The organism is Streptomyces sp. NPDC026377, assembly GCF_055567715.1.
Genome location: NZ_JBVHPV010000029.1, coordinates 1 through 48389 on the forward strand (window position 1 = coordinate 1; position 48389 = coordinate 48389).

A 48389-nucleotide genomic window follows, 5' to 3' on the forward strand; every position below is an offset into this window, starting at 1 on the left:
GCCGGCGGAACACCGCGCACGAAGCCGAAGGGCGGGTGAGCCACCTGCGCAACCTGCGTGACATACGCGACCGCTTCGCGCACGCCGCCTGAACGCCGCCCGGGAAACGTGATGACCTTGATCGTCCCCACGGGTGCCGCGACACCGTACGGCTGTGCGATGCTCGGCGCTGTGGAGACCAGGTCCTTCAGCCCCGTGTTCGTCGGCCGCGCCGGTGAACTGACCGCCTTGACCGAAGCGCTCGCCCGCGCCACCGCGGGCGAGCCGCAGGCGTTGCTCGTGGGCGGTGAGGCCGGGGTCGGCAAGACCCGGCTCATCGAGGAGTTCACGGGCGCCGCCTGCGACGCCGGCGCGGTGGTCGCCGTCGGCGGCTGCGTCGAGATCGGCGCCGACGGACTGCCGTTCGCCCCCTTCTCCACCGCGCTGCGCACCCTGCGCCGCCGGCTGCCCGACGAACTCGCCGCGGCCGCCGAGGGCCAGGAGGAGGAGCTGGCCCGGCTGCTGCCGGAGCTCGGCGAGGCCAGCCGGGAGAGCGGCGAGGACGGCACCGCCCGCCTCTTCGAACTCACGGTACGGCTGCTGGAGCGGACCGCCGCCGACCGCACGGTCGTCCTGGTCCTGGAGGACCTGCACTGGGCGGACGCCTCCACCCGCCATCTGCTCGCCTACCTGCTGCGCACCCTGCGGCGCGGCCGGCTCGTCGTCGTCGCCACCTACCGCGCCGACGACATCCACCGCCGCCACCCGCTGCGCCCCCTGCTCGCCGAACTCGACCGGCTGCGCACGGTCCGCCGCATCGAGCTGTCCCGCTTCAGCCGCGGCGAGGTCCGCCGCCAGCTCACCGGGATCCTCGCCACCGAGCCCGACCAGGCCCTGGTGGACGACATCTTCGCCCGCTCCGACGGCAACGCCTTCTTCGTGGAGGAGCTGAGCGTCTGCCACGAGACGGGCTGTGCCCCCGGCGGCCTCAGCGAGTCCCTGCGCGACCTGCTGCTCGTACGGGTCGAGACGCTGCCCGAGGACGCCCAGCTGGTCGTCCGCATCCTCGCCGAGGGCGGCTCCACCGTGGAGCACCCGCTGCTCGCCGCCGTCTGCCGGCTCCCCGAGGACGACCTCGACGCGGCGCTGCGGGCGGCCGTCGGCGCCAACATCGTGCTGCCCACCGAGGACGGCGACGGCTACCGGTTCCGGCACTCGCTGGTCCGCGAGGCCGTCAGCGACGACCTGCTGCCCGGCGAGCGCTCCCGCCTCAACCGCCGCTACGCCGAGGCCCTGGAGGCCGACCCGGCGCTGGTCCGCGCCGACGAGTACGCCACCCGCCTCGCCACCTACTGGTACTCCGCGCACGACGCCGCTAAGGCGCTTCCGGTGGTGCTGCGCGCCGCCGTCGAGGCCCGCAAGCGGCACGCCTACTCCGAGCAACTGCGCCTGCTGGAGCGGGGAATGGAGCTGTGGGACTCCGTCCCCGCCGACGTCCGCGCCGAGCTGCGCCCGCTGGACTACGCCGGCGCCTATCCCTCGTGCGACACCTGCGACCCCGCCACCACCCCGCTCGGCTACCTCGACCTGCTCGCCGAGGCCGCCGTCGCGGCCCGCTTCGGCGGGGACCGCGAACGGGCCCTCAAGATCGCCAAGCGTGCGCTGCGGATCATCGAGGTCGACGAGGCGGACGCCCGGCCCGGGAGCCCCCACGGCGACCCGCTGCGGGCCGCCTGGTTCTGGACCGAGCTGTCCAAGCTGGTGCAGAGCCTCGGGCGCGGTGACGGGTGGGACGAGATCGCCACCGCCCAGGAGCTGGTGCGCGGGCTTCCGCCGTCCGCCGTGCACGCGGCGGTCCTGGCCACCGCCGCGGGCTGGGGCATGCTGCACCGCCCCGGCCCCGAGTCGCTCGCCGACGCCGAACGGGCCGTGGAGTACGCCAAGCTGGTCGACGCCGAGGAGACCGAGCTCAACGCCCGGCTCACCCTCGGCGGCCTGATGGTCGACGCGGGCGACCTCGACGGCGGCCTCGCCCTGATGCGCCAGGTCGTCGAGCGCTCGCTGGAGCTGGGCCTCGTCGGAGAGGCGTGCCGCGGCTATGTGAACCTCTCCTCCAGCCTGGAGTCGGTCGGCCGCTCCCAGGAGGCCGCGCGGACCGCGGCCGAGGGCGTGCGCGCCGCGCGCAGGTTCGGCCTCCTCGACAGCGAGTGCTGGGCCGCGACCAACGAGGCCGAGGCATTGGTCAGCCTCGGCCGCTGGGACGAGGCCGCGGAGCGCGCCGAGTGGGTCCAGCGCGCCGGAGGAAGCGGCAAGCCCCGGGGCGGGGCCGCACTGCGCCTGTCCCAACTGGCCGTCGCCCGCGGCGAACTGGACCTGGCCGCCACCCGCCTCGCCGAGGCCGTCGGCTACTTCGGCGTCCGCGACTCCATCCCCCAGAACGCGCTGCCCGTGGCCCAGATCGAGCTCACCGTCGCCGCCGGGCAGGGGCGGTTCGCCGACGCGCGCGCCGGTCTCGCCCGCGCCGTCGAGGCCGGCTTCCCGCCCGGCACCCAGCGCTACGGCTGGCCGCTGCTGCTCACCGCCACCGCCGTGGAGGCCGATCTGCGCGGGCTGCCCGCCGCCGGGGACGGCCGGGACGAGGCGCTGGCCCTGATCCGCTCGGCGGCCCGGACGATGCCCACCCCCAGCCCGCTGGCCAAGGCGTACGCCCTGTGCGTCGAGGCGGATCTGGCCCGCGCCGAGGGCCGGGACGACGCGGCGCGCTGGGAGGCGGCCGCCGCCGCCCTCCAGCCGCTGGAGCGCCCGTACGACCTGGCCCGGGTCTGCCACCGCTGGGCCGCGGCGCTGCTCGCCGAGGGCAACCGGCGCGAGACCGCCGCCACGCTGCTGCGGCAGTCGCACGCCGCCGCGCTGCGGCTGCGGGCCCGGCCGCTGGTGGAGGAGCTGGAGCTGCTGGCCCGCCGGGCCCGGCTGCCGCTCACCGAACCGGACCGGCCCGCCGTCCCGGACGAGGCCGACGACCCGGCCGGGGCGCTCGGCCTGACCAGCCGGGAGCAGGACGTCCTGCGCCTGGTCGCGGCCGGGCACAGCAACCGCCAGATCGCCGAGGAGCTGTACATCTCCCCGAAGACGGCCAGCGTGCACGTCTCCAACATCCTGGCCAAGCTGGGCGTCTCGGGCCGGGGCGAGGCCGCGGCGCTGGCGCACCGGCTCAACCTCTTCACCCACAGCGCGGTCTGAGCGGGGGCCACGGCCCCCGCCCGGGCGTCAGGTCACCTCCAGCTCCAGGATCCTGTCGTCACCCGGCTCGGGCGTGCCCCGGCCGTCGGTCTGGCTGGTCACCAGGAGCAGGGTGTGCGGCCCCGTCGCCACCACCGTGCGCAGCCGTCCGTACGTGGACGTCAAGAACGCCTGGGGCGGGGCCAGCGGTTTGGTGCCGTCCAGCGGGACGCGCCACAGCCGCTGGCCGCGCAGGGACGCCACCCAGACGCTCCCCGCCGCGTACGCCACCCCGCTCGGTGAGGCGTCGGCGGTCCGCCACTGCTCCACCGGGTCCACGAACCCCGGTTTCTTCCCCTTGCCCTCGACCAGCGGCCAGCCGTCGTTCTCGCCCGGCCCGATCAGATTGAGCTCGTCCCAGGTGTCCTGGCCGAACTCCGAGGCCCACAGCCGCCTCGCGCCGTCCCAGGCGAGGCCCTGCACATTGCGGTGGCCCAAGGAGTACACCACCGAGTCGGCCTCGGGGTTGCCGTGCACCGGCTGTCCGTCCGGCGTCATCCGCAGGATCTTGCCGCCCAGCGACTTCTTGTCCTGGGCCAGGCCCCGCTCGCCCGTCTCGCCCGTGCCCACGTACAGCATCTTGTCCGGGCCGAAGGCGATCCGGCCGCCGTTGTGGATGGTGCCCTTGGGGATGCCCCGCAGGATGGTGTCGGGCGCCCCCAGCTGCTCGCCCGCCGGGCGCTTCGCGTCGTAGATCATGCGGGCGACGCGGTTGTCGGACTCGGTGGTGAAGTACGCGTACACCTGGCGGTCCGAGGCGAACGCGGGGGAGAGGGCGAGGCCGAGCAGACCGCCCTCGCCGCCCGGCTGGACGCCCGGGACACTGCCCACCACGGTCTTCTCGCCCGCCGGGCCGACCCGGGTGACCGTGCCCTCGTCGCGCGAGGCGACCAGCAGGCCGCCGTCGGGCAGCGGGGCCACGCCCCAGGGCGACTTCAGCCCCTGGGCCACGGTTCTGACGACCTTGACCGAGCCCTTGGCGGGCGGGAGACCGGCCGCGGACGCCGAGGGGGAGGTCTTGGGGGAGGCCGGGGCGGGCGACGAGTGGGCGCCGCCGTCGGGCCGCGGCGCGGTCCCGGACGAGCACCCGGCCGCGAGCATCAGCACGGCAGTGGCCAACAGGGCCGTCACAGCAGGACGTTGCACGGTTCGCTTCCTTTCGAGCGGCTGCGGTCCCTACCGTAACGACACCGCCCCGCCCGCCCGGGCTCCCGCGCACCTCAGCGGGCCCCAGGTGCGGAATCTGCCGCTCGAAGGGCCCGAACGCCCTCTCAGTCCCAGGACCCCCGCGCCGCCGGCAGCCGTTCGATCTCCGCCTCGTCCCGGGCCGTCAGCACCAGCCCCGCCGCCGCGGCGTTCTCGCGGGCCCACTCCGCGCGCTTGGTGCCCGGCACCGGGACCACGTGCGGGCCCCGCCCCAGCAGCCAGGCCAGGGCGACCTGTGCCGGGGTCACCCCCTCCCCGTGCCGGGCGGCGACCCGGCGCAGCCCCGCCACCACGGGCTGGTTGGCGGCCATCATCTCGGCGGTGAAGCGGGGGTGCCGGGCCCGTACGTCGTCGGGCTCGAAGCCCTGACCGGGGGTGAGCGTGCCGGAGAGGAAGCCGCTGCCGAGCGGCATCGCGGCCAGGAAGCCCACGCCCCGCGCCGCGCACCACGGCAGCAGCGCGTCCAGTGCCTCGCGCGCCCACACCGAGAGCTCGGCCTGGACGGCACTGACCGGGAAGACCTGCTGCACCCGCTCCAGTTGGCGGATCGTCATCTCATGGGGTGAGCCCGCCCGCCGGGCGACCGGGGCGCCCGTCGCGCACACCCCCAGCGCCCGCACCTTGCCCGCCGCCACCAGTTCCGCCATCGCGCCCCAGGTCTCCTCGACCGGCACCTCGGGGTCCGCCCGGTGCAGCTGGTAGAGGTCGATGACGTCGGTCTGCAGGCGCCGCAGCGAGGCGTCGCAGGCCCGCTTCACATAACCGGGCCGGCCGTTGGCCACCACATGCGCGTCACCGCCCACCAGCAGCCCGCACTTGGTGGCGACGAACGCCTCGCCCCGGCGCTCCTTCAGCGCCCGGCCCACCAGCAGCTCATTGGTGAACGGCCCGTACATGTCCGCGGTGTCCAGCAGCGAGGACCCGGCGTCCAGGGCCGCGTGCACAGCGCGCAACGAGCGGTCCCCACGCCGTTGCGAGGCGGTGTATCCCCAGCTCATGGGCATACAGCCGAGGCCGATCGCGCCCACCTCCAGGGCCGCGGCACCGATAGTCCTGCGCTCCAACTCCCCGTACCCCTCCGTACCGCCCCGGGTGTGGCCCCCAACCTAACCTCTGGCCCCCCCGGGCCCTGACATAGCCTCCGGGCATGACTGCAGACGTATGGCTCCCGCTCCCGGCCGACGAGGTCCCGGGCCTTCCCGACGGCCTCTCCTACCGCCTGTGGGACGGCGGCGCGGACTACCCCGCCGACCCCGCCGACTGTGCCTTCTACGTGGTCCCGTACATGAAGGGCTCCGAGACGGCCGTGCGGCCGCTCGCCGCGATGACCGGCGTCCGGGTCTTGCAGACGCTCTCCGCGGGCATCGACCACGTACAGCCCGGGCTCGGGAGCCTCGCCCCGGGCGTGCGGCTGTGCAACGCGCGCGGAGTGCACGAGGCGTCCACCGCCGAGCTCACCCTCGCGCTGATCCTGGCCTCGCTGCGCGGAATTGCCTCGTTCGTCGTGGGGCAGGAGAAGGAGGAGTGGCGGTCCGGGTTCTACCCGGCCCTCGCCGACAAGTCGGTCCTGATCGTGGGGTACGGATCGATCGGCGCGGCCATCGAGGACCGGCTCGCGCCCTTCGAGTGCGCCCGGGTGGCGCGCGTGGCGCGCTCCCGGCGCACGACTGCGCGCGGCCCCGTGCATCCCCTCACCGAACTGCCCGCACTGCTGCCGGAAGCCGACGTGGTGGTCCTCTCCACACCGCTCACCGAGCAGACGAAGCACCTCGCGGACGCAGACTTCCTGGGCCGCATGAAGGACGGAGCGCTGCTGGTGAACGTCGCCCGCGGCCCCGTCGTGGACACCGGAGCGCTCCTCGCGGAGCTCGGGAGCGGCCGTCTGCGCGCCGCCCTGGACGTCACCGATCCGGAGCCGCTGCCCGCCGGACACCCGCTGTGGCACGCGCCGAACGTTCTCATCAGCCCGCACGTCGGGGGCTCCACGTCGGCTTTCCTGCCCCGCGCCAAGTCGCTCCTCGCCCGTCAGCTGACCAAGTACGCGGCCGGGCAGCCGCTGGACAATGTGGTCATGACGATCGCGTAGGGCGCTCCCGCCTTCGATTGGCAACTCTGCGCAGTGGTTCGCGTGCGATCCGTGTCCTCAACTCCCTTCGTGGTCACGGAGAGTAGAGGAACTATGTCCCTGAGTGACGAGACTGGTGTATCGTCCCGACCGGGGGCTGCGCCGCGTGTCCGAAGCGCGGGGGAGCGAAAGTCACAGCGAGGGGGGCGACGGGCGATGCACGGCCAATGGACCAACGATCCGACGCGACGGAGCCGCCGACGGCTGCCCCGGAGCACCCGAGCGGGACTGCTGCGGGACCGCACCCGGCCCAGGGTCCGGAGCCGGGCCCGCACCCGGATGCCGGCCCGGCCCCGGCCCCCGGCCGGGGCGGCCCGCCCGCCCTCCCCGGCCGCCGGCCCGGCCGCGGCGAGGGCCCACCCGCCGGGCCGGGCGGGCGGCCCCGGGCCCCGCACCCCCACCGCGCCCCGGCCCGGAGGGGACCGGTGAGCGCCCCGGGGGCGGTGCTGCCCCGCCGGCCGCTCCCCGAGGGCGGCACGGGCCTGGTCTCGCAGCTAGTCCTCGCGGTGATCTGCGCGGGGTACGCGACGGGCGCGGCGCTCGGCTGGGGATCCCCGGAAGTCGCCGATGTGATGGGGGACTTCGGGCTGAGCGCCGCGGCGACCGCGGCCTCGGTCTCCTGCTTCCTCTACGCGCGCGGAGGCGCCGGGGAGGGGGAGAGCCGCTTTCGGCCCGCGTGGCTGCTGTTCTCGTTCTCCTCCGCCATGGCGGCGAGCGGCAACGGAGTCTGGGGGTGGTATCAGGTGGTGCTGGAGCACCCGGTCCCCTCGCCCTCCCTGGCCGACCTGTTCTTCCTGCTCTTCGCGCCGCCCGCGATCGTCGGTCTCCTGGTGCTGGCCAAGCGCCCGGTCACCCGGGCCGGCTGGGTCTGCCTGGCGCTGGACTCCTGGCTGATCGGCGGCTCGCTGCTGACCCTCTCCTGGAGCCTCGCCCTCGCGCACACCGCGCACTTCGAGGGCGAGAGCGTCGCGCGGGCCGCGCTGGCCCTGGCCTATCCGCTGCTCGACATCGTGCTGGTGAGCATGGTGCTCGCGCTGCACTTCAGGCGCTCGTCCGCCAACCGCTCGGCGATCAACACGGCCATCGCGGCGCTCGCCCTGACCGTGCTGTGCGACGCGCTGTACACCTCACCGCTGCTGCGCGAGCACTACCGCTCCGGCCAGCTCCTGGACGCGGGCTGGTTCGCCGCCTCGCTCCTGCTGGCCTACGCGCCGTGGGGGGCCGCCAGGCTCGCCCCCGGCCGGGCGTCCGCCCCGCCCCAGCCGCCCCGGCGGCCCGGCGCGCCCCCCGCGAGCCGGCCGATCGCCGGCTCCCTGGGCGCCCTCACGCCGTACCTCGCGGCCGCGGTGTGCACCCTGGGCATCCTCTACAACGTGATCGAGGGCCGCCGGGTGGACCGTGTGGTCGTCTTCACCGGCTGCACGGTGGTGCTGGCGCTGGTGGTGCGCCAGGCCATCATGCTGGTGGACAACATCGCCCTGACGCACGAACTGGCCCAGAAGGAGAACCACTTCCGCTCCCTGGTGCAGGGCTCCAGCGACGTCATCATGATCGCCGCGCCCACCGGCATACTGCGCTATGTGAGCCCGGCCGCCGCGGGTGTCTACGGGCGGGACGCGGAGGACCTGGTCGGCTCCGAGCTGGCCTCCCTCATCCACCCCGAGGACCTGGGCCGGGTCGTGCACGAGGTGCGGCGCTTCCTGGCCGCGCCCCCGCTGGAGGAGCCGACCACCCGGATCGAGTGCCGCTTCAAGTCGGGCACCGGCGAGTGGCTGAACGTGGAGTCGACCATCAACCGCCACCAGGGCGGCCTCATCCTCAACAGCCGGGACGTCACCGAACGGGTGCGGCTGCAGGCCCAGTTGCAGCACAACGCCGAGCACGACCCGCTCACCGACCTGCCCAACCGCGCCCTGTTCACCGAGCGGGTGCGCCAGGCGCTGAGCGGCCGGCGCGCCTCCGACCCCGGCACCGCGGTGCTCTTCATCGACCTCGACGGCTTCAAGCAGGTCAACGACACCATCGGCCACCAGGCCGGCGACGAGCTGCTGATCCAGGCGGCCCGGCGCCTGCAGGACTCGGTCCGCGCCGGTGACACCGCCGCCCGCCTCGGCGGCGACGAGTTCGCCGCCCTGATCCTCGGCGACGGGGGCCGGGACCGGGCGGCCCGCCAGCACCAGGTGCACGAGATCGCCGACCGGCTGCGCCTGACACTCTCGCAGCCGTACCAGATCGACGGCAACGAGGTACGGGTCGCCGCCTCCATCGGCGTCGCCTTCGCCGAGCGGGACGTCAGCGCCCGCGAGCTGATGCGCAACGCCGACCTCGCGATGTACCGCGCCAAGTCCGGGGGCAAGAACCGCGTCGAGATGTACGTGCCGCAGATGCAGGCCGAGGTGGTCCGCAAGACCGAGATCGCCGCCCGGCTGCGCACCGCGCTGCACGAGGGCGAGTTCACGCTCCTGCACCAGCCGGTGGTCGACCTCACCACCGGGCGGGTGGCCGCCGTGGCCGCGCAGGCGCGCTGGAGATCCGCCCAGGGGATCCTGTTCACCCCGGCCGAATTCCTGCGGGTCGCCGACGACAGCGAGCGCACCGCCGAGCTGGGCCGCCGCCTCCTGGAGGAGGCCGTCGAGCAAGCCGCCGAGCGCCGGGCGGCCGGGCACCACACCCCGGTCGCGGTGCGCCTGCCGGCCAGCCGCCTGCTCGACAAGTCCATGCCGCTCGGATCGGTGGAAGCCCTGCTGACCAGGTACGGGCTGCCCTCGGGCGCCCTGGTGATCGAGCTGTCCGACAGCGACCCGAGGATCTCCTTCGACGAGCTGGAGCGCCGTCTGGTGAGCCTGCGCCGCCTGGGTGTACGCATCGCCCTGGACGGCTTCGGCAGCGGCTACGCGGCGATCAACGCCCTGCGCCGGCTCCCCATCGACGTACTGAAACTGGACAGGGGACTGGTCGAGGGCGTGGTCGAGTCCGCCCGGCTGCACAAGATCACCAGCGGGCTGCTGCGGATCGCCTGCGACCTCGGGATGCAGTCGGTGGCCGACGGCGTGGACGTACCGGAGCAGGTGATGGCGCTGCGGGCGATGGGATGCACCCACGGGCAGGGCATGGCCTTCTCCGGACCGCTCGACGAGTACCGGCTGCGCCGGGCGCTGGTGCGGGGCACGTTCCCGGTGCCGGGCGGGGCCGCGCTGTCCGTGCTCAGCGGCCGGACGCTGCCCTCCGTCCGGGTCAATCACTCAAATAGTGAGACACCCGTCCCACCCACTTGACACGTCCGGGGCGCCGGGGGGAGGGTCAATGCCATGCGCACCCGAATTCTCGTACTTGGAAAGCGCGTCGGCTGAAGCCGGGCCCCCCTCGCGGGCCCAGTGGACCACTCCCGACGCGCTCCCCTCGCTTGCCTGACGGCACGAGGGGTTTTTTGTTGCACTGGCACCCCTGAAGCACGACAGCGATCCCGACCAAACCCCCGCACAAACCCTCAGCTTCGAGAAGAGAATGCCGATGACCGAGCAGGCCACCGGGGCCCACCACCCGCAGCCGCGGGCCCGTAACGGCGGACACCCGTCCGCCACCGTTGAGCACGTCACGGGCGCGCAGTCCCTCATCCGCTCTCTCGAGGAAGTCGGGGCCGAGACCGTCTTCGGCATTCCGGGCGGCGCCATCCTCCCGGCGTACGACCCGATGATGGACTCCACCCGGGTCCGCCACGTCCTGGTCCGTCACGAACAGGGCGCCGGCCACGCCGCCACCGGCTACGCGCAGGCCACCGGCAAGGTCGGCGTCTGCATGGCGACCTCGGGCCCCGGCGCCACCAACCTGGTCACGCCGATCGCGGACGCCCACATGGACTCCGTCCCGCTCGTCGCCATCACCGGGCAGGTCTCCTCCAAGGCGATCGGCACCGACGCCTTCCAGGAGGCGGACATCGTCGGCATCACCATGCCGATCACCAAGCACAACTTCCTGGTCACCAAGGCCGAGGACATCCCGCGCACCATCGCGGAGGCCTTCCACATCGCCTCCACCGGACGCCCGGGCCCGGTCCTGGTCGACATCGCCAAGGACGCCCTCCAGGCCCGCACCACCTTCTCGTGGCCGCCGCACATGGACCTGCCGGGTTACCGCCCGGTGACCAAGCCGCACGCCAAGCAGATCCGTGAGGCCGCCAAGCTGATCGTCCAGGCGAGGCGCCCGGTCCTGTACGTCGGCGGCGGCGTCCTGAAGGCGGGTGCCACCGCCGAGCTGAAGGTCCTCGCGGAGCTGACCGGAGCGCCCGTCACCACCACCCTGATGGCGCTCGGCGCCTTCCCCGACAGCCACCCGCTGCACGTGGGGATGCCGGGGATGCACGGCGCGGTCACCGCCGTCACCGCCCTGCAGAAGTCCGACCTGCTGATCGCGCTCGGCACCCGCTTCGACGACCGGGTCACCGGCAAGCTGGACAGCTTCGCCCCGTACGCGAAGATCATCCACGCGGACATCGACCCGGCCGAGATCGGCAAGAACCGCGAGGTCGACGTGCCGATCGTGGGTGACGCCCGCGAGGTCATCGCCGATCTGGTCCAGGCGGTCCAGGCCGAGCACACCGAGGGCCACACGGGCGACTACACCGCTTGGTGGAACGACCTGAACCGGTGGCGCGAGACCTACCCGCTCGGCTACGACCAGCCGGACGACGGCAGCCTCTCGCCGCAGCAGGTCATCCAGCGCATCGGCGAACTGGCCCCCGCCGACACGATCTTCGCGGCCGGCGTCGGCCAGCACCAGATGTGGGCCGCCCACTTCATCAACTACGAGCGCCCCGCCACCTGGCTGAACTCCGGCGGCGCCGGGACGATGGGGTACGCGGTCCCGGCGGCCATGGGTGCCAAGGCCGGTATGCCGGACCGCCCGGTCTGGGCGATCGACGGCGACGGCTGCTTCCAGATGACCAACCAGGAGCTCACCACGTGTGCGCTCAACAACATCCCGATCAAGGTCGCCATCATCAACAACGGCGCCCTGGGGATGGTCCGCCAGTGGCAGACCCTCTTCTACAACCAGCGCTACTCCAACACCGTGCTGCACAGCGGCCCCGGAGCCACCGGCAAGGAGCCCAGCGCCGGCACCCGCGTCCCGGACTTCGTGAAGCTGTCGGAGGCGATGGGCTGCTACGCGATCCGCTGCGAGCGCCCGGAGGACCTGGACAAGGCCATCGAAGAGGCCAACTCGGTCAACGACCGCCCGGTCGTCATCGACTTCATCGTCCACGAGGACGCCCAGGTGTGGCCGATGGTCGCCGCCGGCACCTCCAACGACGAGGTCATGGCCGCCCGGGGCGTCCGTCCCGACTTCGGCGACAACGAAGACGACTGAGAGAGCAGAGAGAGACCGCCACCATGTCCACCAAGCACACGCTCTCCGTCCTGGTCGAGAACACCCCCGGTATCCTCGCCCGGATCGCCGCGCTGTTCTCCCGCCGCGGTTTCAACATCGACTCGCTCGCCGTCGGTGTCACCGAACACCCCGACATCTCCCGCATCACCATCGTGGTCAATGTCGAGGACCTGCCGCTGGAGCAGGTGACGAAACAGCTCAACAAGCTGGTCAACGTCCTGAAGATCGTCGAACTCGAGCCCAGCGCCGCGATCCAGCGCGAACTCGTTCTGGTGAAAGTGCGGGCCGACAACGAAACGCGCTCCCAGATCGTCGAGATCGTCCAGCTCTTCCGCGCCAAGACCGTCGACGTCTCGCCCGAGGCGGTGACCATCGAGGCCACCGGCGGCGCAGACAAGCTGGAGGCGATGCTCAAGATGCTGGAGCAGTTCGGTATCAAGGAGCTCGTCCAGTCCGGGACGATCGCCATAGGGCGCGGCTCGCGGTCCATCACCGACCGCAGCCTGCGGGCCCTGGACCGCTCGGCCTGAACCGCCCCTCGCGGTGTTCGTATCGCGAGACTCAAAACTTCACCTGGCATCCCCGCCGTACGGTGGGACGCAACACCAGCACACCAAGGAGATATCCCAGTGGCCGAGCTGTTCTACGACGCCGACGCCGACCTGTCCATCATCCAGGGCCGCAAGGTCGCTGTGATCGGTTACGGCAGCCAGGGCCACGCCCACGCGCTGTCGCTCCGTGACTCGGGTGTCGATGTCCGCGTCGGTCTGCACGAGGGCTCCAAGTCCAAGGCCAAGGCCGAGGAGCAGGGCCTGCGCGTGGTCACGCCCGCCGAGGCCGCCGCCGAGGCCGACGTCATCATGATCCTGGTCCCGGACCCCATCCAGGCCCAGGTCTACGAGGAGTCCATCAAGGACAACCTGAAGGACGGCGACGCGCTGTTCTTCGGCCACGGCCTCAACGTCCGCTTCGGCTTCATCAAGGCCCCCGAGGGCGTCGACGTCTGCATGGTCGCCCCCAAGGGCCCGGGCCACCTGGTCCGCCGCCAGTACGAGGAGGGCCGCGGCGTCCCGTGCATCGCGGCCGTCGAGCAGGACGCGACCGGCAACGGCTTCGCGCTCGCGCTCTCGTACGCCAAGGGCATCGGCGGCACCCGGGCGGGCGTCATCAAGACGACCTTCACCGAGGAGACCGAGACCGACCTGTTCGGTGAGCAGGCCGTGCTCTGCGGCGGCACCTCCGCGCTGGTCAAGGCGGGCTTCGAGACTCTCGTCGAGGCGGGCTACCAGCCGGAGATCGCCTACTTCGAGTGCCTGCACGAGCTGAAGCTCATCGTCGACCTGATGTACGAGGGCGGCCTGGAGAAGATGCGCTGGTCGGTCTCGGAGACCGCCGAGTGGGGCGACTACGTCACCGGCCCCCGCATCATCACCGCCGACACCAAGGCCGAGATGAAGAAGGTCCTCACCGAGATCCAGGACGGCACCTTCGCCAAGAACTGGATGGACGAGTACCACGGCGGTCTGAAGAAGTACAACGAGTACAAGACCCAGGACGAGAACCACCTCCTGGAGACCACCGGCAAGGAGCTGCGCAAGCTCATGAGCTGGGTGAACGACGAGGAGGCGTAAGCCTTCGCGAGGGGCCGCGGCGGTGCGCCGCGGCCCCTCGTCCATCCCGCCGCGCTCATCCCGTTCACCCGTACGGGTGCAAATCCTTCCCCGGGGTCTCCACGACCTGGGGGAACCCCCGTCCCCGGGGAACACCGCCTTGAGCACCACTACACTGCTGCTCAACACATCGCGTTCAGGCCCACAGCGTCGTGCGTCTTCCACGCGGCCAAGCGACCCACCGCCTGCTGCGGCCGTCGGGACGGCAGTCCGCAGCACAGGAACTGTGAGGACTCACGTGAGCTCGAAACCCGTCGTACTCATCGCCGAAGAGCTGTCGCCCGCCACCGTCGACGCCCTCGGCCCGGACTTCGAGATCCGGCACTGCAACGGAGCCGACCGCGCCGAACTGCTGCCCGCCATCGCCGACGTGGACGCGATCCTGATCCGCTCCGCGACCAAGGTCGACGCCGAGGCCGTCGCCGCCGCGAAGAAGCTGAGGGTCGTCGCCCGCGCGGGCGTGGGCCTGGACAACGTGGACGTCTCCGCCGCCACCAAGGCCGGCGTGATGGTCGTCAACGCCCCGACCTCCAACATCGTCACCGCCGCCGAGCTCGCCTGCGGTCTGCTGGTCGCGACCGCGCGCAACATCCCGCAGGCCAACACCGCGCTGAAGAACGGCGAGTGGAAGCGGAACAAGTACACGGGCGTCGAGCTGAGCGAGAAGACCCTCGGCGTCGTCGGCCTCGGCCGCATCGGTGTCCTGGTCGCCCAGCGCATGTCCGCGTTCGGTATGAAGATCGTCGCGTACGACCCCTATGTGCAGCCCGCGCGCGCCGCGCAGATGGGCGTCAAGCTCCTCGGCCTCGACGAGCTGCTCCAGGTCGCGGACTTCATCACCGTGCACCTGCCCAAGACCCCCGAGACCCTCGGCCTCATCGGCGACGAGGCGCTCCACAAGGTCCAGCCGCACGTGCGGATCGTGAACGCGGCGCGCGGCGGCATCGTGGACGAGGCCGCGCTGTACTCGGCGCTGAAGGAGGGCCGCGTCGCGGGTGCGGGCCTTGACGTGTACGCCAAGGAGCCCTGCACGGACTCCCCGCTCTTCGAGCTCGACCAGGTCGTCTGCACCCCGCACCTGGGCGCCTCCACCGACGAGGCCCAGGAGAAGGCGGGCATCGCGGTCGCCCGCTCGGTGCGCCTGGCGCTCGCGGGCGAGCTGGTGCCGGACGCGGTCAACGTCCAGGGCGGCGTCATCGCCGAGGACGTGAAGCCGGGTCTGCCGCTCGCGGAGCGCCTGGGCCGGATCTTCACCGCGCTCGCGGGCGAGGTGGCGGTCCGCCTCGACGTCGAGGTGTACGGCGAGATCACCCAGCACGATGTGAAGGTGCTCGAACTGAGCGCGCTCAAGGGCGTGTTCGAGGACGTGGTGGACGAGACCGTCAGCTACGTCAACGCGCCGCTGTTCGCACAGGAGCGCGGTGTCGAGGTGCGGCTGACCACGAGCTCGGAGTCCCCGGACCACCGCAACGTGGTGACCGTGCGCGGCACGCTCTCCGGCGGCGAGGAGGTCGCGGTCTCCGGCACGCTGGCGGGCCCCAAGCACCTCCAGAAGATCGTGGCCATCGGCGAGTTCGACGTGGACCTCGCGCTCGCGGACCACATGGTGGTGCTGCGCTACGAGGACCGTCCCGGCGTCGTCGGCACGGTCGGCCGGATCCTGGGCGAGGCGGGTCTGAACATCGCGGGCATGCAGGTGGCGCGTGCGGAGGAGGGCGGCGAGGCCCTCGCGGTCCTGACCGTCGACGACACGGTGCCGCAGCCGGTGCTGAACGAGCTGGCCGAGACCATCGGCGCGGCCTCGGCCCGCTCGGTCAACCTGGTGGACTAGCCGTTCGGCTGCGGGTCCGCCGTGGCTGAGCGCGCGGTTCCCCGCGCCCCTGACGGCTTAGGGGCGCGGGGCTGTGACACATGCGGCTCCGCCGCGTGGGCGCGGCCGGCCCAGCACGGTTCGCGGCCGAAGGTCATATACGCTTGTCTTAGACATTCGTCTACCCGCCGGGTAGGCTCCCCGCATGGGACACCGTGAGGATCTGCTGGAAGGCGCCAAGCGCTGCCTGCTGGAGAAGGGGTTCGCGCGGACGACCGCGCGGGACATCGTCAAGGAGTCGGGGACGAACCTCGCGTCCATCGGCTACCACTACGGCTCCAAGGACGCGCTGCTCGCACAGGCGTACATCGCCCTGGTCGAGGGGGTCTCCGACGCCTTCGACGCGCCCGAAGGGGGCCCGGCCACCGCGCCGGGCTCGCTGGAGCGCTTCCAGGAGGTGTGGTCGAACATCATCTCCACCATGGAGCAGCCCGGCTCCATGTGGCACCTCAGCATGGAGATCATCGTCATGGGCGACCAGCTGCCGGGGGTGCGCGACCATCTGGCGCGGGCCCAGCGCGAGGGCGCGCGCGGCATCATCCCCATGTTCATGGGGGGCGAGGAGGCCGAGGTCGGTGACGACGAGGTCGACACGCTCGGCAAGTTCTACATGACGCTGATGATGGGACTCATCGCCCAGTGGACCTTCGACCCGGGCACGGCGGCGAGCGGCGCCGAGCTGACCGAGGGGCTGCGGCGGCTCATCCGTGCCACGGACACGGCCGAGCCCTCACAGGCGTGACGCCTTCAAGGCCATGTGCAGCAGCAGCCGGTCCTCGCCGTCGGCGAGGTCGAGCCCGGTGAGCTGCTCGACCCTGGAGAGCCGGTAGTAGAGGGTCTGGCGGTGGATGCCGAGCGCCGCCGCCGTACGGCCCGCCTGGCCCGCGCAGTCGAGGAACACCTCGGCGGTGCGGGCCAGTTCGCCGTGGGCCGGGGCGAGCAGGGAGGCGACCGCCGGGTCGGGCGGGGCGGCGGGCAGCGCGGTCAGCAGCCGGTACGGGCCGATCCCCGTCCACTGGGCGACCGGGCCGAACCCGGGTTCGGCGAGCACGGCCCGGGCCGCGCCCGCCGCCTCGTGCCAGGAGGCGGTCAGCTCGCCCAGACCCCGGCGGGCCGGTGCGACCCCGGCGGCGGCGCCCGGGCCGGCCGTGGCGCGCAGCCGTTCGGCGGCGGCCAGCGCGGGCGCGAGCGCGTCGGCCGAGCGCAGCCGCACCAGCGCGCCGAGCACCCGGCCGGGCGCGGCGCTCTCGTCCGCCCCCTCCTCGCCGGGCGCCCCCCACGGCACCGTGCACACCGCCGCCGTCCCCGGCACGGTCCGCACCGAGGGCGTCTCCCGGGGCCAGGGGCTGACGCAGACCACCGTGTGCAGGCCGTCCGCGTCCGGGCCGAGCGCCGAGCGCAGGGCGGTCGTCGCCATGTCGCGCTGCCAGCCCGGCCCGGCGGTCAGGGCCGCCCGGAACTCACGCGAGAGGTCGGTGCCCGCCCGCGCCTCGTCGGCGAGCAGCCCGCCTATCCGGGCGGCCACCTCCATCGCGGCGGCCAGCCGGTCCTCGGCCGGGCCCGGGTCGGCGTCGAGCAGCCACACGTAGCCGAGCACCACGCCCCGGTGGCGCACCGGCAGACAGATCCGGTCGCGGAAGACGCCGGCCTCGGGAGCGGCCGGGATACGGACCGGGCCGGTCGCGCGGGTGATGCCGAACCCCTCGAACCAGGCGCGCACCGCCGGGGTGGAGCGGCGGGTCAGGATCGAGCGGGTGCGCACCGGGTCCATGGCCGAGTCGTCCTCGGAGTCGTGCGCGCCGAAGGCGATCAGCCCGAAGTCGCGGTCCTCCAGGGTCGCGGGGGCGCCGAGCAGCGCCGAGATCTCATCGACCAGGTCCTGGTAGTCGCCCTTCACAGCAGCCATTCTCGCGCACCGCGACGCCTGCTTCAGACATCTGTCTGAGATGCGGGGCACGGATGCGTGACAGGTGTCGATGGCAGAGGATCGGACGGATATCTAGGTTTCACGGTGGTTCTCCGTGCCGTTCCCCGATCGTCGGGTTCCGGCCTCCTGCTACCCCTTTCCATGGAGGTGCCCCGTGCTGGGTCCCGTGATCCTCGCCGCGTCGCGCAGCGACAAGATGCGCCGTTTCGTCTCGGCCGCCCCCGGCACCAAGCAGGTCGTCGACCGGTTCATCGCCGGGGAGACGGTCGACGAGGTCGTGCCGATCGTCGAGGACGCCGCCGCCAAGGGCCTCGAGGTCACCCTTGACGTAGTGGGCGAGGACATCACCACCGTGGAGCAGTCCTACGCCGCGCGGGACGCCTACCTGGAACTGATCGAGCGTCTCAAGGGCCTGGACCTGGGCACCCGCGCCGAGATGTCGGTGAAGCTCTCCATGTTCGGCCAGGCGCTGGAGGGCGGCCACGAGCTGGCGCTGGCCAACGTCCGCCCGGTCGTCGAGGCCGCCGCCGCCATCGGCACCACGGTCACCCTGGACGCCGAGGACCACACCACCCTCGACTCGATGTTCGCCATCCACGAGGAGCTGCGGAAGGACTTCCCGCAGACCGGCTGCGTCATCCAGGCCTACCTCTTCCGCACCGAGGAGGACGCCCGCCGCCTGGCCGCCGCCGGCAGCCGCGTGCGGATCGTCAAGGGCGCCTACAAGGAGCCCGCCTCCGTCGCCTACCAGGACAAGGCCGAGATCGACAAGGCGTACGTCCGCGTCCTGAGGATCCTCATGGACGGCGACGCGTACCCGATGATCGGCTCGCACGACCCGCGGCTTGTCGCCATCACCCAGGAGCTCGCGCGGCGCGCCGGGCGCAAACTGGACGAGTACGAGTTCCAGATGCTGTACGGCATCCGCGGCGACGAGCACCTGCGGCTCGCGGCCGAGGGCCACCGGATGCGCGTCTACACGGCGTACGGCACCGACTGGTACGGCTACTTCATGCGCCGTCTCGCGGAGAAGCCGGCCAACCTGCTCTTCTTCGCCCGCTCCATCCTCACCAAGGGCTGAGCCCCACCACCCCTCACCAAGGAGTTCAGAGACTCATGGACGCTGTAACCCAGGTCCCCGCTCCCGTCAACGAGCCGGTGCACGGCTACGCCCCGGGTTCGCCCGAGCGCGCGCGCCTGGAGGCCAGGCTCAAGGAGCTGGCCGAGAACCCGATCGACCTGCCGATGACCATCGGCGGCGTCCAGCGGATGGGCGGCGGCGAGCGCTTCGACGTCGTGCAGCCGCACAACCACAAGGCCGTCCTCGGCACCTTCGCCAACGCCACCACCCAGGACGCGCAGGACGCCATCGACGCGGCCCTCGCCGCCGCCCCGGCGTGGCGTGCGATGTCCTTCGACGACCGCGCCGCGATCATCCTGCGCGCCGCCGAGCTGCTGGCCGGCCCCTGGCGCGAGACGCTGGCCGCCTCGACCATGCTCGGCCAGTCCAAGACCGCCCAGCAGGCCGAGATCGACACCCCCTGCGAGCTCGTCGACTTCTGGCGCTTCAACGTCCACTACGCCCGCCAGCTCCTCGCCGAGCAGCCCCCGGCGAACTCCCCGGGCGTGTGGAACCGCATGGACCACCGCCCGCTGGAGGGCTTCGTCTACGCGATCACGCCGTTCAACTTCACGGCCATCGCGGGCAACCTGCCGACCGCCCCGGCCCTGATGGGCAACGTGGTCGTGTGGAAGCCGTCCCCGACGCAGACCCACGCCGCCGTGCTGCTCATGCGGCTCCTGGAGGAGGCGGGCCTGCCCAAGGGCGTCATCAACCTCGTCACCGGTGACGGCCTCGCCGTCTCCGAGGTCGCCCTGAACCACCGCGACCTGGCGGGTATCCACTTCACCGGCTCCACCAAGACCTTCCAGCACCTGTGGAAGACGGTCGGCACCAACATCGAGAAGTACCGCACCTACCCCCGTCTGGTCGGCGAGACCGGCGGCAAGGACTTCGTCGTCGCGCACCCCAGCGCCGACCGCGCGGTGCTGAAGACCGCGCTGACCCGCGGCTCCTTCGAGTTCCAGGGCCAGAAGTGCTCGGCGTCCTCGCGCGCGTACATCCCCGCGTCGATCTGGAACGACGGCTTCAAGGAGGAGTTCGCGGCCGAGGTCGACGGCATCACCATGGGTGACGTCACCGATCTGTCGAACTTCATCGGCGCCGTCATCGACGAGCGCTCGTTCGCCAAGAACAAGGCCGCCATCGACCGGGCGAAGGCCGACGCCTCCTGCACGATCGTCGCGGGCGGCACCTACGACGACTCGGTCGGCTACTTCGTCCGCCCGACCGTCATCGAGTGCACCGACCCCGAGAACGAGGTCTTCACGACCGAGTACTTCGGCCCGATCCTCGCCGTCCACGTCTACGAGGACGACAAGTACGACGAGATGCTGACCCAGATGGAGTCGGTCTCGGACTACGCGCTGACCGGCTCGGTCATCGCGGGCGACCGCGCGGCGGCGGCGTACACGATGGACAGGCTCCGTTACGCGGCGGGCAACTTCTACATCAACGACAAGTCGACCGGCGCCGTCGTCGGCCAGCAGCCCTTCGGCGGCGGCCGCGCGTCGGGCACCAACGACAAGGCGGGCGCCCCGCAGAACCTGATGCGCTGGACGCTGACCCGCGCCATCAAGGAGACGCTGGTCCCGCCGACCGACTACACGTACCCGCACATGGGCTGACCTCCGGTCGCCTCTCGAACCCCGCCCCCGTCCTTGGTCCCCCAACCGAGGACGGGGGCGGTTCGCGTTCCCGGCCCGGGGCCGGTGGCTCAGACCTCCACCAGCACCTGCTCCAGGGACTTGCGTACGAGGTCGGGGACCTCGCAGCCCTCGGCCGGATAGCCGACCGGGACCACCGCGAACGCCTTCTCGTTCACCGGACGGCCCAGCACCTCGCGCAGGAACCGCATCGGGCTCGGGGTGTGGACGAGCGCGGCCAGCCCGCTCTGGTGCAGGGCGCTCAGGAGCAGTCCCACCGCGATCCCCACCGACTCGTCCACGTAGTAGTGCTTGTGCCGGGTGCCGTCCTCGGCCAGCCAGTACCGCTGCTGGAAGACCACGATCAGCGCCGGGGCGTCGGTGAGATGGCTCTTGACGGCGTCCGTGCCCAGCGGGCGCAGCGCCGCCAGCCACTCCTCGCCCAGCCGGCCGTCGTAGGAGAGGCGCTCCTCGTGCTCGGCCGCCTCCCGTATCCGGCGCCGTACCTCCGGGTCGCGGACGAGGACGAAGGTCCAGGGCTGCTGGTGCGCGCCCGAGGGAGCGGTCGCCGCGCACGCGACGGCGTCCCTGACCGCCTGCTCGGGGACCGGGTCGGGGGAGAACTGCCGGACGGTCCGGCGCTCGTCCATCGTGGCGCGCAGGGCCGCCGCCCGCGCCAGGGACTCGGCGGCGGGCATCCGGGCGGGGCGGTAGGGGACCGGGCGGTAGGGATCGCCGTGTGCGGGCGTCCACCGCCGCTGTGGGGAGGGTGACATGGAGCCGAGTGTGGCGCGGCCGCGCCCGGCGCGTAAGGGCGCGAAGCGGCCTGCCACAGTGGTCGTATGACTGAGTCCCAGCACACCGCGCACACCTCGCAGCTCGGCCCGGACGGCCTGCCGAGAATCCGTGAACTGCTCGACACCGCCTTCGACGGGGACTTCAGCGACGAGGACTGGGACCACGGCCTCGGCGGCGTCCACTCCTTCCTCGACGACGAGCAGGGCATCGCCGCGCACGGCAGCGTGATCATGCGCCGGGTGCTGCACGGCGGCCGGTCCTACCGCGTCGGCTACGTCGAGGCCGTCGCCGTGCGCGCGGACCGGCGCCGCCAGGGGCTCGGCGGGCGGGTCATGGCCGCCCTGGAGCATGTGATCGATGAGGCGTACGCGTTCGGCGCGCTCTCCGCCTCCGACGAGGGCGCCGCCCTCTACCGCTCCCGTGGCTGGCAGGTCTGGCCCGGCCGGATCGAGGCCCTGAGCCCGGACGGGGTGGTGCGCCTCGCCGAGGAGGAGGGCACCACCTTCCTGCGCCCGGCCGCGGGCCGCCCGCTGCCCGACCCCGCCCAGCCGCTGGTCTTCGACTGGCGCGACGGGGACGTGCTGTGAGGGGTGGGCCCAGGGACGGGGGTCCGAAGGCAGGCTTTCAGAGCACGCCCGCGTCCCGTGCCGTCCACACCGACGGGTACAGCGGGCGGAAGCCCAGCTCGTCCCGGAGCCGCAGCGTCGACATGATCGTGTAGAACGGGTCCGGGTCGGTGCGCCGCGCCATTTCCGGCGGCACCTCCACCCCGTTGAGCTGGTGCAGCTCCACCGCCGTCACCGGGCAGTCGTCCGCGATGTTGTACTTGCGGCCCGCCACCCCCGGCGCGTACAGCAGCCGCATCAGCGCCTGCGCCACGTCCGCGTGGTGCACCATCGGCAGCCGCTGGTACGCCGCCCACTGGCCCGCCCAGTACACCGACTGCGCCAGATGCGGGTCGCCCTCGCCGTAGACGAAGGCGAGCGCGCCCACCCGGACGTCGAGGCCGTGCTCACGGTGGAGGGCGAACAGCCCCTGTTCGGCGGCGGCCTTGGACTCCGCGTACGTCCCCCACAGCGGACCGCCCGGCAGCGGTGCGTCGTCCTCGGTCAGCGGCCGCCCTCGCCCCAGGCCGTACGCCAGGTTCGACGACACCTGCACGAACCGACCCACCCCGGCCTCCAGCGACATCCGGCCCAGCGCGAGCGCCGCGTCGCGGTTGACCGCGCGGTTCTCCTCCTCGCTCACGTTCCGGTAGGACACCGCCAGGTTCACCACCGCGTCCACCCCCGCCAGCGCCTTGCGCACCGACTCCTCCTCGCGCACGTCGCCGACCGCGACCTCATGGGCGCCGAGGGCCGAGCCGCGGGCCTCGTCGCGCACCAGGACCCGCACCAGGTCGGCCCGCCGGACCAGCCTCGGCACGAACCTGCGGCCGACCTCGCCCGTCGCCCCCGTCACCAGGATCCGCATCTTCCGCTCCTCTCGATGGCCTGGCCCCACAGTGGCGCGAGGCGACCGGCGGCGGGAGGGACGTCCCCATCCAGGGAGCGGCACTCCCTGGATACGCACCCGTACGGACCGTCATGCTGGGGGCGTGGACAGAGAAGAACTCGCGGACTTCCTGCGGCACTGCCGGGCCCGCCTCGAACCCTCGGACGTGGGCCTCGCCGCCGGGCCCCGGCGGCGGACGGCCGGGCTGCGCAGGGAAGAGGTCGCCCAGCTCACCGGGATGTCGGCGGACTACTACACCCGGCTTGAGCAGGCCCGCGGCTCGCGCCCGTCCCGGCAGATGCTGACCGCGCTGGCGCGGGCGCTGCGGCTCAGCCGGGACGGGCGCGACCACCTCTTCCACCTCGCGGGCGAGGAGCCGCCGCGCGAGCGGCACGGCTCGGTCCATGTGCGCCCGGGCCTGATGCTGATCCTCGACCGGCTGCACGACGCACCCGCGCAGGTGATGAGCGACTGGGGCGAGGTGCTCGCCCAGAACGCGATGGCGGCCGCCCTGGTCGGCGTGGCCGCCCCGGGCCGGAACATCATCCGCGGCTACTTCACCGAACCGTCCCTGCGCGCCCTCTTCCCGCCCGAGGACCGCGCCGGGCACGCCCGCAGCCATGTCGCCCAGCTGCGGGCGGTGCTCGCGGCCCGGCCCGAGGACCCGGAACCGGCGGCGCTGGTGGCCGAACTGCGGGGGTGCAGCGAGGAGTTCGCCGCGCTGTGGGACGAGCACGAGGTGGAGACCCGGCACGCCAGGGCCAAGCGGTTCCTCCACCCGGTGGTGGGCCTGCTGGAGCTGGACTGCGAGATCCTGCTCAGCTCGGGCGAGGGCCAGTTCCTGGTGGTGCACTCGGCCCGCCCCGGCACCGAGGCCCACCAGCGGCTGGAGCTGCTGCGGGTGGTGGGCCTCCAGGACCTGGCGGTCGGCGGCTGAGGGGCCGGGGTGTTTCCGGGCGGCGCTACGCGTCCTCGGCGCCCCGCGCGATCTCGCGCTTGACGCGCTGCCAGCCCAACGCGCAGGCCACCGGGGTGACGACGGCGGCGCCGATCAGCGCCGGGTACATCACCAGATCGCCTCCGTAGTGCACCGCGGCGGCGCTCGCCGTGCCCGAGACGACCGCGGCGGCCAGCATCTGCTTGAGCTTGCCCCGGTAGGTGGAGCTGAGCAGGAGCCGCCGGTCGGGCGGCGCCACCAGCTCGTCGAGCCCGGCCGCGGGGCCTGCGCTGGCCGCCTTGGGGCGCTTGAAGTACATGTACAGCAGCCAGTGCCCGCACGGCTCCCAGCCGTCCGGGGCGAGCCGGGCGGTGACCGACGCGCGCTCGGCGGCGTTGCCGGCGCTCTCGCGGCGGTACTCCCACCGCATGGCCGCCGCCGGGTCGCGGCGGCAGACGAACCGGCCGAGCCGGTCCAGGCCCTCGACCTCCCAGCCCTGGTCGCCGTAGTGGTTGAGGTACTTGCGGTCGGTGTAGATGTCGGTGGCCCACTTCCAGGTCTCCGCCCGGGCGTCCGGCTCCTGGGCGGCCCGGCCGCCGGTGAGCCGGGCCGCGAAGTCCTCCGGGGCGCCGAACTCCTCGTACGGGTCGGCGGACCCGGCCTCCGCCAGATAGCCGGTGAGGTCCGCGACGGTCGCCGTCACCTCGCTCCGCGGCATCCCGGCCGCCCGCAGCTTCGCGGCGAGGGCCCCGAAGTAGTCGCTGTGCTCGCTCATGACGGTCGTCCCCCTGGTGTCGCGCTGGTCAGCATGGTCTTCACGGCGGTGTGGAACTCCAGCCAGGACGCGCCCTGCTCGGCGAGGGCCCGCCGGCCCTCCTCGGTCAGCCGGTAGTAGCGGCGGCCCGGCCCGCGCTCGGCGGCGCGGAACTCCCCGACGGCGAGTCCGGCCTCTTCGAGCCGGTTCAGGACGGGGTAGAGCGTCCCGCCCTTGATCTCCCCGAGTCCGGCCGCGGCCAGGGTCTTGGAGATCTCGTACCCGTAGCTCTCACCCCCGGTGAGACAGGCGAGGACGAGGAGGTCGAGGACGCCCTTGAGCCAACTGGATCTGCGGTCTGCGGCCATGCGTGTATTTCAGCACCACCTAGATAGGAATGCAAACTAGATGGCACCGCTCAGCGGCCGGGCGCCGTCTCAGATAGTAGGAAGTCCGAGTAATCGTGGAGACAGAAGCGGAGTCCTCCCTTAGCTTTGGAGGAGCCGAACGTCTCGCTAGATCCAGCGAATGGCGGTCGTGAGCGCGGTGCCCCTTGGCAGGCAACCCCTGCGGCAGCGCTCCCCGTCCCTTCCGGCGCCTCGATATCCCCGTGATCTCCAGGAGTCGATCCTCATGTCCGAGACGACGACCGTCCGCCGTGTCCGCCATGTCGCCCGTACGAGCGACGCCGACCGCAAGAACGCCGCAGCCGCGCTCCAGCGCGCACTCGACCGCAGGGACAACGGGGGCGCCACCGGGCACTAGGCGCCTCGCCAGAACCGCCCGGCGCCCGCCCTGCGGATCTCGAAGTGGTCGATCCGCGCGCCCGACTCGGCCAGCGCCGAGACCCTCATCGACGGGTGCGGGCCCGCCTGCACTTGTACGGCGAGGAACGAGTAGCCCGTGTAACGCACCCGGGACCACTCCACGGTCTCGGTCGCCTTCGCGCGGCCCTTGAGCCAGTGGTAGCCCGCCACGCTCTCCCGGTCCTCGACGTGGCCCTCGTAGCTGTCGGGGGCCGGGAAGTCGTAGAGCGCGCGGCCCGCGCCCCCGGCCGTGACGTACACGATGCCGTCCCGCGTCGGGTCCGTGCGCTCGCCGACCGGGACCCTGCGGCCCACGGCGCCGCGCAGGATCGCGTCGGTGCGCTCGTACACATGGTTGTGGCCGTTGATGACCAGGTCCACCTGGTGTTTTTCGAAGAGCGGCACCCAGGCGTCGCGCACCCCGCCGTCCGAGGCGTGCGCCCTGGTGGTCGAGAAGGCGCAGTGGTGGAAGAAGACCACGACGAAGTCGACCCGGCGGTCGGCACGCAGTTCGCCCAGCCGCCGGTCGAGCCAGCGCGTCTGCCCGCCGCCGCTGATCCCGAAGTTGGCGGGGATCTCGTACGAGACGTCGTTGGCGTCCAGCGCGACCACGCCCACGTTGCCGTGCACGAACGAGTACGCCCCGGGCAGCCGGACCGGATCCGGGCCGTTGCACGGCAGCGACCAGCGGGCGTGCTGGCCGCCGTAGCCGTCCGGCGAGTACCAGGCCTCCATGTCGTGGTTGCCGGTGGTCACCATCCAGGGCACGGTCTTGGCGACCGACTCGGTCTGGGCGAGGAACTGGTCCCAGGTGCGCGCGTCGTAGGTGTCGCCGGTGGTGCCGGAGCCGGACGTGTCGGCGTAGCAGAGGTCGCCCGCGTGCAGGTGGAACGCCGGATTCTGACCGAGGATCAGCTGGTCGTTGCCGAGCGCGTGGTAGCCGACGCCCTGGTCACCGAAGGCGGTGAAGGTGAACGCCCCGGCGTGCTCGGGCGCGGTGGTGAAGGTGCCCAGGGTGCCGAGGTGGCGCCGGTCGGCCGGGTCGAAGCCGTCGTGGCCGACGCCGTAGTAGTACGTGGTGCCGGGCCGCAGCCGCTCCAGGCCCGCGTGCACGTAGTACTGCTCGGCCGCCGCGATCCTGCCCCCGTTCAGCGCCGGCGTGCTGAGACGGCGCACCTCGGCGCCGATCCGGTGGCTGAGCGCCCACGGCGTCAGCCCGATCCGGAGGTAGGGCCGCCGCACCGCGAACGGCACCTGCCAGGAGACCGCCATCTGCGTCCGGGGGTCCGCGCCGTACGCCAGGTGCCGCCCGAACGGCGCCACCAGCGAACCGTCCACCTCGGTGGCCGCGCCCCGCGAGGTGAGTACGGCCGGGGCGGCGCGGGCGGGGGAGGCGGTCGCGACCGTGGTGCCCGCCCCGGCGCCGGCGATCGCGGCGGTCGCCGCGGAGGTGCGCAGCACCCCGCGCCGGGTCAGCCGCGTCCGCAGGTACTCGTGCTGCTCGGCCATGGTCATACGGCCGGCGAGCTTCTCGGGGATGCCGAAACGAGGGATGTCCATGGGCGGAAACGTCCTCTCCTCGGACGCGCGCGCCTCCCCACCGGGTGGACGCGGCGCGTACAGCTCCCCATGCCACTCCCCGGAATCGGCCCGCCCCTCACCCCCGCCAGCCATTCGGCGGGCGGGCCGGCCCGCGCTGTCCGCATCGTGGACTCGACATGTCAACGAATGGGACGGGGAGTACGGTGCATCCATGTCTCGCAGCATCGATCTCGCAGTGATCCCCGGTGACGGCATCGGCCGGGAAGTGGTGGCCCAGGGGCTCAAGGTCCTGAACGCCGTCCTTCCAGCGGATGTGAAGCTGGAGACCAAGGAGTACGACCTCGGCGCCCGGCGCTGGCACCGCACCGGCGAGACCCTGCCGGACGCGGAGCTTCAGGCGCTCGCCACCCACGACGCGATCCTGCTCGGCGCCATCGGCGACCCGAGCGTGCCGTCCGGCGTGCTGGAGCGCGGTCTGCTGCTGAAGCTGCGCTTCGCCTTCGACCACTTCATCAACCTGCGGCCCTCGAAGCTGTTCCCGAACACGGCGACCCCGCTGGCCGGCAGCCCCGAGATCGACTTCGTGGTGGTCCGCGAGGGCACCGAGGGCCCCTACACGGGCAACGGCGGCTCGCTGCGCACCGGCACCCCGGCCGAGGTCGCCACCGAGGTCAGTGTGAACACGGCGTACGGCGTGGAGCGCGTGGTGCGCGACGCCTTCGCCCGCGCCCAGGCCCGGCCGCGCAAGAAGCTGACGCTGGTCCACAAGAACAACGTCCTGGTCTTCGCCGGCCACCTGTGGAAGAACACCTTCGACACGGTGGCGAAGGAGTACCCGGACGTCACCACGGACTACCTCCACGTCGACGCCGCGACGATCTTCTTCGTCACCCAGCCCGAGCGGTTCGACGTCATCGTCACCGACAACCTCTTCGGTGACATCCTCACCGACCTCGCCGCGGCCGTGACCGGCGGCATCGGCCTGGCCGCGTCCGGCAACATCAACCCGACCGGCGCGTTCCCCTCGATGTTCGAGCCGGTCCACGGCTCCGCGCCCGACATCGCGGGCCAGGGCAAGGCCGACCCCACGGCCACGGTCCTCTCCGTCGCCCTGCTCCTGCGCCACCTCGGTCACGAGTCCGAGGCGGCCCGGATCGAGGACGCCGTCCAGGCCGACCTGGCCGCACGGGACGGTTCCGCCCGTACCACCGACGAGATCGGCGACGCGCTCGCCGTACGAGTATCGGGCTGACCCGAGCGCTCTTCCTCAGACAAGCCGCCGGGTCGCACCAGCACCCGGCGGCTTTTCCTGTACGGCCCCGGGGTGCCACCATCAGTCCCTGGGCCGCAATCACACCGTTTCAGTCATGGTCCCGCACGAGCGATAATCGAACGTGGGACCGCGGCATGCGGAAAAGCTCGGACGTCCTAGCAGCAGCGAAGGCGGCGTGAGCGCGGTCCGACCCACACAACCGGTGAAGGACACGCAACCATGACGACGCCCACGATCGAGCTCAAGCCCTCCGCGAACCCGCTGTCGGACGCGGAGCGTGACGCGATCCTGGCAAGCCCCGGATTCGGCCGCCACTTCACCGATCACATGGTGACGGTCAAGTGGACCGAGGGCCGGGGGTGGCACGACGCGGAGCTCACGCCGTACGCGCCGCTGTCGATGGACCCCGCCAACATGACGCTGCACTACGCGCAGACGATCTTCGAGGGGCTCAAGGCCTACCGTCAGCCCGACGGTACGGTGGCGACCTTCCGCCCCGAGGCCAACGCGGAGCGCTTCCGCGCGTCGGCCCGCCGGATGGCGATGCCCGAGCTGCCGGACGAGCTGTTCATCGCCGCCTGCGACGCGCTGATCGAGCAGGACCGGGCGTGGGTCCCGGCCTCCGGCGAAGCCTCGCTCTACCTGCGGCCGTTCATGATCGCGAGCGAGGTGGGGCTGGGGGTGCGCCCGGCCAACGAGTACCTGTTCATCGTGATCGCGTCGCCGGCCGGGGCCTACTTCTCCGGCGGTGTGAAGCCGGTGTCGGTCTGGCTCTCCGAGGAGTACGTGCGCGCGGTCAAGGGGGGTACGGGCGCGGCCAAGACCGGGGGCAACTACGCCGCCTCCCTGGTCGCCCAGGCCGAGGCGGCGGGGCACGGGTGCGACCAGGTGGTCTGGCTGGACGCGGTGGAGCACCGGTGGATCGAGGAGATGGGGGGGATGAACCTGTACTTCGTGTACGGCGACCGCATCGTCACCCCGTCGCTCACCGGCTCGCTGCTGCCGGGCATCACCCGGGACTCGCTGCTGAAGATCGCGCGGGACCTGGGCTACACGGCCGAGGAGGGCCGGATCTCCACGGAGGACTGGAAGCGGGACACGGAGGCGGGGACGCTGACGGAGGTCTTCGCGTGCGGGACTGCGGCGGTGATCACGCCGGTGGGGTCGGTGAAGTCGGCTCGGGCGAGCTGGACTCAGGGGGACGGGGAGCCGGGGGAGGTCACGATGAGGCTGCGGAAGGCCCTCCTCGACCTCCAGACGGGGGCGACGCCGGACACCCACGGCTGGATGCACCGCCTGGGCTGACGCCCTTTTCGCCCCCACCCCGCCCCTTCCCGAAACCCTCCGGGGGCGCACTCGCTTCGCGCCCGACCTGCGGGCCGGTGGGGGCTGGCCGCGCAGTTCCCCGCGCCCCTGAAGGAGCGGGGCTCCGCCCCGGACCCCGCTCCTCAAACGCCGGAAGGGCTGGAGGTGCCGTAGGGGCGCGGGGAACTGCGCGAGCAACCGACCACCGGGCCGCAGACGAACGCCGGGCCGTTCAGGGGTGCGGGCAACTCCCGCCGGTCCGCAGACGAACACGGGGTCCGGGGGGCCGGCCCCCGGTCGGGCCGCCGGGGTGCTCAGGCCGCCTCCGCCCCCGGAGGGTTCAGGGAAGGGGCGGGGTGGGGGAGAACCCCCCGGCTCAGCGCCGCGTACACCGCACCCCCCACCACCCCCGACAGCAAAAAGCTGCAATCCACCCCACCGGTGACCCCCAGCAGCGGCCCCGAGTACCCGGGAAGCGACACCCCCAGCACCCCCACCCCGGCCCCCAGCCCCCACGCCACCACGGCCCGCCAGTTCCACCCGCCCCGGTACCAGTACGCCCCGCCCCGCGCCCGCCGGTTGAAGACCTGGAGGGCGTCCGCGTCGTACACGCCCCGGCAGCGGGCGAAGCCGATGAGGGTGATGACCGCCCACGGCGTGCCGACCGCCGTCAGCAGCAGGACGAACGAGGTCATCGCCGCCTGCGCGTCCCACGCGTAGTGCCCCGCGAAGACGCACACCGTCGCCACCCCGGCCACCGCGAACGTCGCCCGCGTACGCGACGCGCGCGGCAGGATCGCGTCGAGGTCGAGCCCCATCGAGTACAGCATCAGCCCCGCGTTGCCCACCGACCCCGCCGACGCCGCGAGGAGGAGCGGGACCAGGTACCAGCCCGGCGCCGCCGCCACCAGCGGACCCGCGTAGTCCGTCGCCGCCCCCGCCGCGTACGCCGTGAACGTGCCGAACAGCTGCGGCACCAGCAGCCCGGCGACCAGACCCAGCCAGGTGGCGTGGAGCACCCGGCGCGGGGTGTGGCGGGTGGGGGAGATGTAGCGCGTGTAGTCGCCGAGCAGCGTGATGAAGGCGATCGGACCGCTCAGACCCGCCGCCACCAGCGCCAGCAGCCACGTGGGCCAGAACGAGCCGAGCAGATAGCCGCCCGCGTCCGGCAGCGCCGCCGTCGTGAAGCGCGGGGCATAGGCCGCGACCCCCAGGAGCAGCAGCGCCGTCATGCCGAACGCCAGAACCCGGGACAGGCGCAGCAGCACCCGGTACCCGTACACCGCGCCGATCACCGTCGCCGCCGCGAGCACCGCGTACACGGTCCCGTACGCGGCGCCGCCCATGGGCAGGCCGAACAGCCGGTGCAGCACGCCCGCCATCGCGTCGCCGCCGATCCAGACCGTGAGCGCCGTGTAGCCGAGGGACAGCAGCAGGCCCACCACCGAGCCGACCAGCCGGCCCCGCACCCCGAACTGCGCGCCCGACGACGTCGACAGGTTGGTCGCCGTACGCAGGGACACCAGCGCCAGCGGGGCCGTCAGGACCGTGCCCACCAGCGTCCCCGCGACGACCGCGCTCACCGACGCCCACCAGCCGAGGCCGAAGGAGACCGGGAGCCAGCCGAAGACGATCACGCCGAGGCAGAGGTTGGAGCCGAGCAGGATCGACACCAGGTCACGGGGGCCGCTGGTGCGTTCCGCCTCCGGGATCGTGTCGACTCCGTGCTGTTCGATCTGCATGGGCTGCCCCTGACGCTCGACGGCCGTGACGCACCGGCCTGATTTCGACGTTCCGGTTGTTTGAGTGGCGTTCAATGTGAGGTCTGCCCGGTGCCCGCGTCAAGCCCTTGTCTCATTGCGGACAGCGGTTAGAGTGGTGCTCTAACAGGAGGTGTGGTGCGTGCGACTTACCCCCACAGAACGTGACCGGCTGCTGCTCTTCGGCGCCGCCGAGCTCGCCCGGGCCCGCCGGGCGCGCGGCCTGCGGCTGAACGTCCCCGAGGCGACCGCGCTCATCGCGGACACCGTCTGCGAGGCGGCCCGCGACGGGCGCCGGCTCGCCGACGCCATCGCGGCCGCCCAGAGCGTCCTCGGCCCCGACGACGTCCTGCCGGGGGTCGCGGACGTGGTCACCGAGGTGCACGTCGAAGCCGTCTTCGACGACGGCTCACGGCTCGCCGTGGTCCCGGCACCCATCCGCGGCGCCGCCGGAAGCGGCGCGGACGCCCCCGGCGCCGTGCTGCCCGGACCGCAGGGCCCGGACCCCGAGCCCGCCCTCCGGCTCACCGTGCGCAACACCGCCGCCGTCCCCGTCAGCGTCACCTCGCACTTCCACTTCTTCGAGGCCAACCCGCGCCTGGACTTCGACCGCGCCGCCGCGTACGGGATGCGCCTGTGCGTACCGGCCGGGTCCTCGGTGCGGTTCGACCCCGGAGGCCAGGCCGAGGTCGGGCTCGTCCCGATCGGCGGGGCCCGGATCGCCATCGGCTTCGCCGGACTGGTCGACGGGCCGCTGGACGCGCCCGGCGCCCGGCGCGAGGCCCTGCGCCGGGCGGCCGCCTGCGGCTACCTCGGGGCCCACCCGGAAGGAGCGGTTTCATGAGCAGGCCCAGCCGCCACAGCGACCACTGCGCGCCCGGCAGCCGCCACATCGACCCCGAGGAGTACGCGGCCGTCTTCGGGCCCCGCGCCGGGGACCGGATCCGGCTCGGGGACAGCGGGCTCACCGTCCGGGTGGAGTCGGACTCCCAGCGGCCCGGCGAGGAGTTCCTCGCCGGGTTCGGCAAGACCGCCCGCGACGGACTGCACCTGAAGGCCGCCGCCGTCCGCGACACCTGCGACGTCGTCATCAGCAACGTCGTCGTCATCGACGCGGTGCTGGGCATCCGCAAGGTCTCCATCGGCATCCGCGAGGGCCGCATCCACGCCATCGGGCGCGCCGGGAACCCGGACACCCTCGACGGGGTGGACGTCGTCGTCGGCACCGGGACCAGCATCGTCTCCGGCGAGGGACTGATCGCCACCGCCGGCGCCGTGGACACCCATGTCCATCTGCTCTCGCCGCGCATCATGGAGGCCTCGCTCTCCTCCGGCGTCACCACGCTCATCGGCCAGGAGTTCGGCCCCGTCTGGGGCGTCGGGGTCAACTCGCCCTGGGCGCTGCGGAACGCCTTCGCGGCCTTCGACGCCTGGCCCGTCAACATCGGCTTCCTGGGGCGGGGTTCGTCCTCCGACGGCGCCCCGCTGGTGGAGGCGCTCGCCGAGGGCGGCGCCTGCGGCTTCAAGGTCCACGAGGACATGGGCGCGCACACCCGCGCCCTGGACACGGCGCTGCGCGTGGCCGAGGAGCACGACGTCCAGGTCGCCCTGCACAGCGACGGGCTGAACGAGTGCCTGTCGGTGGAGGACACCCTCAAGGTCCTGGACGGGCGGACCATCCACGCCTTCCACATCGAGGGGTGCGGCGGCGGCCACGTCCCCAACGTGCTGAAGATGGCGGGCGTGCCCAACGTCATCGGCTCGTCCACCAACCCGACCCTGCCGTTCGGCCGGGACGCGGTCGCCGAGCACTACGGGATGATCGTCTCCGTCCACGGCCTCAAGCCGGACCTGCCCGGCGACGCGGCCATGGCGCGCGACCGCATCCGGGCCGGAACCATGGGCGCCGAGGACGTGCTGCACGACCTGGGCGCGATCGGCATCACCTCCTCCGACGCCCAGGGCATGGGCCGCGCGGGCGAGACCGTCCGCCGCACCTTCGCCATGGCCGCGAAGATGAAGGCCGAGCTCGGCCCCCTGGAGGGCGACGGCGAGGACGACGACAACGCGCGCGTGCTGCGCTACATCGCCAAGCTCACCATCAACCCGGCGCTCGCCCACGGCCTGGCGCACGAGATCGGCTCCATCGAGGTCGGCAAGCTCGCCGACATCGTGCTGTGGCGGCCCGCCTACTTCGGCGCCAAGCCGCAGCTGGTGCTGAAGTCCGGCTTCCCCGCCTGGGGCGTCACGGGCGACCCGAACGCGGCCACCGACACCTGCGAACCCCTGGTCCTCGGCCCGCTCTTCGGGGCCCACGGCGCCACCCCCGCCGAGCTCTCCGTCGCCTTCGTGGCCCACGCGGCCCTCGACCAGGGAGGCGATGCGCTGCCGACCCGCCGGCGCCGGGTCGCCGTGCGCGGCACCCGGGGCATCGGCCCCGCCGACCTCGTCCTCAACTCCCGTACCGGAGCGGTGGACGTGGACGCCCGCACCGGTCTGGTCACCCTCGACGGTGACCCGCTGCGCTCGGAGCCCGCCGACTCCGTCTCCCTCAACCGCCTCTACTTCCTCTAAGGACCCCACGATGACCGCTGCCGCCGACGGCTTCCGCATGCCCGCCGAGTGGGCTCCGCACGAGCGCACCTGGATGGCGTGGCCCGGCCCCAACGTGACCTTCGCAGGCGAGGGCGAGCTGGCCGAGGCCCGCGCGGCCTGGGCGGCCGTGGCCCGGGCCGTGCGCCGCTTCGAGCCGGTCACCGTCGTCTGCGGCCCCGGGCAGAGCGCCGGGGCCGCAGCCCTGCTCGGCCCCGGGATCGACGTGGTGGAGCGCGAGCTCGACGACGCCTGGATGCGCGACATCGGCCCGACCTTCCTGACCAACGGCACCGAACTCGCCGCCGTGGACTGGACGTTCAACGGCTGGGGCGCCCAGGACTGGGCCCGCTGGGAGCACGACGCCAAGATCGGCGCGTACGTGTCGGACCTGGCCGGGGCGCGTACGTACACCTCGCGCCTGGTCAACGAGGGCGGCGCGATCCACGTCGACGGCGAGGGCACGGTCCTGCTCACCGAGTCCGTGCAGCTGGGCCCCGAGCGCAACCCCGGCTGGACGCGTGAGCAGGTCGAGGCGGAGGTCCACGCGATGCTCGGCACCCGCAAGGCGATCTGGCTGCCGCGCGGTCTGACCGCCGACTATCCGCCGCACGGCTACGGCACGCTGGGCCATGTCGACATCGTCGCCGCGTTCGCCCGCCCCGGAGTGGTCGTGGCCCACACCCAGCCCGACCCGGCCCACCCCGACCACGAGGTGTGCAGGGAGAACGTGGCGCTGCTGCGGAGCCAGAGCGACGCGCGGGGCCGGAGCATCGAGGTCGTGGAGGTCCCCGCCCCGACCGCCCTCACCGACGACCACGGCTGGGTCGACCACTCGTACATCAACCACTACCTCTGCAACGGCGGCGTCGTCCTGTGCGGCTTCGACGACCCGAGGGACGAGATCGCGGCGGGCATCTTCCGCCGCCTCTTCCCCGAGCGGACCGTGACCCTCGTCGACGCACGTACGATCTTCGCGGGGGGCGGTGGCATCCACTGCATCACCCAGCAGCAGCCCAGGGTGTGATCCAGGAGGAGCAGCAATGGCCGGTCCGGCCCGCGCGCGCAGGAACGCGCCGCCGCGCGAGGAGGTGCTGGCCGCCGCCATGGCCACGATCGCCGAGCGCGGTCTCGACGGCCTGACCATGGCCGGTCTGGGCCGCGAGGTCGGCATGTCCAGCGGCCATCTCCTCTACTACTTCCGCAGCAAGGACGAGCTGCTGCTCCAGACCCTGGAGTGGAGCGAGGGCCGGCTCGGCGCCGAGCGCCGGGCCCTGCTCTCCCGGCCGGGCCCGGTTCGCGAGCGCCTCGACGCCTACGTCGACCTGTATGTGCCCGACGGCGTCCGCGACCCGCACTGGATCCTGTGGCTGGAGGTCTGGAACCGCTCGCAGAACGCCGAAGGCGACGCCCGCGCCCGCCAGGCCGCCATCGAGGGCGCCTGGCACCGCGATCTGGTCGCGATCATCGCGGAGGGCGTCTCGCGCGGGGAGTTCCGCCCGGTCGACGCCGACCGCTTCGCCGCCCGGCTGCGGGCGCTGCTCGACGGCTTCAGCGTCCATGTGGCGGTCGGCATACCCGGCACCGGACGGCCCCAAGTCCTCGACCACGTACGGGAGTTCGTGGACGAGTCGCTTGTGCGGCCCCCGACCGGGGGCTGAACACAACGTACGCAAGTACGCCTTATCGTTGCGTGCGTCACCCTTGTCGGCCGCACCGGGCTGGGCCACCGTGATCTTCCATGGGACGAGAGCAGTGGAAGAAGATCTGGGTCGGTTCGGCCGGCAACATGGTCGAGTGGTTCGACTGGTTCGTGTACGCCACCTTCGCGGTGTACTTCGCGGACGCGTTCTTCCCCAAGGGGAACGAGACCGCCAACCTCATGAACACCATGGGGATCTTCGCCGTCGGCTTCTTCATGCGGCCGGTGGGCGGCTGGCTGCTCGGCCGCATCGGCGACCGCCGGGGCCGCAAGGCGGCGCTGACCCTGACCGTCACCCTGATGTCCGCCTCGGCGGTCCTGATCGCGGTGGCGCCGACGTACGGGGTGGCCGGCTACGGGGGAGTGGCGGTCCTGCTGGTCGCGAGGCTGTTGCAGGGCCTCTCGGTCGGCGGTGAGTACGCGGCGAGCGCGACCTATCTCACCGAGGCCTCCGACCCCCGCCGCCGGGGCTTCGCCTCCAGCTTCCAGTACGTGTCGATGACCGCGGGCCAGCTCGTCGGCCTCGGCCTCCAGATCGTCATGCAGCGCACGCTCTCCGAGGACGCGCTGCACAGCTGGGGCTGGCGCGTCCCCTTCATCGTGGGCGCGCTGGGCGCGGCGGTCGTCTTCTACCTGCGGCGGAACATGCTGGAGACCGAGGTGTACGAGGAGTCCGGCGCGGCGCGGGACGAGGAGCGGGGCACCCTGAAGGCGCTGTGGCGCCACCGCAGGGAGGCGTTCCTGGTCATGGCGCTGACGATGGGCGGCACGGTCGCGTACTACACGTACACCACGTATCTGACGAAGTTCCTCTCCAAGAGCGCGGGCATGCCCAAGCCGACGGCCTCGCTGGTGTCGTTCTGCGCGCTGTTCGTCTTCATGTGCCTCCAGCCGCTCGCGGGCATGCTCTCGGACCGGATCGGCCGCCGTCCGCTGCTGATCACCTTCGCGGTCGGCTCGACGTTCCTGACCGTGCCGGTCATGACGATGCTCAGGCACGCGGGCACTTTCTGGCCGGCCTTCGGCCTGGCCCTGCTCGCCCTGGTGGTGGTGACGGGCTACACGTCCATCAACGCCTGCGTGAAGGCGGAGCTGTTCCCGACCGGCATCCGGGCCCTCGGAGTCGCCCTGCCGTACGCCATCGCCAACGCGCTGTTCGGCGGTACGGCGGAGTACGTGGCGCTGTGGTTCAAGCGGGGCGGCATCGAGTCCGGCTTCTACTGGTACGTGGCGGGGTGCGCCGCGGTGAGCCTGGTGGTGTACCTGACGATGAGGGAGACACGGGACATCGACCTGAACCGGGTCGCGCCGCCCGCCCCCGCCGCTCCCGTGCCCGCCGGAACGGACGGGGTGCCCGCATCCTGAGACCCCGGTCCACGGCGTGGCGGCTCTGTGGCAGACTGCGGCCGTGCTCGCTTTCCTGATGATTATGGACAGCAGCGCGCCGGTCCGCAGTGACCGCTGAACCCGCGGCACAACCCCCGCGGCAGCGGACATCGTGCCCCAGACCCGCGCGCAGACCCTTCGCACCCGCGAGGGGTCTTTTCGTTTCCCGGCCCCACCTCGGCCGGACGCGAACCGCACGCGATGATGGGGGCAGTGGAGCCAGCCAGTCCGGAGCCACTCACCCGACAGGAGTCACCCCAGCATGACGGCCAACGAGGCATCTGAAGACAGTCGTCGCGCCGACCGCGTCGACGATGGATTCCACGTCTTCGACACCACGCTGCGCGACGGCGCCCAGCGCGAGGGCATCAACCTCACCGTCGCGGACAAGCTGACGATCGCCCGGCACCTGGACGACTTCGGGGTGGGCTTCATCGAGGGCGGCTGGCCCGGCGCCAACCCCCGCGACACGGAGTTCTTCGCCCGCGCCAAGCAGGAGATCCGCTTCAGGAACGCCCAGCTGGTGGCGTTCGGCGCCACCCGCCGCCCCGGCGGCAGCGCGGCCACGGACCCGCAGGTCAAGGCACTGCTGGCGTCCGGAGCCCCGGTGATCACGCTGGTCGCCAAGTCCCACGACCGCCATGTCGAGCTCGCCCTGCGCACCACGCTGGAGGAGAACCTGGAGATGGTCCGGGACACCGTCTCCCACCTGCGCGAACAGGGCCGCCGTGTCTTCGTCGACTGCGAGCACTTCTTCGACGGGTACCGGGCCAACCCCGAGTACGCCAAGGCGGTCGTGCGGGCCGCGAGCGATTCCGGCGCGGACGTCGTCATCCTCTGCGACACCAACGGCGGCATGCTGCCCGCCCAGATCCAGGCCGTGGTCGCCACCGTCCTCGCCGACACCGGCGCCCGGCTCGGCATCCACGCCCAGGACGACACCGGCTGCGCCGTCGCCAACACCCTCGCGGCGGTCGACGCGGGCGCCACGCACGTGCAGTGCACCGCGAACGGCTACGGCGAGCGGGTCGGCAACGCCAACCTGTTCCCCGTGGTGGCGGCGCTGGAGCTGAAGTACGGCATGAGGGTCCTGCCCGAGGGCGCGCTCGCCGAGATGACGCGTATCTCGCACGCGATCGCCGAGGTGGTCAACCTGACCCCCTCGACGCACCAGCCGTACGTGGGCGTCTCCGCCTTCGCCCACAAGGCGGGCCTGCACGCCTCGGCGATCAAGGTCGACCCCGACCTCTACCAGCACATCGACCCGGGCCTGGTCGGCAACCGCATCCGGATGCTGGTCTCCGACATGGCGGGCCGCGCCTCCATCGAGCTCAAGGGCAAGGAGCTCGGCGTCGAGCTCGGGGACGACCGCGAGCTGGTCGGCAGGGTCGTCGCGCGGGTCAAGGAGCGCGAGCTCAAGGGCTACACCTACGAGGCCGCCGACGCCTCCTTCGAGCTGCTGCTGCGCGCCGAGGCGGAGGGCCGGGCCCGCAAGTACTTCCGCGTCGAGTCCTGGCGCGCCATCGTCGAGGACCGCCCCGACGGCACCCACGCCAACGAGGCGACGGTGAAGCTGTGGGCCAAGGGCGAGCGGATCGTGGCTACGGCGGAGGGCAACGGCCCCGTCAACGCGCTCGACCGCGCCCTGCGGGTCGGCCTGGAGCGCATCTACCCCCAGCTGGCCAAGCTGGAGCTGGTCGACTACAAGGTCCGCATCCTGGAGGGCCGCCACGGCACCGACTCCACCACCCGGGTCCTGATCACGACCACGGACGGCGCGGGGGAGTGGGCGACGGTGGGAGTGGCGACCAACATCATCGGGGCGTCCTGGGGGGCGCTGGAGGACGCGTACACCTACGGGCTGCTCCGGGCGGGTGTGGAGCCGCCGGAGTAGCGGACGGCGTGCCCGGGCCTCGCGCGGGCCCGTGGCCCAGGCCGCCCGGAAGGTTTTGTCCGTTTCCTCAGGGACTCCGGTAGCGTCGGAAGCATGAGGCTCCGCGTTCTGCTCGCGTCCACCGCCGCCGCACTCCTCGCACTGGCCCCCGTGGCCACCGGGGCCGCCACCGCCGCGCCGGCCGCGTCCGGGGTCGGCGAGGTCGCCGCCGCGCTGCGCGAGGCGCCGGTGTACGTCGACCCGGGCGCCGCGGCGCAGCTCCCGGCCGCCCAGGCCGAGGCCCTGGCCAAGAAGATCAAGGACGCCGACAAGCCGCTCTTCGTGGCCGTGCTGCCCGCGACCTCCGCCTACCCCCGGGACACCCTGCTGCGCAACCTCCGTACGGACACCGGCGTCACCGGCCTCTACGCGGTCCGCCTGGGCGACGCCTTCAACGCGGGCGCCGACCGCAGGGTCATGTCGCCGCAGGCCGTGGAGAACCTCAAGACTGCCGTACGGGCCCCGGGCACCGCCACGGACGCGTCCACCCAGCTGAACGCGTTCGTGGACCAGGCCCTGCCCACGCTGCGCGGGCACGCCCCCGCCTCCTGGGGCGGCGGCGCGGGGTCCGGCGGCGACGACGGCGGCGGCTCGGCGACCGGGCTGATCGCCCTGGGCGCGGTCGTCGTCGCGGGCGGCGCCGGCGCGTACGCCCTGGTGCGGCGCAACCGGAAGAGGAAGGCCGAGGAGGAGCGGGCCGCGCTCCAACGGCTCCAGGTGGTCGTGGACGAGGACATCACCGCGTTCGGCGAGGAGCTGGACCGGCTCGACTTCCATCCGGCGGAGGCGGGCGCCGACGACGCGATGCGCGCCGACTACGAGCGCGCGCTCGACTCCTACGAGACCGCGAAGAGCCTGATGGCGGCGGCCCGGCACCCCTCCGACGTGCGCGGGGTCACCCAGGCCCTGGAGGACGGGCGGTTCTCGCTCGCCACCCTCGCCGCCCGCCGCGAGCACCGGCCGCTGCCCGAGCGCCGCGCCCCCTGCTTCTTCGACCCGAGCCACGGCCCCTCGGCCGAGGACGCCATCTGGTCCCCGGCGGGCGGCGCCCCGCGCGAGGTCCCGGTCTGCCGCGCGGACGCGACGCGCCTGCGGGACGGGCAGGACCCGCTGGTACGGCAGGTCGACACGGACGGGGGACGCCGTCCGTACTACGACGCGGGTCCGGCGTACGGGCCCTGGGCGGGCGGGTACTTCGGCGGGGGCATGCTGCCCGGACTGCTGATGGGCACGATGCTCGGCTCCATGCTGGCCACCCCGGCGTACGCGGTGGACTACGGCGGCGCGGACTTCGCGGGGCCGGGGCAGGGCTTCGACGGGGGCGACGTCTCCGGGGCGGACTTCGACGCGTCCGACTTCGGTGGCGGGTGGGGCGACGGGGGCGGTGGGGACGGCGGTGGCGGCGGCTTCGACGGCGGCGGTGGCTGGTAGGCCCTGGCTCAGGCCGACTTGATCGCCGAGATGTCGAAGGTCAGCCGGACCTTGTCGCTGACCACGACGCCGCCGGTCTCCAGCGCGGCGTTCCAGGTCAGACCCCAGTCGGAGCGCAGGACGTCGGCGCTGCCCTCGAAGCCGACGCGCTGGTTGCCGTAGGGGTCGGTGGCCGAGCCGTTGAACTCCAGGTCGATGGCGAGCGGCCGGGTGACGTCCTTGATGGTGAGGTCGCCGATGACACGGTACTTGTCGCCGCCGAGCTGCTGGGCCTCGGTGGAGCGGAAGGTCATCACCGGGAAGCGCTCGGCCTCGAAGAAGTCGGCGCTGCGCAGGTGGGCGTCGCGGTCGGCGATGCCGGTGTCCACGGAGGCGATCTTCACCTCGATGACGGCGGAGGAGGCGGCGGGGTCGCTGCCGTCGAGGATGAGGGTGCCCTCGTGCTCGCCGAAGCTGCCGCGGACGTTGGTGACCATGGCGTGGCGGACGGTGAAGCCGATGCTGCTGTGGGCCGGGTCGATGGTGTAGGTGCCGGTCAGGGCGGCGAGGGCGGGGTCGACGGGGGCGGGGGCGGCGAGGGTGGCGGTGCCGGTGTTCTTGCGGGTGAAGATTCCCATGGTGCTCGTGCTCCTTCGGCAGTTGGTTGAAGGTTCAACGAGATTGACTGTAGACCTATTCCGTTCAAGTTTCAACAACTGTGAGGGTGTGGGGTGCCGGGGGGCGCCAGGGGCCCCGGGGCCGCGACGCCGGGGCCCGCGGGGCGGCGCCCTCAGTACCGAGGCGGCGCCGGTGCCGGTCCCAGGGTCGTCGTCCCCGGTGCGGACCGGTGCCCCAGGCCCGTCCGGTACGCGTCGAGCGCCGCCTCCGTGCGGCCCGTACGCCGCAGCAGGTCGCCGAGGAGGCGGCACAGGTCCGCCAGGTCGCCGGAGGCGCCGCTGCGCTCCAGGAGGCCTAGCGCGGTCACGTAGTGCTCCTCGGCCGTGTCGAGGTCGCCGCGCTCCTCGTGGATCAGCCCGAGGAGGCGGTGCGCGCCGCCCGCGTGGACCGCGCCGTGCCGGTCGCCCAGCTCCGGCGCGGGATCCAGCAGCGGGGTGAGCAGCGCGGCCGCCTCCGTGTGGCGGCCCAGGCGCCTCAGGACGTCGGCGAGTTCGACCTCGACCTGGCAGGTGAAGAGCGCGGCCCGCTTGGCGGCCAGCATGTCGCGGGCCGTGCGCAGCTCCCGCTCGGCCGAGTCCAGCTCCCCGCCCTGCGCGTGGACGTACCCCCGCATCCAGTGGCAGTGCGCCAGATCGGTGCGCAGTCGCAGCTGGCGGTAGACCGCCTGGGCCTTGGCGAGGGAGGCGTCGGCGTCGGCGGTGCGGCCCTCGGCCAGGAAGGTGCGGGCGACCTGGCGGTGCATGCCCGCCACCAGGGCCGGGTCGGAGACCTGCGGGGCGAGGGCGAGGGCCAGTTCGGCGGCGTGGGCGGCGCGGGCCTGGGCTCCCATGTCCAGATAGGGGCCGATGATCGCCGAGTAGAGGAGGACCAGCGACTCCGGGTCGTTCAGGCCCGAGGTGCCCAGCTCTTCGATGGTGGACTCGAGCAGGTAGCAGGCGTAGCGCAGCTCCCCGGCCAGGACGTGCGCGATGGCCCGCCCCCGGATCGCGCGCGTCCTGCGTGGCAGCGGCTCGTCCGCCTGATGGCGCTCGGCCGCCTCGAAGTGGCGTATGGCGTCGGGCAGTTCGCCGCTCTCCAGGGCGCACTCGCCCAGGCCGAGGAGCGCCTCGGCCTGTTCGGCGAGCAGGCCGTGCAGCTCGGCCTCGGTCAGCAGCCGGCGGTAGCGCACGGCCGCCTCGTCCGCCTCGCCGGTCGCCAGGAGCCGCTGGGCGTCGGTGAGGTGCAGACGAAGCTCGGTGGCGAGGTGGGCGGGGCGGCCCGTGGCGAGCTCCTCGTAGCTGGTGCCCAGGCGCTCGGCGAGGTGACGCAGCGCCGCCTCGGACGGTCTGACCTTGCCTGATTCCAGGGTCGACACATACGCCGGGGTATAGGCGGGCTCGGCCAACTGCCGCTGGGTCAGCCCTCGTTCGCTACGCAGCCGCTGTACCCGGCGGCCGATCACGGCAGGTTCGTCCATCGTGTCTCCCTCGTCCCGGGGCATTGCGCATGCCCCGTGCGCCGCCTAACTTAAGCGAGCCGTTCAACAGATTTATCCGACTGCTTAACTTCCGTCACTGGGGGAGGATTTCATGCGCCCAGCCCTTCTGCGCAGAACCATAGCCGCGACCGGGCTCACCGGATCCGTCGTGGCGGCGCTGCTGTCGGTGCCCGCCCAGGCCGCCGACACCCCCGCGCCCCGGCCGCGCGTCGAGGTCGAGATACCCGGGCCGGAGGGCGGCGCGGTCGCCGGGTCCGGGCATGTGCGCGTGCCGGCCGCCGGGGTGAGCCGTCCTGCCGCCCGGCTCTTCGGGCGGGCCGCCGACGCCGACGGTGACGTCGGCGAGATGGTGAACAACGGGCCCAGCGCCGACCGGCTCGACGTCGTCATCGTGGGCGACGGCTACACCGTCGACGAGTTGGCGAAGTTCCACGCCGACGCCAAGGAGAAGTGGGGTGAGGTGACCGGCGTCGAGCCGTACACCACGTACCAGAAACTCTTCAACGTGTGGACCGTGGACGCCGTCTCCGCGCAGTCCGGTGTCTCCGGCGACCCCGCGCGGGGCGACGTGAAGAGCACGGCACTGGGTTCGTACTTCTGGTGCGACGGCATCGAGCGGCTGCTCTGCGTCGACCAGGACAAGGTGGACGCCTATGTCGCCAAGGCGCCGCAGGCGGACCTGGTGATCGTGCTGGCCAACAGCACGAAGTACGGCGGCGCCGGGTACAACGAGCCCAGCCGGAAGCTCGGTTACGAGGGGATCTCCACCGCGTCGGCCGGCAACGCCAAATCCGGGCAGGTCGCCATCCACGAGACGGGCCACTCGCTGGGCAAGCTCGCCGACGAGTACTTCTACCCGGGCACGCCCGGCTACGAGCACTACTCCGGGCCCGAGGTGGCCGAGTCCAACATCTCCGTGCTGAGCGCCGCCGAGATGGCCGCGCGGCGGACCAAGTGGTACCGCTGGCTGGGTGAGACCTCGCCCGACGGCGGCACGGTGGGCGCGTACGAGGGCGGCGGCTATTACGTCACCGGGCTCAACCGCCCCACCGACAACTCGATCATGCGCATCCTCGGCAAGCCCTTCAGCCTGCCCGGCCGCGAGGCGATGATCGACGGGTTCTACCGGCACGCCTCGATCGCCACGGCCGCCGTGCCCACCACGCGGACCTTGCGCGTCCACGACAAGGCGCGGGTGACCGTGCCCCGGCTGGCGGGCGCGGACGTCAAGCAGCCTTCGATCCGCTGGTACCTGGACGGGCGGGAGCTCACCCGGTTCGAGGGGCGGACCTGGGTCGGCGTCGCGCAGGCGATCATCTCACCGTGGGACCGGCGCGCCCACCAGCTGAAGGTGACCGTCACCGACGGGACCTCGGCGGTGCGCGATCCGCGCGTGCGGGCCGGGCTGAGCGACTCCGTGGTGTGGACCGTACGGCGGTAAGCGCTTGCCGACCGGTGCGTCCGGGGCATTGAGCCCCCGGACGCACCGTGCTACACCAGCGGCAGCGGTCTGCGCCACTTCCCCCCGGGAGTCTCCTGTGTCCTTGCTGCCGTCCCGACGCACCTTCCTGACCGTGGTGGGGGCAAGCGCTCTCGCCCTGGCCGCCGCCACGGAGGCGTCCGCCGCCGACGAGTTCGCCGTGCTGCGCGGCCGTTGGCGCGACCTCTCGCTCGGCACGGGCTTCGACCCGGCCGCCGAGCCGTACGCCTCCCGGCTCAAGGAGACCGGCGACCGCGCCCGCGCGTTGCGGTCCTCGATGGCCCCGGGCGAGCACGCGCTCTGGCCGGACAGCCCCTTCGACCCGCCCGCCGGGATCACCCGGAGCTACAGCCGGCTGTGGACCATGGCCGAGGCCTTCCTCCAGCCCGCCACCGGCCTGACCGGCGACACCGCCCTGCTCGCCGACGTCCTGGCCGGTCTCGACCATGTGGGGGCCACGGTCTACAACCCCTCCACCGCGCGGTACGGCAACTGGTGGGAGTGGCAGATCGGCAGCCCCCGCCTGCTGACCGACCTCGTCGACGCGCTCTACGCGTACGCGGGCGAGACGCGGATCCAGGCCGCCTGCGCGGCCGTCGACCACTTCGTGCCCGACTCCGTGTTCGCCGAGTACTCGGGCACCTCCACCGGTGCCAACCGCGTCGATCTCTGCCGCTCGGTCGCCGTGCGCGGGGCGGTCGGCCGCGCCCCCGCCAAGCTCGCCCTGGCCCGCGACGCCCTCTCGCCGGTCTTCCCGTACGTCACGAGCGGCGACGGCCTCTACGCCGACGGATCGTTCGTCCAGCACACCTCGGTCGCCTACTCGGGTACGTACGGACAGGTCCTGCTCGACGGGCTCGGGCGGCTCTTCACGCTGCTCGCCGGGACGAGCTGGGCCGTCACCGACCCCCGGCGGCAGACCGTCCTCGACAGCGTGGAGCGCGCCTACGCGCCGCTCATCCACAACGGACTGGTCATGGACAGCGTCAACGGGCGGGCCGTCAGCCGGGGGTATCTGCTCGCGGACGACGCCCGGGTGATGCGGAGCGACCACTTCCACGGGGAGGGGCTCATGGCCGCGATCGCCGTTCTGGCGGGGGGCGCCTCGCCGGCGGAGCGGGACCGGTGGCACGGGCTGATCAAGGGGTGGGCCGAGCGGGACCCCACGCATCCGGTCCTCGCCGCCCGGCAGTTCGCCGTCGCCGACCTCGCCCGGCTCCAGGCGGTGCTGGAGGGACCCGTGGCCGCCGCGCCCGAACCGGTCGGGCACACCCTCTTCGCCGCGATGGACCGCGCCGTCCACCGGCGGCCCGGATGGACCGCGAACATCGCGATGGCCTCAAACCGGATCTCGTACTACGAGTGCGGCAACGGCGAGAACCCGCGCGGCTGGCACACCGGGGCCGGAATGCTCTACTGGTGGCCCGGCGAGCGGGGCAACGACCAGTACACGGACTGGTTCTGGCCGACCGTGGACCCCTACCGGCTGCCGGGGACCACCGTGTCCACCCGTCGGCTCGCGGACCGGGCGGGCGGCGAGTGGGGCGCGGCCAGACCCGAGGTGCGGTGGGTGGGCGGGGCGAACGACGGGGAGTTCGGGGCCGTCGGACAGCATCTGAGGGGGCTCGGCTCGACGCTCGAGGCCCGCAAGTCCTGGTTCTGCACGGCCGGGACGGTCATCTGCCTCGGCGCCGGGATCACCGCCGCCGACGGCGTCCGGGTGGAGACGGTGGTCGACAACCGCAACCTGGGGGAGGCCGGGGACGCCGTCTTCTCCCGGGACGGCGCCACCCGGACCCGCTGGGCACATCTGGAGGGACACGGCGGCTGGGTCTTCCCCGGCGGCACCACCGCCCTGCGCACCCGGCGCGAGGCCAGGACCGGGGCGTGGAGCGACATCAACACCACCAGCTCCACCGAACGGCGCACCCGCACCTATCAGACGCTGTGGCTGGACCACGGGACCGATCCGGTGGGCGCCTCCTACAGCTACCAGCTGATGCCCGGAGCCTCCCGGCAGACCGTGGCCGCCCGCGCCGCCGACACCGGCTGGCTCACGGTGCTGGCCAACACCGCCGCCTGCCAGGCCGTGTCCGTCCCCGCCCTCGACCTCGTGTGTGCCAACTTCTGGCAGGCCGGGAGCGCGGGCCCGCTGTCGGTCACCGCCCCGGCGAGCGTGCTCGTACGGAGCGGAGGGGCGGCGGCCACGCTCCGGGTCAGTGAGCCGCCGCGCACCGGACAGCCTTTCGAGGTCGTCTGGAGACACCCCGTCCGAGGGGTGTCCGGCGCCGGCCCCGCCGTCGAGGTCCTGGCCGCCGGCGCCGAGCTGCGGCTGCGGATCACCCCCGGCGCGGCGGGCGCCTGCCACCGCTGTGATGTGACTCTCATCTGATCCGGTTGTTGGACCCCTACAACGCCGCACGGGTCTGAGCTGGCACTTCGCCTGCATCGCGGGATAGTTCTGTTCAGGGGTACCAGGAAAACGGTCCGGAGACTGTACAGAGTCGACGGCGGGAAATTCTTGGTCGGGTTCGTAGGGTCGATGCATGACCGTTGTGGACGAAACCCCGGGTGAGCCCCGTGACGCGCGTGGCCGGGTGGCCGAGCTCCTGGCCCTGCGTGAGCAGGCCCGGCGCGGGCCGAGCGAGCGCGCGACCGAGGCGCAGCACGCCAAGGGCAAGCTGACCGCGCGTGAGCGGATCGAGCTGCTGCTCGACCCGGGTTCGTTCAAGGAGGTCGAGCAGCTGCGGCGGCACCGGGCGACCGGCTTCGGCCTGGAGGCGAAGAAGCCGTACACCGACGGTGTCATCACCGGCTGGGGCACGGTCGAGGGCCGTACGGTCTTCGTCTACGCGCACGACTTCCGGATCTTCGGCGGCGCCCTGGGCGAGGCCCACGCCACCAAGATCCACAAGATCATGGACATGGCCATCTCCGCCGGAGCGCCGCTGGTGTCCCTGAACGACGGCGCGGGCGCCCGCATCCAGGAGGGCGTCAGCGCCCTGGCCGGGTACGGCGGCATCTTCCAGCGCAACACCCGGGCCTCGGGCGTCATCCCGCAGATCTCCGTGATGCTCGGCCCGTGCGCGGGCGGCGCGGCCTACAGCCCGGCCCTGACCGACTTCGTCTTCATGGTCCGCGAGACCTCGCAGATGTTCATCACCGGCCCGGACGTGGTCCGCGCGGTGACCGGCGAGGAGATCACCCAGAACGGCCTCGGCGGCGCGGACGTGCACGCCGAGACCTCGGGCGTGGCCCACTTCGCGTACGACGACGAGGAGACCTGCCTCGCCGAGGTCCGCTACCTGCTGTCGATGCTCCCGTCCAACAACCGGGAGAACCCGCCCTCGCACCCCAGCGAGGACCCGGCCGACCGGCGCGGCGAGGTGCTGCTCGACCTGGTGCCCGCCGACGGCAACCGACCGTACGACATGCACAAGGTGATCGAGGAGCTCGTCGACGAGGGCGACTACCTGGAGATCCACGAGCGCTGGGCCCGCAACATCATCTGCGCCCTGGCCCGGCTCGACGGCCAGGTCGTCGGCATCGTGGCCAACCAGCCGCAGACGCTCGCGGGCGTCCTGGACATCGAGGCGTCGGAGAAGGCCGCCCGTTTCGTTCAGATGTGCGATGCTTTCAATATCCCGATCGTCACCCTTCTGGACGTCCCCGGCTTCCTGCCGGGCGTCGACCAGGAGCACGGTGGGATCATCCGGCACGGTGCCAAGCTGCTGTACGCGTACTGCAACGCCACCGTGCCCCGGATCTCGCTGATCCTGCGCAAGGCCTACGGAGGGGCGTACATCGTGATGGACTCCCAGTCCATCGGTGCCGACCTCACCTACGCCTGGCCCACCAACGAGATCGCGGTGATGGGCGCCGAAGGCGCCGCCAACGTCATCTTCCGCAAGCAGATCGCGGAGGCCGAGGACCCCGAGGCGATGCGCGTGCGCATGGTCAAGGAGTACAAGGCCGAGCTGATGCACCCGTACTACGCGGCCGAGCGCGGCCTGGTCGATGACGTCATCGACCCCGCCGAGACCCGCGAGGTGCTGATCGCCTCCCTCGCGATGCTGCGCACCAAGCACGCCGACCTGCCGTCCCGCAAGCACGGCAACCCGCCTCAGTAACGAGGAGCCCGAGTGAACACCCCGACTTCTTCCCCCTCCGTCCTCCGTGTGGAGAAGGGCGAGGCCGCTCCGGAGGAGCTGGCGGCCATCACGGCCGTCCTGCTCGCCCGCGCCGCCGCCCAGCCCGCCCCGGCCCCCGCCCGTGGCCGCGACACGGCCGGCTGGCGCCGCCTGGAGCGCACCCCGGGCTTCCGCACGGCGCACTCCTGGCAGGGCTAGGCCCGTAGCGCCGGAGAGAAGGCCCCGCCGCTCCCTCGTGGAGCGGCGGGGCCTTCTCGCGTCCACGCCACGCGGTGCCCAGGACCTGCCGGGGGCGCGGGGAACCGCGCGACCGGCCCCCACCGGCCCGCGGCTGAACAACGGCGCTTCCAGCGCGAAAGGCCCCGCCGCTCCTCCCGGAGTGGCGGGGCCTTTCGCGACGCATGCCCGCAGGGCTACCGCAGTCGTGCCATCAGGGCGTGTTCGACCAGGGTGATCAGTGCGCTCTTGGCGTCGCCGCGGTGGCGGGCGTCGGTGGTGATGATGGGGGTGTCGGGGCCGATCTGGAGGGCTTCGCGGACTTCGTCGGGTGTGTAGGGCTGGTGTCCGTCGAAGCCGTTGAGGGCGATGACGAAGGGCAGGCCGCTGTTCTCGAAGTAGTCGACGGCGGGGAAGCAGTCGGCGAGGCGGCGGGTGTCCACCAGTACTACGGCGCCGATGGCGCCGCGGACGAGGTCGTCCCACAT

Annotated in this window: 38 protein-coding genes; 26 read left to right on the top strand and 12 right to left on the bottom strand. The window is 72.6% G+C overall.

The genetic code is table 11. The features are described from left to right. Positions 1–111 precede the first annotated feature (111 nt). Positions 112–3219 (top strand): helix-turn-helix transcriptional regulator, encoded by a 3108-nt coding sequence (locus tag ACZ4MU_RS33660; RefSeq protein WP_467883338.1) that lies wholly within the window; start codon positions 112–114, stop codon positions 3217–3219. Between the two features lie 27 nt (positions 3220–3246). On the opposite strand, the gene ACZ4MU_RS33665 is transcribed toward ACZ4MU_RS33660, so the two are convergent. Then, positions 3247–4404: a PQQ-dependent sugar dehydrogenase gene (locus ACZ4MU_RS33665; RefSeq protein WP_467883339.1), complete on the bottom strand. Its 1158-nt coding sequence runs from the start codon at positions 4402–4404 to the stop codon at positions 3247–3249. 125 nt (positions 4405–4529) lie between these two features. Further along, a complete protein-coding gene (locus tag ACZ4MU_RS33670; RefSeq protein ID WP_467883340.1) occupies positions 4530–5528 on the bottom strand; it encodes an aldo/keto reductase in 999 nt (332 codons plus the stop codon). 83 nt (positions 5529–5611) lie between these two features. On the opposite strand from ACZ4MU_RS33670, the gene ACZ4MU_RS33675 reads away from it, so the two are divergent. The 7 genes from ACZ4MU_RS33675 (at position 5612) to ACZ4MU_RS33705 (ending at position 16256) form a co-directional block, all read left to right on the top strand. Continuing rightward, positions 5612–6550 (top strand): 2-hydroxyacid dehydrogenase, encoded by a 939-nt coding sequence (locus ACZ4MU_RS33675; RefSeq protein ID WP_467883341.1) that lies wholly within the window; start codon positions 5612–5614, stop codon positions 6548–6550. Between the two features lie 464 nt (positions 6551–7014). After that, a complete protein-coding gene (locus tag ACZ4MU_RS33680) occupies positions 7015–9864 on the top strand; it encodes a putative bifunctional diguanylate cyclase/phosphodiesterase (RefSeq protein WP_467883342.1) in 2850 nt (949 codons plus the stop codon). A 229-nt stretch (positions 9865–10093) separates the two neighbouring features. Then, complete coding sequence (locus tag ACZ4MU_RS33685) at positions 10094–11953, top strand: acetolactate synthase large subunit (RefSeq protein WP_467883343.1); 1860 nt, start codon at positions 10094–10096, stop codon at positions 11951–11953. A gap of 23 nt (positions 11954–11976) precedes the next feature. Then, positions 11977–12504 (top strand): acetolactate synthase small subunit, encoded by a 528-nt coding sequence (gene ilvN, locus ACZ4MU_RS33690; RefSeq protein WP_358836664.1) that lies wholly within the window; start codon positions 11977–11979, stop codon positions 12502–12504. Positions 12505–12603: 99 nt separating this feature from the next. Further along, positions 12604–13605 (top strand): ketol-acid reductoisomerase, encoded by a 1002-nt coding sequence (gene ilvC, locus ACZ4MU_RS33695; RefSeq protein WP_358836665.1) that lies wholly within the window; start codon positions 12604–12606, stop codon positions 13603–13605. Between the two features lie 277 nt (positions 13606–13882). After that, positions 13883–15475 (top strand): phosphoglycerate dehydrogenase, encoded by a 1593-nt coding sequence (gene serA, locus ACZ4MU_RS33700; RefSeq protein ID WP_467883344.1) that lies wholly within the window; start codon positions 13883–13885, stop codon positions 15473–15475. 184 nt (positions 15476–15659) lie between these two features. Then, positions 15660–16256 carry a TetR/AcrR family transcriptional regulator gene (locus ACZ4MU_RS33705; RefSeq protein ID WP_467883345.1) on the top strand — a complete coding sequence of 199 codons (597 nt, stop codon included), beginning with the start codon at positions 15660–15662 and terminating at the stop codon, positions 16254–16256. On the opposite strand, the gene ACZ4MU_RS33710 is transcribed toward ACZ4MU_RS33705, so the two are convergent. Then, positions 16245–17411: a PucR family transcriptional regulator gene (locus ACZ4MU_RS33710; protein WP_467883372.1), complete on the bottom strand. Its 1167-nt coding sequence runs from the start codon at positions 17409–17411 to the stop codon at positions 16245–16247. The genes ACZ4MU_RS33705 and ACZ4MU_RS33710 overlap by 12 nt on opposite strands. A 184-nt stretch (positions 17412–17595) precedes the next feature. Here ACZ4MU_RS33710 and ACZ4MU_RS33715 point away from each other — a divergent pair, with 184 nt between their 5' ends. Next, positions 17596–18522: a proline dehydrogenase family protein gene (locus tag ACZ4MU_RS33715; protein WP_467883346.1), complete on the top strand. Its 927-nt coding sequence runs from the start codon at positions 17596–17598 to the stop codon at positions 18520–18522. Positions 18523–18557: 35 nt separating this feature from the next. Continuing rightward, the gene (gene pruA / locus ACZ4MU_RS33720; protein WP_467883347.1) at positions 18558–20189 is read left to right on the top strand and encodes an L-glutamate gamma-semialdehyde dehydrogenase; all 1632 of its coding nucleotides are present in this window, start codon (positions 18558–18560) and stop codon (positions 20187–20189) included. A gap of 89 nt (positions 20190–20278) precedes the next feature. Here pruA and ACZ4MU_RS33725 read toward each other — a convergent pair whose 3' ends face one another. Continuing rightward, positions 20279–20983 carry a nitroreductase family protein gene (locus tag ACZ4MU_RS33725; RefSeq protein ID WP_467883348.1) on the bottom strand — a complete coding sequence of 235 codons (705 nt, stop codon included), beginning with the start codon at positions 20981–20983 and terminating at the stop codon, positions 20279–20281. A gap of 66 nt (positions 20984–21049) precedes the next feature. Here ACZ4MU_RS33725 and ACZ4MU_RS33730 point away from each other — a divergent pair, with 66 nt between their 5' ends. Beyond that, entirely contained in the window at positions 21050–21592 is a 543-nt protein-coding gene (locus tag ACZ4MU_RS33730; RefSeq protein ID WP_467883349.1) for a GNAT family N-acetyltransferase, read from the top strand. Positions 21593–21629: 37 nt separating this feature from the next. Here the strand turns inward: ACZ4MU_RS33730 and ACZ4MU_RS33735 are convergent, their stop codons facing one another. After that, positions 21630–22478: an NAD-dependent epimerase/dehydratase family protein gene (locus tag ACZ4MU_RS33735; protein ID WP_467883350.1), complete on the bottom strand. Its 849-nt coding sequence runs from the start codon at positions 22476–22478 to the stop codon at positions 21630–21632. A 124-nt stretch (positions 22479–22602) separates the two neighbouring features. On the opposite strand from ACZ4MU_RS33735, the gene ACZ4MU_RS33740 reads away from it, so the two are divergent. Continuing rightward, the gene (locus ACZ4MU_RS33740; RefSeq protein ID WP_467883351.1) at positions 22603–23436 is read left to right on the top strand and encodes a helix-turn-helix transcriptional regulator; all 834 of its coding nucleotides are present in this window, start codon (positions 22603–22605) and stop codon (positions 23434–23436) included. 25 nt (positions 23437–23461) lie between these two features. On the opposite strand, the gene ACZ4MU_RS33745 is transcribed toward ACZ4MU_RS33740, so the two are convergent. Both ACZ4MU_RS33745 and ACZ4MU_RS33750 read right to left on the bottom strand, forming a co-directional pair. Further along, a complete protein-coding gene (locus ACZ4MU_RS33745; RefSeq protein WP_467883352.1) occupies positions 23462–24211 on the bottom strand; it encodes a hypothetical protein in 750 nt (249 codons plus the stop codon). Further along, positions 24208–24558 (bottom strand): PadR family transcriptional regulator, encoded by a 351-nt coding sequence (locus tag ACZ4MU_RS33750; RefSeq protein WP_467883353.1) that lies wholly within the window; start codon positions 24556–24558, stop codon positions 24208–24210. The genes ACZ4MU_RS33745 and ACZ4MU_RS33750 overlap by 4 nt, the downstream gene beginning before the upstream one ends. Before the next feature lie 265 nt (positions 24559–24823). Between ACZ4MU_RS33750 and ACZ4MU_RS33755 the strand changes: the two genes are divergently transcribed. After that, complete coding sequence (locus ACZ4MU_RS33755; RefSeq protein ID WP_358836543.1) at positions 24824–24955, top strand: hypothetical protein; 132 nt, start codon at positions 24824–24826, stop codon at positions 24953–24955. Here the strand turns inward: ACZ4MU_RS33755 and ACZ4MU_RS33760 are convergent. After that, on the bottom strand, positions 24952–26556 hold the full coding sequence (locus tag ACZ4MU_RS33760; protein WP_467883354.1) for a purple acid phosphatase family protein: 1605 nt from the start codon (positions 26554–26556) through the stop codon (positions 24952–24954). The genes ACZ4MU_RS33755 and ACZ4MU_RS33760 overlap by 4 nt on opposite strands. A gap of 193 nt (positions 26557–26749) precedes the next feature. On the opposite strand from ACZ4MU_RS33760, the gene ACZ4MU_RS33765 reads away from it, so the two are divergent. Further along, entirely contained in the window at positions 26750–27790 is a 1041-nt protein-coding gene (locus tag ACZ4MU_RS33765) for a 3-isopropylmalate dehydrogenase (RefSeq protein ID WP_467883355.1), read from the top strand. 240 nt (positions 27791–28030) lie between these two features. Continuing rightward, positions 28031–29116, top strand: coding sequence for a branched-chain amino acid aminotransferase (locus ACZ4MU_RS33770; RefSeq protein ID WP_467883356.1), 1086 nt, complete (start codon positions 28031–28033; stop codon positions 29114–29116). A gap of 314 nt (positions 29117–29430) precedes the next feature. Here ACZ4MU_RS33770 and ACZ4MU_RS33775 read toward each other — a convergent pair whose 3' ends face one another. After that, entirely contained in the window at positions 29431–30858 is a 1428-nt protein-coding gene (locus tag ACZ4MU_RS33775; RefSeq protein ID WP_467883357.1) for a cytosine permease, read from the bottom strand. Between the two features lie 160 nt (positions 30859–31018). Between ACZ4MU_RS33775 and ureA the strand changes: the two genes are divergently transcribed. The 7 genes from ureA (at position 31019) to ACZ4MU_RS33810 (ending at position 39920) form a co-directional block, all read left to right on the top strand. Beyond that, the gene (gene ureA, locus ACZ4MU_RS33780; RefSeq protein ID WP_467883358.1) at positions 31019–31720 is read left to right on the top strand and encodes an urease subunit gamma; all 702 of its coding nucleotides are present in this window, start codon (positions 31019–31021) and stop codon (positions 31718–31720) included. Beyond that, positions 31717–33450: an urease subunit alpha gene (locus ACZ4MU_RS33785; RefSeq protein ID WP_467883359.1), complete on the top strand. Its 1734-nt coding sequence runs from the start codon at positions 31717–31719 to the stop codon at positions 33448–33450. The genes ureA and ACZ4MU_RS33785 overlap by 4 nt, the downstream gene beginning before the upstream one ends. 10 nt (positions 33451–33460) lie before the next feature. Then, on the top strand, positions 33461–34495 hold the full coding sequence (locus ACZ4MU_RS33790; protein ID WP_467883360.1) for an agmatine deiminase family protein: 1035 nt from the start codon (positions 33461–33463) through the stop codon (positions 34493–34495). Positions 34496–34511: 16 nt separating this feature from the next. Beyond that, the gene (locus ACZ4MU_RS33795; RefSeq protein WP_467883361.1) at positions 34512–35129 is read left to right on the top strand and encodes a TetR/AcrR family transcriptional regulator; all 618 of its coding nucleotides are present in this window, start codon (positions 34512–34514) and stop codon (positions 35127–35129) included. 80 nt (positions 35130–35209) lie between these two features. Further along, a complete protein-coding gene (locus ACZ4MU_RS33800; RefSeq protein WP_467883362.1) occupies positions 35210–36535 on the top strand; it encodes an MFS transporter in 1326 nt (441 codons plus the stop codon). 283 nt (positions 36536–36818) lie between these two features. Then, positions 36819–38450, top strand: coding sequence for a citramalate synthase (gene cimA, locus ACZ4MU_RS33805; RefSeq protein WP_467883363.1), 1632 nt, complete (start codon positions 36819–36821; stop codon positions 38448–38450). Positions 38451–38543: 93 nt separating this feature from the next. After that, a complete protein-coding gene (locus ACZ4MU_RS33810) occupies positions 38544–39920 on the top strand; it encodes a hypothetical protein (protein WP_467883364.1) in 1377 nt (458 codons plus the stop codon). An 8-nt stretch (positions 39921–39928) separates the two neighbouring features. Here ACZ4MU_RS33810 and ACZ4MU_RS33815 read toward each other — a convergent pair whose 3' ends face one another. Further along, complete coding sequence (locus ACZ4MU_RS33815) at positions 39929–40537, bottom strand: YceI family protein (protein ID WP_467883365.1); 609 nt, start codon at positions 40535–40537, stop codon at positions 39929–39931. Between the two features lie 152 nt (positions 40538–40689). Then, positions 40690–42033 (bottom strand): helix-turn-helix domain-containing protein, encoded by a 1344-nt coding sequence (locus tag ACZ4MU_RS33820; RefSeq protein ID WP_467883366.1) that lies wholly within the window; start codon positions 42031–42033, stop codon positions 40690–40692. 112 nt (positions 42034–42145) lie between these two features. Between ACZ4MU_RS33820 and ACZ4MU_RS33825 the strand changes: the two genes are divergently transcribed. The 4 genes from ACZ4MU_RS33825 (at position 42146) to ACZ4MU_RS33840 (ending at position 47883) form a co-directional block, all read left to right on the top strand. Next, positions 42146–43495, top strand: coding sequence for a M64 family metallopeptidase (locus ACZ4MU_RS33825; protein ID WP_467883367.1), 1350 nt, complete (start codon positions 42146–42148; stop codon positions 43493–43495). Between the two features lie 97 nt (positions 43496–43592). Continuing rightward, positions 43593–45926 (top strand): polysaccharide lyase 8 family protein, encoded by a 2334-nt coding sequence (locus tag ACZ4MU_RS33830; RefSeq protein WP_467883368.1) that lies wholly within the window; start codon positions 43593–43595, stop codon positions 45924–45926. Between the two features lie 154 nt (positions 45927–46080). Next, positions 46081–47664: an acyl-CoA carboxylase subunit beta gene (locus tag ACZ4MU_RS33835; protein ID WP_467883369.1), complete on the top strand. Its 1584-nt coding sequence runs from the start codon at positions 46081–46083 to the stop codon at positions 47662–47664. Positions 47665–47676: 12 nt separating this feature from the next. Next, on the top strand, positions 47677–47883 hold the full coding sequence (locus ACZ4MU_RS33840; protein ID WP_467883370.1) for an acyl-CoA carboxylase subunit epsilon: 207 nt from the start codon (positions 47677–47679) through the stop codon (positions 47881–47883). Between the two features lie 215 nt (positions 47884–48098). On the opposite strand, the gene ACZ4MU_RS33845 is transcribed toward ACZ4MU_RS33840, so the two are convergent. Further along, positions 48099–48389, bottom strand: a 291-nt coding sequence (locus ACZ4MU_RS33845) for a GTP-binding protein (protein WP_467883371.1), incomplete at its 5' end; no start/stop codon positions are given.

Bases quoted from the DNA above. Each gene is read 5' to 3' on its own strand.
- ACZ4MU_RS33760 (WP_467883354.1), bottom strand. From the start codon at position 26,556: ATGGACATCCCTCGTTTCGGCATCCCCGAGAAGCTCGCCGGCCGTATG.
- ACZ4MU_RS33795 (WP_467883361.1), top strand. From the start codon at position 34,512: ATGGCCGGTCCGGCCCGCGCGCGCAGGAACGCGCCGCCGCGCGAGGAG.
- ilvN (WP_358836664.1), top strand. From the start codon at position 11,977: ATGTCCACCAAGCACACGCTCTCCGTCCTGGTCGAGAACACCCCCGGT.
- pruA (WP_467883347.1), top strand. From the start codon at position 18,558: ATGGACGCTGTAACCCAGGTCCCCGCTCCCGTCAACGAGCCGGTGCAC.
- ACZ4MU_RS33725 (WP_467883348.1), bottom strand. From the start codon at position 20,983: ATGTCACCCTCCCCACAGCGGCGGTGGACGCCCGCACACGGCGATCCC.
- ACZ4MU_RS33825 (WP_467883367.1), top strand. From the start codon at position 42,146: ATGCGCCCAGCCCTTCTGCGCAGAACCATAGCCGCGACCGGGCTCACC.
- ACZ4MU_RS33785 (WP_467883359.1), top strand. From the start codon at position 31,717: ATGAGCAGGCCCAGCCGCCACAGCGACCACTGCGCGCCCGGCAGCCGC.
- ACZ4MU_RS33755 (WP_358836543.1), top strand. From the start codon at position 24,824: ATGTCCGAGACGACGACCGTCCGCCGTGTCCGCCATGTCGCCCGTACG.
- ACZ4MU_RS33775 (WP_467883357.1), bottom strand. From the start codon at position 30,858: ATGCAGATCGAACAGCACGGAGTCGACACGATCCCGGAGGCGGAACGC.
- ACZ4MU_RS33765 (WP_467883355.1), top strand. From the start codon at position 26,750: ATGTCTCGCAGCATCGATCTCGCAGTGATCCCCGGTGACGGCATCGGC.
- ACZ4MU_RS33660 (WP_467883338.1), top strand. From the start codon at position 112: ATGACCTTGATCGTCCCCACGGGTGCCGCGACACCGTACGGCTGTGCG.
- ACZ4MU_RS33820 (WP_467883366.1), bottom strand. From the start codon at position 42,033: ATGGACGAACCTGCCGTGATCGGCCGCCGGGTACAGCGGCTGCGTAGC.
- ACZ4MU_RS33770 (WP_467883356.1), top strand. From the start codon at position 28,031: ATGACGACGCCCACGATCGAGCTCAAGCCCTCCGCGAACCCGCTGTCG.
- ACZ4MU_RS33675 (WP_467883341.1), top strand. From the start codon at position 5,612: ATGACTGCAGACGTATGGCTCCCGCTCCCGGCCGACGAGGTCCCGGGC.
- ACZ4MU_RS33745 (WP_467883352.1), bottom strand. From the start codon at position 24,211: ATGAGCGAGCACAGCGACTACTTCGGGGCCCTCGCCGCGAAGCTGCGG.
- ACZ4MU_RS33750 (WP_467883353.1), bottom strand. From the start codon at position 24,558: ATGGCCGCAGACCGCAGATCCAGTTGGCTCAAGGGCGTCCTCGACCTC.
- ACZ4MU_RS33810 (WP_467883364.1), top strand. From the start codon at position 38,544: ATGAGGCTCCGCGTTCTGCTCGCGTCCACCGCCGCCGCACTCCTCGCA.
- ACZ4MU_RS33835 (WP_467883369.1), top strand. From the start codon at position 46,081: ATGACCGTTGTGGACGAAACCCCGGGTGAGCCCCGTGACGCGCGTGGC.
- ACZ4MU_RS33705 (WP_467883345.1), top strand. From the start codon at position 15,660: ATGGGACACCGTGAGGATCTGCTGGAAGGCGCCAAGCGCTGCCTGCTG.
- ACZ4MU_RS33730 (WP_467883349.1), top strand. From the start codon at position 21,050: ATGACTGAGTCCCAGCACACCGCGCACACCTCGCAGCTCGGCCCGGAC.
- ACZ4MU_RS33815 (WP_467883365.1), bottom strand. From the start codon at position 40,537: ATGGGAATCTTCACCCGCAAGAACACCGGCACCGCCACCCTCGCCGCC.
- cimA (WP_467883363.1), top strand. From the start codon at position 36,819: ATGACGGCCAACGAGGCATCTGAAGACAGTCGTCGCGCCGACCGCGTC.
- ACZ4MU_RS33800 (WP_467883362.1), top strand. From the start codon at position 35,210: ATGGGACGAGAGCAGTGGAAGAAGATCTGGGTCGGTTCGGCCGGCAAC.
- ACZ4MU_RS33735 (WP_467883350.1), bottom strand. From the start codon at position 22,478: ATGCGGATCCTGGTGACGGGGGCGACGGGCGAGGTCGGCCGCAGGTTC.
- ACZ4MU_RS33685 (WP_467883343.1), top strand. From the start codon at position 10,094: ATGCCGATGACCGAGCAGGCCACCGGGGCCCACCACCCGCAGCCGCGG.
- ACZ4MU_RS33790 (WP_467883360.1), top strand. From the start codon at position 33,461: ATGACCGCTGCCGCCGACGGCTTCCGCATGCCCGCCGAGTGGGCTCCG.